General features: G+C 64.2%; 59 protein-coding genes and 2 pseudogenes (2 of these 61 running past the window's edge). 27 read left to right on the forward strand and 34 right to left on the reverse strand.

From position 1 onward, the window contains the following. A protein-coding gene (locus ACXJ16_RS16340) for a response regulator transcription factor (protein ID WP_463922589.1) crosses the window boundary here: on the reverse strand, positions 1 to 564 show its 5' portion. Its footprint begins 117 nt before the window's first position; only the first 564 of its 681 coding nucleotides appear in the window; it begins with the start codon at positions 562 to 564; its stop codon lies off the left edge, out of view. Between the two features lie 190 nt (positions 565 to 754). Between ACXJ16_RS16340 and ACXJ16_RS16345 the strand changes: the two genes are divergently transcribed. The 7 genes from ACXJ16_RS16345 (at position 755) to ACXJ16_RS16375 (ending at position 10999) form a co-directional block, all read left to right on the forward strand. Continuing rightward, complete coding sequence (locus ACXJ16_RS16345; RefSeq protein ID WP_463922590.1) at positions 755 to 2950, forward strand: TonB-dependent receptor; 2196 nt, start codon at positions 755 to 757, stop codon at positions 2948 to 2950. Positions 2951 to 2976: 26 nt separating this feature from the next. Then, positions 2977 to 3396, forward strand: coding sequence for a hypothetical protein (locus tag ACXJ16_RS16350; protein WP_463922591.1), 420 nt, complete (start codon positions 2977 to 2979; stop codon positions 3394 to 3396). A gap of 98 nt (positions 3397 to 3494) precedes the next feature. Continuing rightward, on the forward strand, positions 3495 to 4475 hold the full coding sequence (locus ACXJ16_RS16355; RefSeq protein WP_463922593.1) for an efflux RND transporter periplasmic adaptor subunit: 981 nt from the start codon (positions 3495 to 3497) through the stop codon (positions 4473 to 4475). Then, a complete protein-coding gene (locus ACXJ16_RS16360; RefSeq protein WP_463922594.1) occupies positions 4475 to 7576 on the forward strand; it encodes an efflux RND transporter permease subunit in 3102 nt (1033 codons plus the stop codon). The genes ACXJ16_RS16355 and ACXJ16_RS16360 overlap by 1 nt, the downstream gene beginning before the upstream one ends. After that, positions 7573 to 8955 carry an efflux transporter outer membrane subunit gene (locus tag ACXJ16_RS16365; RefSeq protein WP_463922595.1) on the forward strand — a complete coding sequence of 461 codons (1383 nt, stop codon included), beginning with the start codon at positions 7573 to 7575 and terminating at the stop codon, positions 8953 to 8955. The genes ACXJ16_RS16360 and ACXJ16_RS16365 overlap by 4 nt, the downstream gene beginning before the upstream one ends. Before the next feature lie 9 nt (positions 8956 to 8964). Then, positions 8965 to 9639 carry a response regulator transcription factor gene (locus ACXJ16_RS16370; protein WP_463922596.1) on the forward strand — a complete coding sequence of 225 codons (675 nt, stop codon included), beginning with the start codon at positions 8965 to 8967 and terminating at the stop codon, positions 9637 to 9639. A gap of 13 nt (positions 9640 to 9652) precedes the next feature. After that, positions 9653 to 10999, forward strand: coding sequence for a HAMP domain-containing sensor histidine kinase (locus tag ACXJ16_RS16375; protein WP_463922597.1), 1347 nt, complete (start codon positions 9653 to 9655; stop codon positions 10997 to 10999). Between the two features lie 109 nt (positions 11000 to 11108). Here the strand turns inward: ACXJ16_RS16375 and ACXJ16_RS16380 are convergent, their stop codons facing one another. Further along, positions 11109 to 11432, reverse strand: coding sequence for a hypothetical protein (locus tag ACXJ16_RS16380; RefSeq protein WP_463922598.1), 324 nt, complete (start codon positions 11430 to 11432; stop codon positions 11109 to 11111). 52 nt (positions 11433 to 11484) lie between these two features. Between ACXJ16_RS16380 and ACXJ16_RS16385 the strand changes: the two genes are divergently transcribed. Together ACXJ16_RS16385 and ACXJ16_RS16390 are read left to right on the forward strand one after the other, a co-directional pair. Then, positions 11485 to 11661, forward strand: a complete 177-nt coding sequence (locus ACXJ16_RS16385; RefSeq protein WP_463922599.1) for a hypothetical protein — start codon at positions 11485 to 11487, stop codon at positions 11659 to 11661. A gap of 471 nt (positions 11662 to 12132) precedes the next feature. Continuing rightward, positions 12133 to 12711: a TonB-dependent receptor domain-containing protein gene (locus ACXJ16_RS16390; RefSeq protein ID WP_463923281.1), complete on the forward strand. Its 579-nt coding sequence runs from the start codon at positions 12133 to 12135 to the stop codon at positions 12709 to 12711. Here ACXJ16_RS16390 and ACXJ16_RS16395 read toward each other — a convergent pair. Both ACXJ16_RS16395 and ACXJ16_RS16400 read right to left on the reverse strand, forming a co-directional pair. Continuing rightward, positions 12668 to 12880 (reverse strand): annotated as a pseudogene (locus ACXJ16_RS16395) (PhnA domain-containing protein); the annotation flags it as partial. The gene ACXJ16_RS16390 and the pseudogene ACXJ16_RS16395 overlap by 44 nt on opposite strands. Continuing rightward, on the reverse strand, positions 12877 to 13179 hold the full coding sequence (locus ACXJ16_RS16400) for a sodium-independent anion transporter (protein WP_463923282.1): 303 nt from the start codon (positions 13177 to 13179) through the stop codon (positions 12877 to 12879). The gene ACXJ16_RS16400 and the pseudogene ACXJ16_RS16395, both read right to left, overlap by 4 nt. A gap of 2 nt (positions 13180 to 13181) precedes the next feature. Between ACXJ16_RS16400 and ACXJ16_RS16405 the strand changes: the two genes are divergently transcribed. The 3 genes from ACXJ16_RS16405 to cueR all read left to right on the forward strand — a co-directional run bounded on the left by ACXJ16_RS16405 (position 13182) and on the right by cueR (position 16434). Further along, the gene (locus ACXJ16_RS16405; protein ID WP_463922600.1) at positions 13182 to 13325 is read left to right on the forward strand and encodes a DUF983 domain-containing protein; all 144 of its coding nucleotides are present in this window, start codon (positions 13182 to 13184) and stop codon (positions 13323 to 13325) included. Between the two features lie 338 nt (positions 13326 to 13663). Beyond that, positions 13664 to 16042, forward strand: a complete 2379-nt coding sequence (locus ACXJ16_RS16410; RefSeq protein WP_463922601.1) for a heavy metal translocating P-type ATPase — start codon at positions 13664 to 13666, stop codon at positions 16040 to 16042. Then, positions 16039 to 16434 carry a Cu(I)-responsive transcriptional regulator gene (gene cueR, locus ACXJ16_RS16415; RefSeq protein ID WP_463922602.1) on the forward strand — a complete coding sequence of 132 codons (396 nt, stop codon included), beginning with the start codon at positions 16039 to 16041 and terminating at the stop codon, positions 16432 to 16434. The genes ACXJ16_RS16410 and cueR overlap by 4 nt, the downstream gene beginning before the upstream one ends. Before the next feature lie 4 nt (positions 16435 to 16438). On the opposite strand, the gene ACXJ16_RS16420 is transcribed toward cueR, so the two are convergent. Next, the gene (locus tag ACXJ16_RS16420) at positions 16439 to 17278 is read right to left on the reverse strand and encodes an AraC family transcriptional regulator (RefSeq protein ID WP_463922603.1); all 840 of its coding nucleotides are present in this window, start codon (positions 17276 to 17278) and stop codon (positions 16439 to 16441) included. 136 nt (positions 17279 to 17414) lie between these two features. On the opposite strand from ACXJ16_RS16420, the gene ACXJ16_RS16425 reads away from it, so the two are divergent. Beyond that, a complete protein-coding gene (locus ACXJ16_RS16425; RefSeq protein WP_463922604.1) occupies positions 17415 to 18110 on the forward strand; it encodes an O-methyltransferase in 696 nt (231 codons plus the stop codon). Continuing rightward, positions 18107 to 18853 (forward strand): siderophore-interacting protein, encoded by a 747-nt coding sequence (locus ACXJ16_RS16430; RefSeq protein WP_463922605.1) that lies wholly within the window; start codon positions 18107 to 18109, stop codon positions 18851 to 18853. Before ACXJ16_RS16425 ends, ACXJ16_RS16430 begins: the two co-directional genes overlap by 4 nt. A gap of 37 nt (positions 18854 to 18890) precedes the next feature. Here the strand turns inward: ACXJ16_RS16430 and ACXJ16_RS16435 are convergent, their stop codons facing one another. From ACXJ16_RS16435 to ACXJ16_RS16465, 7 genes are all read right to left on the reverse strand, one after another. Then, positions 18891 to 19124, reverse strand: a complete 234-nt coding sequence (locus ACXJ16_RS16435) for a hypothetical protein (protein WP_463922606.1) — start codon at positions 19122 to 19124, stop codon at positions 18891 to 18893. 53 nt (positions 19125 to 19177) lie between these two features. Continuing rightward, complete coding sequence (locus ACXJ16_RS16440; protein WP_463922607.1) at positions 19178 to 19462, reverse strand: hypothetical protein; 285 nt, start codon at positions 19460 to 19462, stop codon at positions 19178 to 19180. A gap of 90 nt (positions 19463 to 19552) precedes the next feature. Then, the gene (locus ACXJ16_RS16445; protein ID WP_463922608.1) at positions 19553 to 19870 is read right to left on the reverse strand and encodes a P-type ATPase actuator domain-containing protein; all 318 of its coding nucleotides are present in this window, start codon (positions 19868 to 19870) and stop codon (positions 19553 to 19555) included. Beyond that, complete coding sequence (locus ACXJ16_RS16450; protein ID WP_463922609.1) at positions 19870 to 20091, reverse strand: cation-transporting P-type ATPase; 222 nt, start codon at positions 20089 to 20091, stop codon at positions 19870 to 19872. The genes ACXJ16_RS16445 and ACXJ16_RS16450 overlap by 1 nt, the downstream gene beginning before the upstream one ends. Position 20092: 1 nt before the next feature. After that, positions 20093 to 20887: a universal stress protein gene (locus ACXJ16_RS16455; protein WP_463922610.1), complete on the reverse strand. Its 795-nt coding sequence runs from the start codon at positions 20885 to 20887 to the stop codon at positions 20093 to 20095. Between the two features lie 122 nt (positions 20888 to 21009). Continuing rightward, entirely contained in the window at positions 21010 to 21891 is an 882-nt protein-coding gene (locus tag ACXJ16_RS16460) for a universal stress protein (RefSeq protein ID WP_463922611.1), read from the reverse strand. Between the two features lie 31 nt (positions 21892 to 21922). Next, a complete protein-coding gene (locus ACXJ16_RS16465; RefSeq protein ID WP_463922612.1) occupies positions 21923 to 24604 on the reverse strand; it encodes an HAD-IC family P-type ATPase in 2682 nt (893 codons plus the stop codon). A gap of 197 nt (positions 24605 to 24801) precedes the next feature. On the opposite strand from ACXJ16_RS16465, the gene ACXJ16_RS16470 reads away from it, so the two are divergent. From ACXJ16_RS16470 to ACXJ16_RS16490, 5 genes are all read left to right on the forward strand, one after another. Next, positions 24802 to 26679, forward strand: coding sequence for a CHASE3 domain-containing protein (locus ACXJ16_RS16470; RefSeq protein ID WP_463922613.1), 1878 nt, complete (start codon positions 24802 to 24804; stop codon positions 26677 to 26679). A 256-nt stretch (positions 26680 to 26935) separates the two neighbouring features. Beyond that, the gene (locus ACXJ16_RS16475; RefSeq protein WP_463922614.1) at positions 26936 to 27409 is read left to right on the forward strand and encodes an Hsp20 family protein; all 474 of its coding nucleotides are present in this window, start codon (positions 26936 to 26938) and stop codon (positions 27407 to 27409) included. A gap of 104 nt (positions 27410 to 27513) precedes the next feature. Next, positions 27514 to 28029, forward strand: coding sequence for an Hsp20/alpha crystallin family protein (locus ACXJ16_RS16480; RefSeq protein ID WP_463922615.1), 516 nt, complete (start codon positions 27514 to 27516; stop codon positions 28027 to 28029). Then, complete coding sequence (locus ACXJ16_RS16485) at positions 28013 to 28456, forward strand: NADH dehydrogenase ubiquinone Fe-S protein 4 (RefSeq protein ID WP_463922616.1); 444 nt, start codon at positions 28013 to 28015, stop codon at positions 28454 to 28456. Before ACXJ16_RS16480 ends, ACXJ16_RS16485 begins: the two co-directional genes overlap by 17 nt. A gap of 49 nt (positions 28457 to 28505) precedes the next feature. Next, entirely contained in the window at positions 28506 to 29045 is a 540-nt protein-coding gene (locus ACXJ16_RS16490) for a hypothetical protein (RefSeq protein ID WP_463922617.1), read from the forward strand. Between the two features lie 94 nt (positions 29046 to 29139). On the opposite strand, the gene ACXJ16_RS16495 is transcribed toward ACXJ16_RS16490, so the two are convergent. The 3 genes from ACXJ16_RS16495 to ACXJ16_RS16505 are packed head-to-tail and all read right to left on the reverse strand — an operon-like array spanning position 29140 to position 29956. Then, positions 29140 to 29457: a hypothetical protein gene (locus ACXJ16_RS16495; protein ID WP_463922618.1), complete on the reverse strand. Its 318-nt coding sequence runs from the start codon at positions 29455 to 29457 to the stop codon at positions 29140 to 29142. Continuing rightward, positions 29454 to 29723 (reverse strand): usg protein, encoded by a 270-nt coding sequence (locus ACXJ16_RS16500; protein ID WP_463922619.1) that lies wholly within the window; start codon positions 29721 to 29723, stop codon positions 29454 to 29456. The genes ACXJ16_RS16495 and ACXJ16_RS16500 overlap by 4 nt, the downstream gene beginning before the upstream one ends. Beyond that, the gene (locus ACXJ16_RS16505) at positions 29720 to 29956 is read right to left on the reverse strand and encodes a hypothetical protein (protein ID WP_463922620.1); all 237 of its coding nucleotides are present in this window, start codon (positions 29954 to 29956) and stop codon (positions 29720 to 29722) included. Before ACXJ16_RS16505 ends, ACXJ16_RS16500 begins: the two co-directional genes overlap by 4 nt. 270 nt (positions 29957 to 30226) lie before the next feature. Between ACXJ16_RS16505 and ACXJ16_RS16510 the strand changes: the two genes are divergently transcribed. From ACXJ16_RS16510 to ACXJ16_RS16530, 5 genes and pseudogenes are all read left to right on the forward strand, one after another. Then, complete coding sequence (locus ACXJ16_RS16510) at positions 30227 to 30541, forward strand: co-chaperone GroES (RefSeq protein ID WP_463922621.1); 315 nt, start codon at positions 30227 to 30229, stop codon at positions 30539 to 30541. A gap of 56 nt (positions 30542 to 30597) precedes the next feature. Next, positions 30598 to 32217, forward strand: a complete 1620-nt coding sequence (groL, locus tag ACXJ16_RS16515) for a chaperonin GroEL (protein ID WP_463922622.1) — start codon at positions 30598 to 30600, stop codon at positions 32215 to 32217. Between the two features lie 327 nt (positions 32218 to 32544). After that, a complete protein-coding gene (locus ACXJ16_RS16520; RefSeq protein ID WP_463922623.1) occupies positions 32545 to 33381 on the forward strand; it encodes a cupin domain-containing protein in 837 nt (278 codons plus the stop codon). Between the two features lie 3 nt (positions 33382 to 33384). Next, positions 33385 to 34520 (forward strand): annotated as a pseudogene (locus ACXJ16_RS16525) (calcium:cation antiporter). Between the two features lie 43 nt (positions 34521 to 34563). Beyond that, on the forward strand, positions 34564 to 34806 hold the full coding sequence (locus ACXJ16_RS16530; RefSeq protein ID WP_463922624.1) for a hypothetical protein: 243 nt from the start codon (positions 34564 to 34566) through the stop codon (positions 34804 to 34806). Between the two features lie 146 nt (positions 34807 to 34952). On the opposite strand, the gene ACXJ16_RS16535 is transcribed toward ACXJ16_RS16530, so the two are convergent. The 7 genes from ACXJ16_RS16535 to ACXJ16_RS16565 all read right to left on the reverse strand — a co-directional run bounded on the left by ACXJ16_RS16535 (position 34953) and on the right by ACXJ16_RS16565 (position 40557). Further along, positions 34953 to 35135: a DUF3008 family protein gene (locus ACXJ16_RS16535; protein ID WP_463922625.1), complete on the reverse strand. Its 183-nt coding sequence runs from the start codon at positions 35133 to 35135 to the stop codon at positions 34953 to 34955. A gap of 72 nt (positions 35136 to 35207) precedes the next feature. Next, positions 35208 to 35837, reverse strand: a complete 630-nt coding sequence (locus tag ACXJ16_RS16540) for a hypothetical protein (protein ID WP_463922626.1) — start codon at positions 35835 to 35837, stop codon at positions 35208 to 35210. 106 nt (positions 35838 to 35943) lie between these two features. Next, a complete protein-coding gene (locus ACXJ16_RS16545; protein WP_463922627.1) occupies positions 35944 to 37485 on the reverse strand; it encodes a bifunctional aminoglycoside phosphotransferase/ATP-binding protein in 1542 nt (513 codons plus the stop codon). Beyond that, positions 37478 to 38476, reverse strand: coding sequence for a zinc-dependent alcohol dehydrogenase family protein (locus ACXJ16_RS16550; protein WP_463923283.1), 999 nt, complete (start codon positions 38474 to 38476; stop codon positions 37478 to 37480). Before ACXJ16_RS16550 ends, ACXJ16_RS16545 begins: the two co-directional genes overlap by 8 nt. A gap of 59 nt (positions 38477 to 38535) precedes the next feature. Next, positions 38536 to 39096, reverse strand: a complete 561-nt coding sequence (locus tag ACXJ16_RS16555; protein WP_463922628.1) for a GNAT family N-acetyltransferase — start codon at positions 39094 to 39096, stop codon at positions 38536 to 38538. A 46-nt stretch (positions 39097 to 39142) separates the two neighbouring features. Beyond that, positions 39143 to 39964 (reverse strand): universal stress protein, encoded by an 822-nt coding sequence (locus ACXJ16_RS16560; RefSeq protein ID WP_463922629.1) that lies wholly within the window; start codon positions 39962 to 39964, stop codon positions 39143 to 39145. 86 nt (positions 39965 to 40050) lie between these two features. Beyond that, on the reverse strand, positions 40051 to 40557 hold the full coding sequence (locus ACXJ16_RS16565; protein ID WP_463922630.1) for a hypothetical protein: 507 nt from the start codon (positions 40555 to 40557) through the stop codon (positions 40051 to 40053). A gap of 330 nt (positions 40558 to 40887) precedes the next feature. On the opposite strand from ACXJ16_RS16565, the gene ACXJ16_RS16570 reads away from it, so the two are divergent. Both ACXJ16_RS16570 and ACXJ16_RS16575 read left to right on the forward strand, forming a co-directional pair. Then, positions 40888 to 41655 carry an ATP-binding cassette domain-containing protein gene (locus ACXJ16_RS16570; RefSeq protein ID WP_463922631.1) on the forward strand — a complete coding sequence of 256 codons (768 nt, stop codon included), beginning with the start codon at positions 40888 to 40890 and terminating at the stop codon, positions 41653 to 41655. Then, a complete protein-coding gene (locus ACXJ16_RS16575) occupies positions 41652 to 42764 on the forward strand; it encodes a SufD family Fe-S cluster assembly protein (protein ID WP_463922632.1) in 1113 nt (370 codons plus the stop codon). The genes ACXJ16_RS16570 and ACXJ16_RS16575 overlap by 4 nt, the downstream gene beginning before the upstream one ends. Before the next feature lie 24 nt (positions 42765 to 42788). On the opposite strand, the gene mnhG is transcribed toward ACXJ16_RS16575, so the two are convergent. From mnhG to ACXJ16_RS16630, 11 genes are all read right to left on the reverse strand, one after another. Then, complete coding sequence (gene mnhG / locus ACXJ16_RS16580) at positions 42789 to 43130, reverse strand: monovalent cation/H(+) antiporter subunit G (protein WP_463922633.1); 342 nt, start codon at positions 43128 to 43130, stop codon at positions 42789 to 42791. Further along, positions 43127 to 43408: a K+/H+ antiporter subunit F gene (locus ACXJ16_RS16585; protein WP_463922634.1), complete on the reverse strand. Its 282-nt coding sequence runs from the start codon at positions 43406 to 43408 to the stop codon at positions 43127 to 43129. Before ACXJ16_RS16585 ends, mnhG begins: the two co-directional genes overlap by 4 nt. Further along, the gene (locus ACXJ16_RS16590) at positions 43405 to 43887 is read right to left on the reverse strand and encodes a Na+/H+ antiporter subunit E (protein ID WP_463922635.1); all 483 of its coding nucleotides are present in this window, start codon (positions 43885 to 43887) and stop codon (positions 43405 to 43407) included. The genes ACXJ16_RS16585 and ACXJ16_RS16590 overlap by 4 nt, the downstream gene beginning before the upstream one ends. Beyond that, positions 43884 to 45500 carry a monovalent cation/H+ antiporter subunit D gene (locus ACXJ16_RS16595; protein ID WP_463922636.1) on the reverse strand — a complete coding sequence of 539 codons (1617 nt, stop codon included), beginning with the start codon at positions 45498 to 45500 and terminating at the stop codon, positions 43884 to 43886. The genes ACXJ16_RS16590 and ACXJ16_RS16595 overlap by 4 nt, the downstream gene beginning before the upstream one ends. Beyond that, positions 45497 to 45838 (reverse strand): Na+/H+ antiporter subunit C, encoded by a 342-nt coding sequence (locus ACXJ16_RS16600; RefSeq protein WP_463922637.1) that lies wholly within the window; start codon positions 45836 to 45838, stop codon positions 45497 to 45499. Before ACXJ16_RS16600 ends, ACXJ16_RS16595 begins: the two co-directional genes overlap by 4 nt. Beyond that, entirely contained in the window at positions 45838 to 48768 is a 2931-nt protein-coding gene (locus ACXJ16_RS16605) for a monovalent cation/H+ antiporter subunit A (protein WP_463922638.1), read from the reverse strand. The genes ACXJ16_RS16600 and ACXJ16_RS16605 overlap by 1 nt, the downstream gene beginning before the upstream one ends. A gap of 245 nt (positions 48769 to 49013) precedes the next feature. After that, positions 49014 to 49859: a universal stress protein gene (locus ACXJ16_RS16610; RefSeq protein WP_463922639.1), complete on the reverse strand. Its 846-nt coding sequence runs from the start codon at positions 49857 to 49859 to the stop codon at positions 49014 to 49016. A gap of 285 nt (positions 49860 to 50144) precedes the next feature. Continuing rightward, on the reverse strand, positions 50145 to 50540 hold the full coding sequence (locus ACXJ16_RS16615) for a response regulator transcription factor (RefSeq protein WP_463922641.1): 396 nt from the start codon (positions 50538 to 50540) through the stop codon (positions 50145 to 50147). 196 nt (positions 50541 to 50736) lie between these two features. Continuing rightward, positions 50737 to 50985, reverse strand: coding sequence for an acyl carrier protein (locus ACXJ16_RS16620; RefSeq protein ID WP_463922642.1), 249 nt, complete (start codon positions 50983 to 50985; stop codon positions 50737 to 50739). 182 nt (positions 50986 to 51167) lie between these two features. Then, positions 51168 to 51791: a response regulator transcription factor gene (locus tag ACXJ16_RS16625; protein WP_463922643.1), complete on the reverse strand. Its 624-nt coding sequence runs from the start codon at positions 51789 to 51791 to the stop codon at positions 51168 to 51170. Continuing rightward, positions 51781 to 53670, reverse strand: coding sequence for a PAS domain S-box protein (locus ACXJ16_RS16630; protein WP_463922644.1), 1890 nt, complete (start codon positions 53668 to 53670; stop codon positions 51781 to 51783). The genes ACXJ16_RS16625 and ACXJ16_RS16630 overlap by 11 nt, the downstream gene beginning before the upstream one ends. A 285-nt stretch (positions 53671 to 53955) precedes the next feature. Between ACXJ16_RS16630 and ACXJ16_RS16635 the strand changes: the two genes are divergently transcribed. Further along, positions 53956 to 54384, forward strand: a complete 429-nt coding sequence (locus tag ACXJ16_RS16635) for a hypothetical protein (protein ID WP_463922646.1) — start codon at positions 53956 to 53958, stop codon at positions 54382 to 54384. Between the two features lie 559 nt (positions 54385 to 54943). Here the strand turns inward: ACXJ16_RS16635 and ACXJ16_RS16640 are convergent. After that, positions 54944 to 55147 carry the 3' end of a phospholipase A gene (locus ACXJ16_RS16640; RefSeq protein ID WP_463922647.1) on the reverse strand. The gene runs 909 nt beyond the window's last position, so the window shows 204 of its 1113 coding nt (coding positions 910-1113); its start codon lies beyond the right edge, outside the window; the stop codon is at positions 54944 to 54946.

Raw genomic sequence — 55147 nt, forward strand, 5'->3', positions numbered from 1 at the left:
GGTCTGCGGATCGAAGCCGAAGTTCCAGATCCGCTCCAGCAGCAGGGTGCGCGTGACGACCCGGTCGGGGCTGCGCATGAGCTGCTCCAGCAGGCTGAACTCGCGCGGCTGGAGGTCGATCGGCAATCCGGCGCGCCTCACCGTGCGCCGGGCGAGGTTCATCTCGATGTCGCCGACGACGAGGTTTTGCTGAAGCGTCTGGGGCGCCGGGCGGCGGGCCAGGGCGATCAGCCGCGCGGCGAACTCGGCGAAGGCGAACGGCTTGGTCAGGTAATCGTCGGCGCCGCCTTCCAGCGCCTCGACGCGGTCCTCGATGCCGCCCAGCGCAGTCAGCATCAGGATCGGGGTCTGGCATCCGCCGTCCCGGGCCTGCTTCATCACCGAAAGACCGTCGAGCCCGGGAACCATCCGGTCCAGCACGGCGACGTCGAATTGCTCGTCCGCAAGCAGATCGAGCGCCTCGTGCCCCGATGTGACGAGGCGGGAATGGTGGCCCAGTTCGCTAAGGCCGGAGCCCAGATACTTCGAAAGCTCCGGATCATCTTCAAGAACCAGCACGTTCATCGCGGAAAACAACTCACCACTTTCGCCAAAATCCCAACATTGAGATTACATTGGGAAGAATACACTTCTTCCCAATGTTGCGTTTTGCATCTTGGGAACCACCATGCCCGTCTGTATCCGCCCCAGCAAGTGCGATTAGCTCGCATTATCGTTAGCAATTATGTTCGATCGATCAGGGGGACTCAGAAATATGCCTGCTTTCACATCACCGCATGCGCGCAGCCGCCATGCCCTGCTTGCCGCAACGGCAGTTGCGCTCGTCGGCCACGGCGCGGCCGCGCAGGCGCAGGAAGCCCCGGCCAATCTCGGCGGCGCGACCGTCACCGCGACGTCGATCGACGACAAGGAAGCGCAGACTTCCTACAAAGTCAGCCGCTCGACCAGCGCGACGCGAACCGATACCCCGCTGATCGATGTGCCGCAGACGGTCAACGTCGTTTCGGTGAAGCAGATCGAGGATCAGGCTTCGAACAGCATCGGCGATGCCATCCGCTATGTGCCCGGCATTTTCTCGGCGCAGGGCGAGGGCAACCGCGAAACGCTGGTGATCCGCGGCAATTCCACCACCGGCGACTTCTTCGTCGATGGCGTGCGCGACGACGTCCAGACCTACCGCGATCTCTATAACATCGAGCGGCTCGAGGTCTTCAAGGGCTCGAATGCGATGATCTTCGGGCGCGGCGGCGTCGGCGGCGTCATCAATCGCGTCACCACGGTCGCGAATGGCGACCTCATTCGCTCGTTCCGCGTCGAGGGCGGCAGCTTCAACCACGTGCGCGGCCAGTTCGACCTGGGTACGCCGCTGGGCGAGGTGGTCTCGGTGCGCATGACCGGCGTGTACCAGAACAGCGAGAGCTACCGCGACGGCGTCGACTACAACCGCTGGGGCTTCAACCCGACGGCGACCTTCAAGCTCGGCGCGGACACCACCGTGACCCTCGGTTACGAGCATTTCAAGGATGAGCGCGTCGCCGACCGCGGTGTCTCCACCTACCTCGGCAAGCCGCTGCGCACGCCGCGCGGCCAGTTCTTCGGCGACCCCGACCAGAGCCCGACCTGGACCGATACGGACGCGGCGACGCTGTTCGTCGAGCACAAGTTCAGCGACACCGTCTCGATCCGCAACCGCACCCGCTATGCCGACTACGACAAGTTCTACCAGAACGTCTTCCCGACGACGGTGAACACGGCGCCGATGACCAACCCGGCCGGCCTGCCCGCCGGTACCTATGCGGCAGGAACCATCGTCGGCATCCAGGGCTACAACAACTTCACCAATCGCAAGAACTTCATCAATCAGACTGACCTGAACGCCCAGTTCGCCACCGGCGCGATCGAGCATACCCTGCTCGTCGGGGCGGAATACGGCCACCAGAAGACCGAGAACCTGCGTCAGGAAGCGTTCTTCCCCACCGCGTCCAACGACAGCGGCGTGACGACGATTTACGCGACGCTGCTCGACCCGACGATCAGCCGCCCCGACATCCGCTGGGCGCAAAGCGCGTCGAGCCCGCAAAATCGTGGCACCGCCGAAGTCGTCGCAGGCTACGTGCAGGACCAGATCGCGCTCTCGCCGATGTTCGATGTGGTCGTCGGCGTGCGATACGAGCACTTCACCACCAAGGTCACGAACCTGCGCAACAACCAGGACTTCAAGGTCTGCGACGACCTGTGGTCGCCGCGTGCGGGCCTGATCTTCAAGCCGGTGGAGAACGCCTCGATCTATGCTAGCTACTCGCGCACGTACCTGCCGCGCGGCGGCGACCAGCTCACCGCCCTGAATGCCTCGAACGAGAGCCTCGCACCCGAGAAGTACCAGAACTACGAAATCGGCGCGAAGTGGGACATCCTGCCGACCTTCAATGTCTCGGCGGCCGTGTTCCAGCTGGACCGTGCCAACGTCCTCGCCGACGTCAAGGGTAACGGCATTCCGGAGGCCGTGGGTCGCCAGCGCACCAAGGGTGTTGAATTCGCCGTCGCAGGCAGCATCACCAAGCAGGTCAGCATGGTAGGCGCCTATACTTATTCGGACGGCACGTTCCTCGACAACGTGTCAAATTCGGTGAAGGCGGGCAACATCCTGCCCAACATGCCCAAGCACGCCGCCTCGCTGTGGACCCGTTTCGATCCGATCGAACAGCTCGGTGCCGCCGTCGGCGTCATCTATCAGGGCAAGCGCTATGCCTCGACCGACAACCTGATCTCGATGCCTGGCTACACCCGTGTCGATGCCGCGCTCTACTACAACCTGAGCGAGACGGTCAGCGCCCAGCTCAACGTGGAGAACGTCTTCAACAAGCGCTACTTCATCTACGCGCACAGCAACACGAACGTGACGCCGGGATCGCCGACCGCCTTCAAGGTCGGCCTCAACGCGCGGTTCTGAGCGCGCGGCGCGATCGGTCGCAGCCGATGATCCACGTCGCCAAACTGTCGCCGATCGAGAAACTGGCGATCGACCTGATCCGGGGCTGCCGACCGGCACGCCTCGGGTCGGACGACTGCCGGGATTTCGTCCGGCTTGCGCGTGCGGCGAAGGGGGCGGGGATGGTCATCTCCGCCCTCGACTGTCCTTATCTGGGCGATGACGAGGCGACGCTGCTCGGCTGTCTGGCGCTGCTCCAGCGCCAGCGCGCGATCCTGGCGCTGGAGCTTGATCCGCAACTGCTGCGCCATCTTGCACGCGGGGCGGAGCGTCTGGCCGGATATGGCGGCAGGCTCGAATATCGCAACGTGGCGCGGATATCTCCCGGCGGCTCGACCCGGCGAAAGCGTGCGTGGCGCAGCAGGAACGCGCCCGAGACCACAGCGACGCAGGACCATCTGCATTGAGGGGCGGCGACCAGTTCCAATCATCGTCCTTTCGAACATTGGGATTTTGTATGGTTGCCTCCAGAATCGCCCAATGTGCGTCTGCTAGCGCCCTGGGCATGCGCCATCTTGCTCTCCTGATCCTGCCGCTCGCCGTGTCCGCCTGCGGTCAAACGGCATCCAAGCCGTCCACGCCGCCCGCCCATGCGGAGCTGATTGCGAACGAAGCCGAACTCCTGAAACTCACCCTGACGCCCAAGGCCCAGCAGCGCCTCGGCATCGAGACGGTGAAGGTCGGCGGCGGCTCGGCCGCGCAGACGCGGCAGGTGACCGGCGAGATCGTGGTGCCGCCGACGAGCGCGGGCGGCGTGCCCGTCAATTCGCTCACCAACCTGCAGCAGATCGGATCGCAGCAGGCGGTGGCCGACGGCGAAGTGGCGCGCACCGAGGCACAGGCCCGGCTTGCCCGCATTGCCCTGACCCGCGCCGAGGCCCTCGTGCGTGAGGAAGCCGGAAGCGTGCGCGCCCGTGACGAGGCCGCTGCCGCCCATGCCGCCGCGCAGGCCGCGCTCGGCGCCGCGCGCCAGCAGCGCAGGCTGCTCGGCCCGGCGGTCGCGACGCTCGGCACCCAATCGACGCTCTGGGTTCGCGCATCGGTCTTCGCCAGCGACGTCGGCGCGGTGCTGCGCGGGAGCGAGGCCATGATCCGCCCGCTCGGCGGGAACGGAGAAGGCAGGAGTGCACGCCCGGTCCAGGCGCCGCCCTCCGCCGACAGCGTGGCGGGCACCGTCGATCTCTATTATGCCGTGAACAACGGCGACCGCGCCTTGCGCGTCGGCCAGCGCGTCGCGGTCGAACTGCCGCTGGCCGGGCGCACGCAGGGCCTATCGGTCCCGTCCTCGGCCATCGTGCGTGACATCTACGGCGGCGAATGGGTCTACCGGAAGACCGGCGCCGATACTTTCGTGCGCCAGCGCGTGGAGGTCGCCTCGGAAAGCGGCGGCCAGGCGCTGCTCGCGCGCGGGCTCAAGGCCGGGGCGCTGGTCGTGACCGTCGGCACCGCGGAACTCTTCGGCACCGAGTTCGGGGCGGCGCACTGATGCTGGCCGGTCTCGTTCGCTTCGCGCTGGTCCAGCGCGTCCTCGTGCTCGCCCTTGCGGCGCTGCTGGTGGTCCTGGGCATCCGCGCCGGGCGGGACGTCCCGCTCGACGTGTTTCCCGAATTCGCCCCGCCCATGGTCGAGATCCAGACCGAGGCGCCCGGCCTTTCCACCGAGGAAGTCGAAAGCCTCGTCACCGTGCCGATCGAGACTGCGGTGAACGGGGTGCCGGACCTGATGACGCTGCGCTCCAAATCTGTGCTCGGCCTGTCGTCGGTCCAGATCCTGTTCGATCGCGGCACCGACGTCATGCGTGCAAGGCAGATCGTCGGCGAGCGTATCGCACAAGTGCAGGCGCGCCTGCCGCTGGCCGCGCGCCAGCCGGTGCTGATGCCGCCGCTGTCCTCGACCAGCCGCGCGATGAAGATCGGGCTGACCTCGACCAAACTCGACCAGATGAAGCTGTCCGAACTCGTGCGCTGGACGATCCGCCCCCGGCTGATGGCCGTGCCCGGCGTCGCCAACGTGGCGGTCTGGGGCCAGCGCGACCGGCAGTTGCATGTGCTCGTCGATCCCGACCGCCTGCGTGCCTCGGGCGTGACCCTTGCCGAAGTGCGCGCCGCCGCGGGCGATGCGGTGCTGATGGGCGGCGGCGGGTTCGTCGATACTCCGAACCAGCGCATCGCCGTGCAACAGGCGGGCATGGTGCAGGACGCCGCCCAGTTGGGTCAGGCGATCGTCAGGCAGTCAGGCAACGCGCCGGTCCGCCTGTCCGACGTCGCTCGCGTGGTGGACGGCCATGCGCCCCCGATCGGCAACGCGATCATCGACGACGTGCCCGGCATCATGCTGATCGTCGAGAAGCAGCCGACCGCCAACACGCTCGAGATGACCCGCGCGGTCGAGGCCGCCATCGCCGAGCTGAAGCCGGGCCTGACCGAAGTGAAGATCGATACCACGATCTTCCGCCCGGCTACCTTCATCGAACGCTCGATCGACAACCTGACCCGCGCCCTGCTGATCGGCTGCGCGCTGGTGGCGGCGGTGCTGTTCCTGTTCACGCGCGACTGGCGGCAGGCGGTCATCAGCCTGACGGCGATCCCCCTGTCGCTGCTCGGCGCCGGGCTGGTGCTGCTGTGGAGCGGGGCGACGATCAACGTCATGGTGATCGCGGGCCTTGTCATCGCGCTGGGCGAAGTGGTGGACGATGCCATCATCGACGTCGAGAACATCGCTCGCCGCCTGCGCCTCAACCGCGAGGCGGAGCGTCGGAAATCGGCTTTCGAGGTGGTCCTCGCCGCCTCGCTGGAAGTGCGCTCGGCAGTGGTCTTTGCCTCGCTCATCGTGATGCTGGTGTTCCTGCCGATCTTCTTCCTCGGCGGGCTGGCGGGGACGTTCTTCCAGCCGCTGGCGATCGCCTATGTGCTGGCGATCGGCGCCTCGCTGCTGGTGGCGCTGACGGTGACCCCCGCGATGTGCCTGCTGCTGCTGCCCCGCGCGCCGCTGACCGAGGAGCGCGACACGCGCTTCGTCGGCTGGCTCAAGGGCCGCTATGCCCGCGTCCTGCCGCGCGCGGTGGTGCGCCCCGGGGCGGCGATCGGCGTGGTGGCGGGCGGGTTGCTGCTCTCCGGCCTCGGCTACATGACCTTCAAGGACCAGTTCCTGCCCGATTTTCGCGAGAACGATTTCCTGATGCACTTCGTCGAGAAGCCGGGCACCTCGATCGAGGCGATGAACCGGATCACTATCCGGGCGTCGAAGGAACTGCGCTCGATCTCCGGCGTGCGCAATTTCGGCGCGCACATCGGCCGCGCCGAGCAGGCGGACGAGGTCGTCGGCCCGAACTTCACCGAACTGTGGATCAGCCTCGACGAAAAGGCCGACTACGACGGCTCGGTCGCGAAGATCAAGGAAGTGGTCGACGGCTACCCCGGCCTGTTCCGCGATGTGCTGACGTACTTGCGCGAACGCATCAAGGAAGTGCTGACCGGCGCCGGTGCCACCGTGGTGGTGCGCATCTACGGCCCCGAGCAGGAGGAACTGCGCGCCGCCGGACAGCGCGTCCGCGATGCGGTTTCGGGTATTCCCGGCGTGGCGGACCTCAAGCTGGAGAGCCAGGTGCTGGTCGCCCAGTTGCGCATTCGCCCGCGTCCCGAGGATCTGGGGCGGTTCGGCCTGACGGCGGGCGAAGTGCGCCGTCAGGCGCAGACGCTGGTGGCGCAGCAGAAGGTCGGCGAGATCTACCGCGACCAGCGCGCCTTCGACGTCGCGCTATGGGGCGAGCCGGAGGTGCGCGGCAATATCCACGCCCTGCGCGACCTGATGATCCAGTCGCCCGCCGGCGCGCCGGTACGCCTCGCCGATATCGCCGACGTCGAAGTAGTGCCCGCGCCCAACGAAGTGAAGCGCGAGAACGGTCAGCGCCGCCTCGACGTGACGCTCAACGTCTCGGGTGCGGACCTCGGCACGGTGGCGCGCGGGGTCGAGGCGGCCGTCGCCAAGGTGCGCTTCGCCAGCGGCTATCACCCCGAAGTGCTGGGTGAATACGCCGCGCTGAAGGAGTCGCGCCAGCGGCTGTGGACCACCGGGGCACTGTGCCTGATGGGCGTGCTGCTGTTGGTGTGGATCGAGTTCCGCTCGCGCCGGATCACCGCGCTGGTCGGGGTAAGCCTGCCGTTCGCGCTGGTCGGCGGGGTCGTCGCGGTGGCGCTGACGGGCGGGGTGCTCTCGCTCGGCTCGCTGGTCGGCTTCGTCACCGTGATCGGCATCGCCGCGCGCAACGGGATCATGCTGCTCTCGCACTACCGCCATCTCGAACGCGAGGAGGGGATGGCGTTCGGCCGCGACCTCGTCCTGCGCGGGGCGGAGGAACGGCTGGTGCCCATCCTGATGACGGCGGCCTGCGCTGGGCTGGCGCTGGTGCCGCTGATCGTCGCGGGCAATGCCCCGGGGCATGAGATCGAGCACCCGATGGCCATCGTTATCCTCGGCGGCCTGCTGTCCTCCACCGTGCTCAACCTGTTCCTGATGCCCGCGCTCTATGCGCGCTACGGCGAGGAGAAGCGCACGCCGCCCGCTCAGGCTCAGGAGGTCCTGGCATGACGCGCCGTGTTTCGCTCGCCGCGCCGCTGCTGGCGCTTGCCCTGTCGGCCTGCATGGGTGCGGGGACGCCGCCGAAGACCGTGGTTCCGCCCGCTGCGGGCGGCGCTTTCGCGGAGGTTCCGGTTGCCTCGATAGAGCCGGTGCCGGAAGACTGGTGGCGGCTCTACGACGATCCGCAACTCGACGCGCTCGTCATGGCCAGCCTTGCCGCCAACGCCGACTTGCGCGTGGCCTACGCCAACCTCGACGGTGCCCGCGCAGCCTTGAGACAGGCCCAGGCCGCGCGCCTGCCGACGACCACGGTGGAAAGCGCGCTGACGGTGGACAACCCCAGCAACCAGCCGAGCGCCGCCTCGGTCTCGGCCAGCGACTGGGACATCGCCGCGACGGCAAGCTGGGACGTCGACCTGTTCGGCCGCCTGCGTTCGGGCGCTCTCGCCGCGCGCGCGGATGCCGAAGCGCAAGCCGCCGCGCTCGACGGCGTGCGGGTGGCGGTGGTTGCTGATACCGTACAGGCCTATGTCGAATTCTGTGCTGCCTCCCGCGCCATTACCGAGGCCAAGTCGGTCGCCGCCGCGCAGGATCGCTCGGTGGCGCTGGTGAAGGAGCAGTTGGCCGCAGGCGAGGTCTCGCCGCTGGAAGTCTCGCAAGTCGCCGCGTTGTCGGCATCGTCGCGCGCGGCGGTCGCGCCGTTCGAGGCGCAGCGGACCAACGCGCTCTACCGCATCGCCACGTTGCAGGGGCGTCCCCCGGCGGAGGCGCGCGGGTTCGCGCTGGCCTGCGAGGCTGCGCCGCGCCTCAAAGGTGCACTGCCCGTGGGCGATGGCACCGCGCTGCTGCTGCGCCGCCCCGACGTGCGCGAGGCAGAGCGCAAGCTGGCCGCCGCCAGCGCCCGCGTCGGCGTGGCGCGGGCGGACTTCTATCCCAAAGTCAATCTCGGCGGCGCGCTCGGCCTGCTGGCGGGCGGGTTCGATGCGGTCGCCTCGCCGCTGATCAGCTGGGCTTTCCCCAACATGGCCCCGGCGCGCGCGAAGATGGCGCAGGCCCGCGCCTCCGAACAGGCGGCGCTGGCCGGTTGGGACGTCGCCATGCTCAAGGCGCTGCGCGAAGTCGAGACCGGCCTCGCCAGCTACGATGCGGAGATGCGCCGCAACCGTGATCTTGCCGAGGCAGCGAGCCAGGCGCAGGCCTATGCACGGCGCACCGCCGCTCGCGTGCGCTATGGCGATGCTGCAGGATTGCTGCAGGTCGATGCGGAGCGCACCCTCGCCACCGCCCGGCTCGCCCGGGTGCAGAGCGACATGGCGCTCGCGCAGGCAGAGGTAACACTGTTCCGCGCGCTCGGAGGTGGCTGGCGCGGCGGGGCGCAGGCGCGCTAGGCTGGCCTCATGCGAATCCTGATCGTCGAAGATGACCAAGACACCCTGCGCTTCATCGCCAAGGGGCTGGAGGAGGCGGGCCACGCCGTCATGCTCGGTTCGGGCGGGACTGAGGGGCTCTACCATGCCGCCGGTGGCGGGTTCGACGTCGTCGTCGTGGACCGGATGCTGCCGGGCCTCGACGGGCTCTCGCTGCTCAAGGCGCTGCGGGCGACCGGTGATACGACGCCGGTGCTGATGCTTACCGCACTCGGCAGCATCGCCGACCGGGTGAACGGGCTGGAGGCGGGTGCGGACGACTACCTCGTCAAGCCTTTCGCATTCTCTGAGCTTAGCGCGCGGATCAATGCGCTGGGACGGCGCACCCACGCCCGGATCGAGGCGCGGCGGCTCAGCGTCGGCGACATCGTGCTGGACCTCGATAGCCGCACGGTCGAGCGGGGCGGCAGGCGCGTGGCCCTGCAACCGCGCGAATTCAGCCTGCTGGCCGAACTGATGCGCAACCCGCGCCGGGTGGTGACGCGCACGATGCTGCTGGAGCGGGTGTGGGATTTCGACTTCGATCCCAAGACCAACATCGTCGACACGCACATGAGCCGGTTGCGCTCCAAGCTGAACGCCGGGTTCGAGGAGGACGCGATCGAGACCGTTCGCGGCTCGGGCTACATGATGCGGCCCGGATGATGTGGATACTGTGATGTTGGGGAAGGCATGGAAGACGACGACTGGGCTTGTCGCCATCGTCGGTCTCGTCTTCGCGCTGGCCATCGTGGGGATCGGGGCGATCTCGTATGAAGTCACGCACGAGGCACTGGAGCAGCAGCTCGACCACCGCATCTCGGCCGAGACCGCGGGGTTGCTGGCCGAGGCGCACAGGCACGGACTGCCCGCGATCGCCTCCGCCATCGAGCGGCGCGAGGCGTCCCGGTCCACTGCAAGCCTCGACTACCTGCTTGTGGACGAGGCCGGGAACCGGGTCGCGGGAAAGCTGCAGGCGCAAGTGCCTTCGAAAGTCGGGTTCGAGGAGTTCCTGCATTATCGCAAGCCCGGCGAGCCGGACCCCGGCATTGCGCAGGCGCTGACGACGAAAGTGGCGGGCGGCATGCTGGTGGTTGCAGCCGACCGTTCCGGCCTCGACGAGATCGACCGCACGCTTGCTGCCCTTTTCGCGGCGGCCCTTGCGGCCTTGCTGGTGGTCGGCGCGGTCGCCGCAGGGATCATCGGCTGGCTGACGCAGCACCGGCTGGAGCGCATCGACGCGACCGCGCGGGCGATCATCGGCGGCGACTTTGCCCGGCGCGTCCCGCGTGACGGATCGGGCAGTGAATTCGACCGGCTCGCGGGCACTCTCAATGCGATGCTGGATCGTATCGAGGGGCTGATGGAGAACTTGCGGCAAGTCTCCAGCGACGTCGCGCACGACTTGCGCACGCCCCTGACCCGGCTGTGTTCCAGCCTCGACCAGGCCGCGCAGGAGAGCGATGAGGAGGTCCGATCGGAACGGCTCGAAAGCGCCCGCGCGCAGGCAGCCGAACTGCTGGAGATCTTCTCCGCCCTGCTGCGCATCGCCGAGATCGAGGGCATGAGCGAGCGGCTTCCGCGCGAACGCCTAGACCTCTCCACGTTGCTTGAAAGGATGGCGGAGAGCTATCGCCCCGATTTCGAGGACAGCGGGCGATCGCTGCACCTTGTCCTGGCGCAGGATATGGAAGTGGAGGGCGACCGGCGCCTTCTCAACCAGGCCCTTGCGAACCTGCTCGACAATGCCTTGCGGCATACCCCCGCAGGCACCGGCGTCACGATCAGCGGCGAGCGGGTGAAAGACGGGGTGAAGGTGACCGTCGCGGACGACGGGCCGGGGGTTCCGGCGCAGCAGCGTGCCCGCCTGTTCGACCGCTTCGCCCGCGCGGAAGCGGCGCGCTCGACGCCGGGCCATGGGCTTGGGCTGGCGATGGTGCGGGCGATCGCCCTGGCCCATGGCGGCGACGCCCGGACCCTCGACGATCGGCATGGCTTCGCCGTCGAGATCAGGGTCCGGGGGTGATCGGTCAATACCGCAGCTTCGGGCTCAGCGAGTTGGTCTGCCCGAAGTAGCTGGTCTACACCGCGTTATGGGCGATCGGCGTGCAGTGCTCCGTTTTCGGTAGTGAGGATCAGCGGACCGCGTAGCTGGCGATAAAGCCCAGGTGGTCCGACAATTCGGTCCCGCCGTTGCCGATCCCGAACGGCACTTCCAGATCGCGCAAGGCCAGCCGGTCGTCGGCTCCTGCGCGGAAGTACTGCTTGTCCTTGGCGCGGGAAAGAATTGCGCTGCGGTCGCGCGCGGCCATCCCCGTGGTATCGATCGCGTTCGCCAGCGACGTCGCTTCCCGCGCGCCGGGGACGATCCCGCCCTGGGCTTCTTCGCCCGCGATACGGCGGGGGTCATGGCCGAGATCGAAATCCCCGCCGAAGATGATGTCGGCGTCGGCGGGCACGTTGGCGCGGATGAATTGCCGCGCGGCGGCGACCTGCAGCCCGTAGGCCGTGTTGGAGCGGGCCGGAGATCTTCACGCGACCCGCTACCGCGCGGTGCAGCGGGACCTGTTCGCGCAGAGCTTCGATCTTCAGGATACGCCCTCGTCCGTCCGTGCGGCGAATGCCGTTGCGGCTTTCGCGGAAAGGCGCCGCCGCGAGAGCCGCCATCTCAAGCTCGTTCCCGCGTGAGCACGAAGACTGGTAATGTCGGATAGCAAGCCGCTAGAAGCGCACGATGAATGGACAACAGTACGTCGCGCCGAAAATCCTGATGGGCGAATGATGACCGATCGACCGGCGCGCCGGGTCCGCCGCATCTTTGCGAGCCTTGGCCTGGTGCTGGGAGGCAAGGCGGGCGCGGGCATCATGAGCCTGGGCTATCTGTTGCTGGCGACGCGTTACCTGGGGCCGAAGGACTACGGCGTGCTGGTCCTCGTCCATGCCTATGTCACCACGGTTTGCGGGGTGATCGAATTCCCCTCGTGGCAGGCGATCGTGCGCTATGGTGCCGAGGCCGACCGCGATGGGCAAGCCCACCGCCTTTCGCGATTGCTGCGCTTCGGCGCCAAGGTCGAACTGGCCGGGGGCGCCCTCGCAGTGATCTCGGCGATGGCGCTGGTGCCGTTCGTCGGTCCCCATCTCGGCTGGTCTCCGAAGGCGATGGCCTTTGCGCCGTACTACGCCTTCGCCGTGCTGGGATCGGTGCGCTCGACGCCTTCGGGCTACCTGCAACTGTGCGGGCGCTTCGATCTGCTGGGCCTGCACAACCTCGTGCAGCCTATCTTTGTCGGCGCGCCGCAGACCTTCAACAACTTCAACAAATTCGATGAGACCAATTTCGTGCCCAGGGTCGGGCTCGCAAAGGATCTTGGGGCAGGGCACCGCGCAGGCTTCACCTATTCGCAGGGCTTCCGTACTGGCGCCTTCTATCTCGATCGGGACACTGGCGGTAACGTCTATTACGGCCCGGAATCGGTCCGCAATTACGAACTCTTCTACAAGGGGCGCACGCTCGGCAACCGACTGTCGATCAGCGCCAGCCTCTTCTACACCAAATATGCCGATCAGCAGGTCGAGTTCGCCCCGGATTCCTCCCGGCCCAATTATACGATTACGGAAAACGCAGCGTCCTCGCGCAGCTGGGGTTTCGAGCTTGAGCCGACATTCCAGATCAACAGGCAGTTCTCTATCTTCGCTTCGCTGGGCTACCCTTGCGCAGCGTCTGGCCCGCGCCCTTGACCTTGAGATCCTTGATCGTGATCACGCTGTCTCCATCGGCGAGAAGATTGCCGGCGGAGTCCCGCACCTCGACCGCGTGTTCGGCCGCAGCCCTTGCAGCGGCTTCGGCAGCGGGCAGCCATTCACCCGATGCTTCATCATAGATATAGTCGTCAGTGCTGTCGGTCACGAGAGTGTCCTGCCTTTGGGTTCAGTTGGGGCGGCGGCGATGGCCCCCGCGATACGGAGCGCGTCGGCAAAGCTGTCGCAATGAGTGATGTGGAACTGGTTAGCGCCGAGTGAGAGGTGGGAGAGCATCTTGAGCGGTTGTGCCTGAATGCCGGACAAGATGATGTGCGTGCCGGCGGCCGCGGCTTGCGTGACGATCTGCTCGAGGACGGCTGCGCCACTGGCATCGAGCAGCGGCACGCGTCGCATGCGTAGGATGATGGCTTTGCGTCGCTCGCCGAGAACAGCCGCGGTTCCTATCTGTGGGCACGCTGATGGCGATCATCCTGCCGCTCGCGATCATTATGATGATCGCCCTCATCCAGCCTTCCAAAGGGGCAATCATTGCCATCCAATGGTGGTTTTCCATGCATGGCTTCAAGCGGTTGCCGGATAAGCAGGACTGATGCGTTACCTTCACTCCGCCGTTAGCCTATTTGTCGAGAACCTCCTGGCCAGCAAAGCCCATGTATGAGCACGGGCTCATTGCCTGGAGAGGGCGTTTCCTCCGGGAACGGAAACACAAGCTTGCGGGATCTGGTCAGGCGACTGCCCGAGTGGTTGCGCTCCGATCTTACCTCCATCGATCCGCAGAGGCGCGAACGCGCGGAGGAGACGCTTGTCGCCATGATCGGGGCGTCGGCTGAACCGCAGGCGCCTTCGAGAAAGCGCGGTCGATCCTCATCCGGCCCTTGACCCTGACATGATGTCAGACCCTATGTTGATGGGTGCAGGAGACTGACACATGTCCGAACCGAACCACCACGACCCTCATTCGCATGCGCATGCATGCTGTCACGAGCCTCCGCATGAGCGCCGGCAAGATACGACCGGTATCGCGGTTGATCCGGTTTGCGGCATGCGGGTCGACCTAGCCGCCACGGCGCACCACACCGAGCATGCGGGCCAGACCTATCATTTTTGCAGTGATGGCTGCCGCACAAAGTTCATCGCCGATCCGGCACGCTACCTCGGCGACCAGCATCTGAAGCAACCTCAAGCCGCACCCGGATCGGTCTGGACCTGCCCGATGCACGCCGAGATACGCCAGGATTATCCCGGCGCCTGCCCGATCTGCGGCATGGCGCTGGAGCCAGCGATCGCGGAGGTGGCCAGCGGCCCGAGCGCCGAACTGACCGATATGACGCGGCGCTTCTGGATCGCGCTCGTCCTGGCCTTGCCGATCTTCGTCCTCGAAATGGGCGCGCACCTGTTCCCGGCCCTGCATCATCTCGTGCCGATGCGGATATCCGTCTGGGTGCAACTGGTGCTGGCTACTCCCGTCGTGCTCTGGGCCGGCGCGCCTTTCTTTGCGCGCGGCTGGGCATCGCTCCGCTCGCGCAACCTCAATATGTTCACGCTGATCGCCATGGGGACGGGGGTGGCCTGGGCCTACAGCGTGATCGCGACCTTCGCGCCCGGGCTTTTCCCTTCCGCGTTTCATGCAGCCGATGGCACAGTGGCCGTGTATTTCGAGGCGGCAGCGGTCATCACCGTTCTGGTGCTGCTCGGTCAGATGCTCGAACTGCGCGCGCGCGAACGCACATCGGGCGCGATCAAGGCGCTGCTCGGCCTCGCACCGCGCACCGCCCGGCGAATGCTGGCCGACGGCAGCGAGGAGGAAGTGGCGATCGAGGCGATCGTCGTGGGTGACCGGCTGCGCGTGCGTCCGGGTGAAAAGGTGCCCGTCGATGGCGAAGTCGAGGATGGCCGATCCTCGCTCGACGAGGCGATGGTGACGGGAGAATCGATGCCGGTCACCAAAGCTGTGGGCGATGATGTCATCGGCGGCACGCTCAACCAGACGGGGGCGCTTGTCATCCGCGCTGAGAAGGTCGGGCGCGACACGATGCTCGCCAGGATCGTCCAGATGGTCGCCGATGCGCAGCGCTCGCGCGCGCCGATCCAGCGGATGGCCGATCAGGTCGCGGGCTGGTTCGTGCCTGCGGTCCTGGCCGTTGCCGCACTGGCGTTTGCCGCCTGGGGTATCTGGGGGCCCGAGCCACGGTTGGCCCACGGACTGGTGGCTGCTGTCGCCGTGTTGATCATCGCCTGCCCCTGTGCGCTGGGCCTGGCGACACCGATGTCGATCATGGTCGGCATCGGCCGGGGAGCGGGGCAGGGCGTGCTCATCAAGAATGCCGAAGCGCTCGAGTTCATGGAGAAGATTGACACGCTCGTGGTCGACAAGACGGGAACGCTGACCGAGGGCCGGCCGGCCGTCACCCGCATCATCGCGACCGAAGGCTACGAGGAAGACGAGTTGCTCCGATTGGCAGCTGCAGTCGAGCGCGCGTCGGAGCATCCGCTTGCCCTGGCGATTGCCGCGGCGGCGGAGGAACGGGGCGTTCTCATTCCGTCGGTTGCCGACTTCGATTCCCCCATCGGCAAAGGCGCGACCGGCACGGTCGAGGGCAAGCGGATCATGCTCGGCAATGCCGCCTTCCTCACCGGGGCCGGCGTCGGGACAGCCAGCCTTGCGGCAGATGCCGAAGTGCTACGCGGGGATGGCGCCACGGTCATCTATGTCGGGGTAGCGAATCGCGCCGCGGGTGTGATCGCCATCGCGGATCGCGTGAAGGCGACGACCGCCGAGGCGCTCGCTGCGCTCCGTGACGAGGGCATCGAGGTCGTCATGCTGACCGGCGACAATCACACCACGGCACAAGCCGTTGCGCGCAGCCTCGGCATCGAAAAGGTCGAGGCAGACGTCCTTCCCGATCAGAAGAGCGCCGTTGTCGCGCGGCTCAAGCGCGACGGCCGCATCGTCGCGATGGCAGGCGATGGGGTGAACGATGCACCCGCGCTGGCCGCCGCCGATGTCGGCATCGCGATGGGCTCTGGCACCGGCGTGGCGATCGAGAGCGCGGGCGTCACGCTGCTCAAGGGCGATCTGACCGGCATCGTTCGCGCCCGGCGTTTGAGCCAGGCGACCATGGCGAACATCCGCCAGAACCTGTTCTTCGCCTTCGTCTACAATGCGCTGGGCGTGCCCGTCGCGGCGGGCGCTCTCTACCTGCTGTTCGGCGTGCTGCTCTCGCCGATGATCGCGGCGGCCGCAATGGCGCTGTCGTCCGTCAGCGTCGTCACCAATGCGTTGCGGCTCAACCGGGTGACGCTGTGAATATCGGGGGAGCGTCCAATTCGAGCGGCGTCTCGCAGCGCATGATCCGGCACTATGAGGCAATCGGCCTCATTCCGCCGCCGGTCCGCCGCGGCAACTATCGCGACTATGCGAATGCCGACGTCCATCGCCTCAAGTTCATCGCCAACGCCCGCGATCTTGGCTTTCCGATCGAGGAAATTCGCGCGCTGCTCCATCTCTGGGCCGATCGGGAGCGATCGAGCGCCGAGGTGAAGGCGCTGGCGCTTACACGGGCGGACGAACTCGGCCGGAAGGCCGCGATGCTGGAAGCGATGCGGGCTACGCTGCTGGAGCTGGCGGAGACCTGTCACGGTGACGCGCGGCCGGAGTGTCCGATTCTCGATCATCTTGCGGTCTCGTCCGCTTCCTGAAACGCTAAGCTCCGTGGAAAACCGACCTTATTGAACCCCGGCTCGCATGACGCTGCGCCATGTAGCGCCCCGGCGAGTTGCCGAGTGCCTTGCGAAACATGGTCACGAAGCTGGGCACACTCTCGTAGCCGAGATCAGCCGCCACCTGCTGGATCGATGCGCCGGCAGCCAGCCACTGCACGGCGAGGGTGACGGCGAACTGCTGACGCCAGCGCCCGAAACTCATGCCCGTCTCGCGCCGTATAACCCGCTCGAAGGTCCGACTGCTGATGCCGACCTTGTCGGCCCAGCTCTGCAGCGTCCCCCTGTCGGCCGGGGTGAGCAACATATCGGCGATGATCTGTCGCAGGCAAGGCTCGGTCGGCATCGGCAAATGCAGATCCTCAGGACCAGCCGCTGCCAACTCGTCCAGCATGACCGACACAATCCGCGCATTCACATCATTTTCTTCGTAAAGAACTGGGAGGTGGGCGGCGCGGATCAATAGCTCGCGTAGCAGCGGCGTTACCGAGACCGCGCAGCAGCTCGGCGAGAGCCGGACGTCGATGTCCGGTGCCAGGAAGGCGCCATATCCTTCCAATGCTCCCGTCACCTTGATCGCATGGACGGTTCCATCGGGTATCCAGATCGCGCTGTGGGGCGGCACGATCCAGAGCCCACGCTTGACCTCGCAGGTCAGCGCTCCCCGTAGGACAAGGAGAAGCTGGCTCTTGGCATGATGATGCATGTCCAGCTCGAAATCGCCGAACGTCTCTGACTCGAAACCATAGGTGACGACGGGACGCGGCACATCATCTGGTTCGACCCAGTCACTTTCCACCGAGAGGTCAGTCAGCAGCGGCATCGCAGGCCTAAGCGCTTGGTGGCGAGAATGAATAACAAAGTGTCGAGCCTTCGGAATGACGCCAATCGGCATCTCCTCTATGCCGTCGTAACGCACTCGTCGAGGCCAACCGGTTCGTGGCCGGACAGGAGACATCATGAATATGCTGACAAACGGCCGTGTCGCTGACACGCTGAGCAGGCTTCATCGGGATGCTGAAGTGGCGGACGGCCCGTTCATCCAGGACATGATGGCAGATCTGGAAGAAACAGGCGGCACGATCGAGCAGGCTGCGGCTCGGATGATCGCCGACGAACGCGCTGACTATGGGGCCGTCTATAGCGTCCATGCCGCACATTTCCTGTCGGTCACGCCGGCTTACGGCCGTTTTCTCTACGCCATCGTTCGGGCCACAAGGGCCGAGCGGATCGTGGAATTCGGCAGCTCAATGGGCGTCTCGATCATCTATCTGGCCGCAGCCCTTCACGATAATGGCGGCGGGCAACTCATCGGCTCGGAGTTGGAGCCGACGAAAGTGACCCGCGCCAGAGCGCATGTCGAAGCGGCGGGCCTTGCCGACCTGGTCGATATCCGCGAGGGTGACGCCCTCCAAACGCTCAAGGATGTCGGCGGCGCGGTCGACGTGGCGCTGATCGACGGCGCATGGTCGCTTTACCTGCCGGTGTTGAAGCTGATCGAGCCGCGCTTGCGTCCCGGCGCGGTGGTGCTGGCCGAGAACGCGTTCGCGCAGGACTATCTCGATTATGTCCGCGATCCGGCGCATGGCTACATAGCGCAGACGCTGCCGATCGATGAAGGTCGCGGCAACGAATTCGCGGTGCGGGCCGCATGACGGGTATGTCGGACTCCGGCGGCGTTGTGCCCAAGCAGCCGGGGCGACTCAGCAAGGCGATCACCAGCCTGTTTATGAAGCGTGCGACCGTTGCCGCGATCGAGGATGTGGCCGATCGCTTCAGGCTGGTGTCGCTGGAGGGAGAAGCCCTTCGCGGGGTCGTCTGGACGCCTGGGCAAAAGGTCCAGATCGCGATGGGCTCGGCATTCGTTGCGCGAACCTACACGCCGATCGACTGGGACGCGATTGCAGGCCGTACACGCCTGCTTGGATACGCCCATGGCGATGGACCCGGTAGCGCCTGGCTGTCCGGTCTTGTCGTGGGGGATCAATGCGATGTGTTCGGTCCGCGAAGGTCGCTCGACCTGGGCAAGTTGACGCCGCCGCTCGCTCTCGCCGGGGATGAGACGTCAATCGGTCTCGCCTATGCGCTCATGTCGATGCCAGCAGCGGATATTGTGCACTTCTGCTTCGAGGTTGGCGACATTGATGCTTGCACAAAGGTGCTGGCGCGTCTTGGGATTGAGAAGGTGACGCTCATCCCAAGGCGCCAAAATGATATACATGTCGACGACCTCATTGCTGCGCTTGACACATCGATCGCTACGCGATCCTCGTTAGTGCTGACCGGTAAGGCCGGCACGATCCAGCGAATCCGACAGCACCTCAAACTGCTTGATGTGTTGGCGGCACGCATATTCGCCAAGGCCTATTGGGCGCCTGGCAAGCGGGGGCTGGACTGATGAGATTAGCGTCGATCGCCGCCGATCCATAAATATGTCAAATGCGCGGGAAGACGGGCAGCGGATCGAACATCAGCGAAGGCAGGATCAAGATCTCGTCGCCACCAGCAGCATCCCAATAAGTTGCAGCAGCAGCTTGGGCGACATGCGCCGCGTCAGCCAGGCGCCCGAGAGGCGCCGCAACGAGGCCGCCAATCAGGATGCCGGTCGCGGCTCCCGTACCGACAGCCATGCGCGGGGTCATGCCCTGCGCCAGGAGATTGCCGGTCACCAGCGGTCCTCAGCCGCCAACGCTCGAGCTATCGAGAAAGCCGCCCAGAAAGCCTAAAGGCGCCACCAGCCTGGTCCGGCGGAAAGCGAAGGACCTCCGCGGCGCGCGCCAAAGAAGATAGGCCCCGATTGCAGGGGCGGGCGGCCGAGCGCCAGATGCGCCAGCAGCACGAACAGCACGAGGAAGATCGTGAGGCGGGCGATGAGCATACCGAGCTTGTGGATGCCGCGCTCGAACGCGGTGGAGGCAGGCGCGGCCGCCAGGGATTGCGCGATCGCGCCGAACCGGGTCCGCGCGCCTGTCTCCACGACCAGCATCGTCGCGGTACCCGCGATCACCGACGTTCCATGGAAGAGCGCGCCGCTGGCCTCGGCGGGGGTCGAGGCTTCCGGATCGGGTCCGACGCGCTTCTCGACCGGATAGGGTTCTCAGGTTAGCAGTGCCTCGTTGACCTGCGCGCCGTTGGAGGCAAGCACGATCCCGTCGACGGGGACGAGATCGCCCGCACAGAGCTGCAGCACATCGCCCATCACGATGGCACTGACCGGGAGTTCGATCGGGTGGCCGTCGCGTAGCACGGTCGCATGGAGCGCGATCGAGCGCTTGAGCGCCGCGGCCGTGGCTTGCGCCCGATGTTCCTGCACCATGTCGAGCAGCGTGGAGAGGATCACCACGGCCAGAATGATGAGGAAGCTTGCAAGATCGCCCGTGACGCCTGCGATGGCGGCGATGAGCAGGATCGCCATCAGGGGATTGGCGAGCGGTGGAGCAGGTCGACGAAGATGTGCTGCCGGGCGGTTTCCCCGATCTCGTTTGGCCCGTCGCGGATCAGCCGCGCGTCGGCCTCGGCTTCAGCCAGGCCCTCGCGGGTAGACCCGAGGCGCGTCAGCAGCGCGTCCGGGCCATATTGCCAGAACGCGTCGCCGATGTCCGCGGGGGCAGAAGACGCGGCCAGGGTCCGCGACAAGTCAGTGGCCGAGAATCAGCGGAAGCTTGCTGTGCGCGAGCATGCGCTTGGTCACACCGCCGAACGTCTCCATCAGCCGTCCGCGGCCATAGGCACCCATCAGGATATAGTCCGCGTGCCAGTTGGCGGCCTCATCGGCGATCAGTTGATCGGCGGGGGTCAGCCCATCGTCGACAATGCGGATCGCGGCATGGATATCGTGCCGCGAGAGATATTCCGCAGCCTCGGTCGGCTCGGTCTGCTCGGCGCCGTCTCTGGCCATGAAAATCTGGACTTCCTCGGCGAGCGCCAGCAGCGGAACGCAGGCCCGCATGGTTGTCGCCGCGGAAGGCTGTCCATCCCAGGCGATCAACGCTCGGCGCAGTTTGAAGCCTCTGACATCATTGGGGACCGCAACGACAGGCTTGCCCGCCTTGATGACGACCCGGCTCGTGATATCAGCCATGTCGGGGTGGGAGGCCTGGTCGAGCTTGCGGTTGAGCACGATGAGATCGGCGAGCCTTGCGGTGTCCAGAACTGCCTCGGCCGCAAAACCCGTAACATCGGTCCAGCTCCACGCAACATCCTCGGATGCCAGCCGGGCTTCGAGGGCAGCCTTGTTGTCCACTTCGCGGCCATGCTCGTTGGCGAGCAGCATGGCCGATCCGGTGCCGTCATAATCCCACGCGAGATCGGGGATCATCGTGACATCGATGCAGGACAGGTGGCCGTCCAGCGCCCGGGTCAGGTCGAGCGCCGCCTGCAGCCGGGCTTCCTGCCCCTCATCGTCATGTACCAGTAGAAGGATATTTTTCATCGTCGCCTCCGTCTCGTTTGGAGGAGGCTATGGTGCGTTCGAGCCGGTCTATATGCGGGATATTACGGAGGCCGATCATACAACCCCGCCGGTGATTTAACTTCTTCAAACAGGTGCTTGGGCTATTCGTTGGGCCGATAGTGGACGATCAGAAGATCGCCTTCGAGCGATTCCACCAGATTCTTTGCGGTGCTCCCGATCAGCGCGTCGAACAGCGCGCCGCGGCCATGGCTGCCAATGACGGTCAGATCGACGTGCTGGTCTTCGACATAGTCACTCAGCAACCGCTCGGGGTGGCCATGCGCAATCATGACGTCCGTTCTGTCCCTGAGACGCGCATCGACGCGCTCATCGGCCAGAAACTTTTTGCCAAGCTCCTCCTCCATGGCGCCGACGTCGCGCTTGAAATCCTGCTCGTCTAGATAGCCGGAGAAGGGGACATCATAGCCGTGGAACAAGGTCAGCGCCGCTGCCGGAAAGTAGGCGGCCGTGGCAAGCAGCGCCTGCAGCGAGGCCTCCGAGAAGTCCGTGCCGACGACGATGTCGCGATAATGCCGGACCGCGCGATCATGGACGACGAGCACGGGTACCGGCGATCCGCGCACCAGCCGGTTGACGGTGTTGCCGAGAAACGTGCGGCCGAGCGTCTCGTCGCTGGCGATTCCGGTCACGATCAGGTCGCAGCCCTCTCGTGCCGCCATTGCCAGCAGAACTTCGGCCGGTTCACCTTCTTCGACCAGGACGCGGATGGTGTCGCCCGATTTGCCCAGGTCGCGCTTGAGGCGCCATTTCATCCGGTCGACGGGGCTCGGCAGCCGGCGCCACGAGGCGGGCGTGCGGTCGAACCGGAACTGGCGTGTCTCCGCGGGATCGATGACATAGGCCGCAATCAGTTCGGCCTCCCACTCCTGCGCCAGTTGAACGGCCCGGTCGAGCGCACGGTCGCAGCGGCAGCTCATATCCGTGGCGAGGAGGATTTTGCGCGGACGGGTCGGAGTGCTCATATAGCTTCCTTTCGAGATGGAGACCTGCCGGTCAGTTAAGCTCGTCGAACCAGCCCAGACGCCGCATCAGCAGCTTTTCGCATTCGAGGCAGAAGAACAGGCCGATGCCCAGGACGATGATAAGTGCGCCGTCGCCGAGGGTGAGCGCGCGGCTTTCGAACACGGCGTGCATGAAGGGGGCGTAGGTGAAGAGCAGCTGCGCCAGAACCACGACGGCGATCGCTGCGAGGACTGCGGGCGTCCCGATCGCGCCACGCCATGTCAGTGAGCGCATGTGGAGGTAGCGCACGTTGAAGAGGTAGAAGATTTCCGCGACCACCAGCATGTTCACGACCATCGTGCGCGCCGTTTCCAGATCGCGGCCCTGTCCCAGCGTGTGGAAGAAGACGCCCAGCGCGAGGACAGCCAGCATGACCGAAACGAGCAGCACCCGCCAGAGCATGAACGGCGAGAGCAGAGGGGCGCTTGCCGGTCGCGGGCGCCGCTCCATCGTGCCAGGTTCGCCGGGTTCGAACGCCAGGACCAGACCGAGCGTTACCGCCAGCACCAGATTGATCCAGAGGATCTGCGTCGCGGTCATCGGCAGGGTGAAGCCGATCAGGATCGCCAGCACGACCGCGACCGTCTCGCCGCCATTGGTCGGCAAGGTCCAGGCGATGACCTTGCGGATATTGTCGTAGACGGTGCGGCCCTCTCGGACCGCCGCGACGATCGAGGCGAAATTATCGTCGAGCAGGACCATCTCGGCCGCTTCCTTGGCCGCCTCGGTGCCCTTGTGGCCCATCGCGGTCCCGACATCGGCCTGCTTGAGCGACGGGGCGTCGTTGACGCCGTCGCCGGTCATGGCGACGATCAGGCCATGCGACTGCAGCGCGCGGACGATCCGCAGCTTGTGCTCGGGGCTCGTGCGCGCGAAGACGTCGATCCCGAGCACGCGCGCCGCGAGCGCATCCTCGGAGAGGTCTTCGAGTTCCTTGCCGGTAAGGCCGTGCGGTTTCTCGTTGATCTCGAGCTGGCGCGCGATGGCAAGCGCGGTGCCGAGATGGTCGCCGGTGATCATCTTGACAGCAATGCCGGCCGATCTGCATTCGGCGATTGCTGCCTTGGCCTCTTCGCGCGGCGGATCGATAAAGCCCATCAAACCCAGAAACTCGACGCCGCCTTCGAGGTCATCGAAGGCGATGCGGGCCTTGCCTCCCGGCAGCCGCTTCATAGCAAAGCCGAGCAGACGTTCGCCATGATCGGCCGCCTGGGCGATCCGCTGTTCCCAATTTCGCGGATCGATCCCGGCAATGGCCATGACTTCCTCCGGCGCCCCCTTGAGGAAGATCACATGGTCGCCCGCCGGGCCCGCATGGAGCGTCGCCATGAAGCGATAGGCGGCGTCGAACGGGATCTCATCCAGACGCTTCCATTCGGCGCGCAGGTGATCGGCGTTAAGGCCCGCTTTCATCGCCAGCGCGACGAGCGCGCCTTCCATGGGATCGCCGTCGACCTTCCATTGGTCGGCATCGCGTCTGAGCGTCGCGTCGTTGCAGAGCAGCCCACAGCGAATGATCGCGCCGGCAGCCGCGATTGCATCGGCATCGTCCTCGGCGCCTTCGCTGGTGAGACCGCCCTCGGGCGCATAGCCCGATCCGCCGACGAGAATCGTATCGTGCTCGATCAGCAGGCGCCGGACCATCATCTCGTTGCGCGTGAGCGTGCCGGTCTTGTCCGAGCAGATTACCGATGTGGCGCCCAGCGTCTCGACGGCAGGAAGGCGGCGAATGACCGCGTTGCGCGCCGCCATGCGTTGCACGCCGATGGCGAGCGTGATCGTGATGACCGCGGGCAGACCTTCGGGGATGATGCCCACGGCAAGCGCAACAACCGCGATCAACGCATCGATCCAGTGAAACTCGCGGGCGAGTACCGCGAAGGCGAACAAGAGCACCGAGCCCGCCATCACCAGCCATGTAAAGCGGCGCGCGAACCGGTTGATCTGACGGAGGAGGGGCGTGGTCACGGTCTCGACTGCCTGGAGGAGACTGCTGATCCGCCCGATTTGCGTATGCATGCCGGTGGCCGCGACAACGCCGCTTGCCTGGCCCGAGGCCACCAGCGTGCCGGAGAAGGCCATGCTGCGCTGGTCGGCGATGCCGGCGGCGTCTTCAACGGGTTCCTCCTGCTTCTCGACCGGCACTGATTCCCCGGTGAGCGGCGCTTCGTCGATCAGCAGGCCGCGCGCGCGGAGCAGTCGCAGGTCTGCCGGGACACGGTCGCCGGCTTCCAGGATCACGATATCGCCGGGCACGAGGTCCGGCACCGAGACCGTCCGGCGCGCACCTTCGCGCAGCACGGTCGCGTGCGGGGCGATCATGTCGCGGATCGCACCCAGCGCCCGCTCGGCCTTCCCTTCCTGGGCGAAGCCTACGATCGCGTTGACCAGGACGACGACCGCGATGACGAGCGCATCGACGAGGTGGCCGAGCAGAGCGGCTGCGAACGCCGCCGCGAGCAGGAAATAGATGAGCGCGCTATTGAACTGGGCGAGGAAGCGCAGGAGGGGATGCGTCGCCGCAGCGCTCGGCAGCGCGTTCGGCCCGTGCCGGGCTAGTCTGTCTTCCGCTTCGTGCTGGCTGAGGCCTGCAATATCTGCGTCCAGCCGGTCGAGAACCAAGTCGGCCGCCAAAGCATGCCAGGCTTCGATTTTTTCCAGCTTCACCACCATACCTCGCTCGTCGATTACACTTGCTGGAAAAGATCAAGGTTGGATCTGCGCGGGAATATACGGGATCATACGAGGTCCTGATCGCGCCGAGCCAGACAGATGAGGCCCGTGAAAACATCGGCGCAAATCATCGGAATCACGCTATGAGCGTCTCCGCCGGAAGATTGCGGGCGGCCGAAATGCTGTGAGGATGGTGCGTGGATTCGTTTATTTTCAAAGGCCCCAAGGGCGCCTCCCTAAAATCCCGACTGGCCGTCTTCGGTGGCTTTGGATTGCTGATACTTGCAGCTCTCGCGGCCCTCGCCGTCGCCATTTCTTCCGCCAGCGTTGAACGCAAAGTTGCGCATTCGAACGAAGTTCGGCAGGCACAGGCTAGGCTTTTCAGCGCTGTCCAGGACGCTGAGACTGGCCAGCGCGGCTATCTCCTCACGGGCGACGCGAGCTATCTTGCACCATTCGACCGCGCTCGCAGCGACATTCCTGACCTCAAAAAGCGGCTTGGCGATCTCATTGTCGGCGATCCGGCTCAGCAGGCGCGGCTTGCTCGCATGTCCGAAGCTATCGACAGCAAGCTCGAGGAACTGGAGAGCACGGTGGAGCATGGGAAAGCCCGTGATGTCGCGGGCGCGCTCGCGATCGTCAAGACCAACAAGGGTCGCGATATCATGCAGCGCATACGCTCTGAAAATGCTGCCCTTGAAAAGGCGGAGGAAGCGCTGGTCGCTCGCCGTCAGGCTGACGCCGTGCGCCTTCGTACGCTTTCGATCGCGGTCATCATTGGCGCCTTACTCGCGGCCGCGATTCTGGCGGCGCTCGTTACCCGAGCGGCGCGCGATCATGCTCTCGAACTGGTCGATCAGAACGAGACCCTGATCCAGGAGCGGGAAAACCGGGAAAAAGCCGAGGCGATGCTGCGTCAGGCCCAGAAGATGGAAGCACTCGGGCAACTCACGGGGGGCGTCGCGCATGACTTCAACAATATGCTCGCCATCATCGTCGGAAGCATGGACATGTTGCTGCGCCGCCTGTCCGGTGGGGATGAACGGCTACGAGCCTACGCGGAAAACGCGCTGAGCGGCGCCAATCGCGCCGCTGCGCTCACCAAGCGGCTGCTCGCCTTTTCACGGCTTCAGCCGCTCGATCCCAAGCCGACCGACATCAACAAATGCGTGTCAGACATGTCCGAGATGATGCGCCGGTCGATCGGCGAGCATATCGTGGTCGAGACTGTTCTTGCGGGCGGCTTGTGGCGCGCCTTCATTGACTGCCCGCAGCTGGAAAGCGCGCTGCTCAATCTCGCCGTCAATGCCCGCGACGCCATGGGCGACCATGGCCGCCTGACCATCGAAACGTCCAATGCCTTTCTCGACAAAAGCTATGCCGCGCAGCATGACGAGGTGGAACCGGGCCAATATGTCCTGATCGCCGTGACCGATACTGGCGCTGGCATGACACCAGATGTGCTGGCAAAGGCCTTTGATCCCTTCTTCACCACCAAGAAGGTGGGCGAGGGCACCGGTCTGGGCCTTAGCCAGGTTCACGGGTTCCTCAAACAGTCCCGCGGCCACATCAAGCTCTACAGCGAGATCGGCGTCGGTACGACCGTGAAGCTCTATTTGCCGCGCGATACCGCAAATCGCGAACTGCCAGCGGAGATTGAGTATCGTCCTGTCACCACCCATGATCGTAGCCTTCACACCATCCTTGTTGTCGAGGATGACCCCGGCGTGCGCAGCTTCGTCGTCAGCGCGGCGCGGGAGCTGGGATACACCGTCATTGAGGCCGATGGCGCCGCCGTCGCGCTTGAACGGCTGGAACAGCATCCGGAAATCTCGGTGATTCTGACCGATGTCGTGATGCCCGGTACCGGAGGACGTCAACTGGTCGACCGCGCTCTTGAGAAACGGCCGGAACTTCAGGTCATCTACATGACTGGCTATACTCGCAATGCCATCGTGCACAACGGCATGCTTGATCCCGGCACCCGCCTTTTGACAAAGCCGTTCACGATGGACGAACTCGAGCGCGAACTAGCGGAAGTCGTCTCGAAGGGCCTGAGTGTGCGGCGCGACTGATTCCCACATCAGTTTTGTAGGATCTTCCGGATTTACAAGAATGCCGGCTTGCCGCTCCAACACAGTGTAGGCACCGGATTTTGCGGTCTTCGCGGTCGTGACAAAACGCTCATTTTTTCTCTTGAAACCGGTTTCGGCTGCACTAGCTAATCTGGTACCGGGCGCCGTGTTCGGGTCCGGCTGGACATGGAGGGCGCCGGCTCTTCTATACCGGCGCAGCTCATGGTCCAGATCGCTTCATCAGGAGGATTTGGAAATGAGAACGAACTTTGACTTTACCCCGTACCGCCGATCGACGGTCGGCTTCGACCGTCTGTTCAACCTGCTCGAGGCGGGCGCGCGCGAAGATGACGGTTATCCGCCCTTCGACATCCTCAAGGTCGACGAGGACAGCTTCCGCATTACGCTCGCGGTTGCGGGCTTCCGGCCCGAGGATATCGAGCTGGTCGCCCAGCAGAACCTGCTCACCGTCACTGGCAAACGCGCCGAGGATGACGGCAAGGGTGAGTATCTGCACCGGGGCATCGCGGCGCGCGCCTTCGAGCGGCGCTTCCAGCTTGCCGACTTCGTGGAAGCTGGGAACGCAACGTTCGAAAACGGCCTGCTCTCGGTCGATCTGAAACGGGTCGTGCCCGAGGCGATGAAACCGCGCCGTATCGAGATCGGTGGCAGCGAGCCTGCCACCGCTCGCCTTGGCGAGGCGAAGGAAAAAGTCAGCGAGGCTGCCTGACCCCTAGCCCACCGGCCTGCCGGCGCCGCTTACTTCCCCGTACCCCCCGCGAGCGGCGTCCGGCAGGTTCAGCCTCAATCCAGCCAGAAGTGGAGATGATTATCATGGCTTTTCGTGATCTCATTCCCTGGAGCCGGCAGGAAAACCGGCTGCCGGGTCCGGTGAGCGCCGAACGCGAGCCGCAGTCTCACCCGCTGCTCTCGCTTCACCGCGACGTGAACCGGCTTTTCGACGACATGCTCCGCGGATTTGGAATGCCCGCCTTCGGCGGTTTCGACCGCAGCCTGTCGTGGCCGCATGTCGAACTCGCAGAGACCGACAAGGAGATCCGCGTGATAGCTGAACTCCCCGGCCTCGACGAGAAGGACGTCGAACTGACCGTCGTGGAAGGGGCTCTGACCTTGCGCGGCGAGAAGCGCGCGGAGGTAGAGGACAAGGACCGCGGCTATTCGGAGCGCAGCTACGGCCGCTTCGAACGCCGCATCGGCCTGCCTCAGGGCGTCGATCGCGACAAGGTGACCGCGACCTTCAAAAACGGCGTGTTGACGGTGCTGCTACCCCGGACGGAGGCGGCGAACGAGAATGTCCGCCGGATTCCCGTCAATGGAAAGGCTGCATGATCGATCGGCCCGGGACTTTGGTCCCGGGCCTTCCGCCAACGCCAACGCGCTCGTGGCAGGTTCCACGCTGCCGCTCGATGCGCGCGCCATCGTCGAACCTGAGCCGATCGCCACCAACCAGGGCGGCCAAGCCAGGCGGGGCCAGTGGCGCGTCCGGTTTCACCCCCGATGGGGTCCTTCGGCCGATCCGCTGACGGGCTGGACCGGCGGCGGCGATCCGCTCGACACGATCGAGCTTCGGTTTTCCGACCGCCTTTCAGCTGAAGCCTACTGCCGCCGCCAGGGATTGGCCTTCACGCGTCGTGTAGAGCCGCCTTCTCGATTGCGGGCGGCGGTGTTGCCGGCCCCCGATCCGCTATCCGCTCTTTGTTGCTTGCCGACCGGCCCTCATCCGCAGTGTTGCGGCCAGTATAGGCTGGCGAGCTAGAGGGTCTGCCGCGCGAAAAACCCACACTTTGAATTCACGGAGGATGATGATGAAACAGCTTGTTCGTTCTGCTTTGCTCGCCGGTATCGCCGCCCTCGCGGTCGTGGGTACAGCGCTGGCAAGTAACCCTCGCAGCAACGCGATGGCGGTTGCCCTGTCCGACGGCCTCGTCGCCCACATCGCATATAAGGGCGACCTCGCTCCCAAGGTGACCGTGGAGCGGAGTACCCCCGGACCGGGGGCAGCCTGGTCGCAGGCGACCTGGGCGCCTTTTACGCTGCTCGACCGCATATCGGCCGACATGGATCGCCAGTTCGATGCGATGTTCCAGCAGGATCGCACGCTCGACGCGCTGCCCGGTGATGACACGGTGATTGTGAACTGGGCTTCGATGCAGGATCTGCCGGTCGGGGAAACGAGGTACAGCTATGTGGCAGCCTCGAACGGAAGGGGCTTTTGCGCGCGAAACGTGGAGATCACATCTGAAGGGCCCGATCACAAGCCTAAGGTGACGTCGTCGACTTCGGGTGACTGCGCTCCCGGAACTGGTGCGTCTTCCGGCCGCCAATTGCCCGCTTACATCGCGTAGGTCGGGAGCTAAGGGACGGAGCGACCCTCCCGGCGCTTCGTCTCTCGATCCCGCCGATGTGCGGCTTCGTCGAGGGCGGTGAGCACACGATCGATCACGCCGGCATTGCTGGCCGCTTTTGGGAGCTCGCGCACCGCGACTGCTGGAGACGGGAGAGATCGGTCTTGGGAACGACAATCTCAATCGACTTCTTGCCCAATTGCTCGGGCTTCACGCTTTGCGCAGCGCGGCCCGATGCCAGAAAATGATCGAGGAAGCGCTTGCGGTCGGCAAAGCTCCAGCCCAGCGCTTCAAGCTCCTGCGGGCTGATCGACAGCAACGCGATCGCGAACTCCATGATGTCATCAAAAGGGAGCTGCAGCCGCACGTCGTCCTTGTGCGATCGCAATCGCCTGAACAGATCGCGCTTCACGAAAGTGAGATCACGCCATCGACCGCGCGCCATTCGGCCGGACGGATCAACCGCTCATGGGCGATCCGGACCGAATGAAGCGCGGCTTCGATCTCGCGCCGCCAGTGGTCGAGAAAATCGAACAGCACCGGGAAATCTGGCGCGAGATCATATTCCTGCCATACGAACAGCTGCAGCAGCGATGGCGCGTCGGGCCGGTAGAAGTGAATCTCCGCCGTCGTCAGGCCATAGCCCTGCAGCTGTGCGATGAAGCCTCCCTCGCTCATTGCAGCGGTCGTTTAGATTCCGAGCCATTGTCCAGGTCGTGCATGGCCGCGAGGATCTCGTCGATCGAAACCGCGCGCCTGGCACCGGGCGGCTTTCTCAAGGCTGGCTGGTCCCGCACCGCGGATCGATCGGACGCCCAGGATGCGAGGATGGCGCGTTTCACTTCCGGCTCCAGGCTCGGATGACGCGAAACGTCGAAGGGATGAAGAAAACGGGAAAATGGCTGCGACATGGCCGTGCCTCCTTTCCTAGTGTCGCTCCTTTCAATGCGCGGGCTGCGCCCAGCGCGATCCAAGATTTTGGTACGACCTTGAGTCGCGTCAAGAGGAAAATTACATCCTAAACCACTGATAAGGACGGCATTGGCACTCACGCTCATCGAGTGCCAAATTTTTTAGTTCCCCCTCTTGAACGAAAAAATGAAGCTTCCTAGTTCCGCGGAACCTGTCGTTCGGATGAACGCAGGCTATCACAACTACGTTTTTGCATCTGGAGGTTATGCATGCATTTCCGACCCTTGCACGACCGTGTGCTTGTTCGCCGCATCGACGCCGAGGAGAAGACCTCGGGCGGCATCATCATTCCCGACACCGCCAAGGAAAAGCCGCAAGAGGGTGAAGTCCTCGCGGTGGGCCCTGGCACCCGCGACGAAAGCGGAAGGCTGACGGAATCGACGGTTAAAACCGGCGACCGCGTGCTCTTCGGCAAATGGTCGGGGACCGAGGTCAAGATCGACGGCGAGGATCTGCTCATCATGAAAGAGAGCGACATCCTTGGCGTGATCGAGACCCAAGCCGAGCTCAAGCAGGCGGCCTGAGCCGACCCGCTTTTACTCAAACATCAGGAAGGAAATCTTAGAAAGGAGTTGAGGCAATGGCTGCCAAGGAAGTGAAGTTTGCGTCCGACGCGCGTGATCGCATGCTGCGCGGCGTGGATACGCTGGCCAACGCAGTGAAGGTGACCCTGGGCCCCAAGGGCCGCAACGTGGTCATCGAGAAGTCGTTCGGCGCGCCGCGCATCACCAAGGACGGCGTCACTGTCGCCAAGGAAATCGAACTCAAGGACAAGTTCGAGAACATGGGCGCGCAGATGCTGCGCGAAGTGGCGAACAAGCAGAACGACAAGGCCGGCGACGGCACGACGACCGCGACGGTGCTGGCCCAGGCGATCGTGCGCGAGGGCTCGAAGGCGGTCGCCGCCGGGATGAATCCGATGGACCTGAAGCGCGGCATCGACATTGCTGTCACGGCGGTGGTCGAGGATCTCCAAGCCCACGCCCGGAAGGTCAGCGCCAACAGCGAGATCGCGCAGGTCGCGACCATCTCGGCGAACGGCGACGAGGAAGTCGGCCGCATCCTTGCCGAAGCGATGGAGAAGGTCGGCAACGAGGGCGTCATCACGGTCGAGGAGGCCAAGAGCCTCGCGACCGAACTCGAGACCGTCGAGGGCATGCAGTTCGATCGCGGCTATCTCTCGCCCTATTTCGTGACCAATGCCGAGAAGCTCAAGGTCGAACTCGAGGACCCCTACATCCTCATCCACGAGAAGAAGCTCTCGAACCTCCAGGCGCTGATCCCGCTACTTGAGCAGGTGGTGCAGTCGGGCCGTCCGCTGCTCATCATTGCCGAGGACGTCGAAGGTGAGGCTCTGGCGACCCTGGTCGTCAACAAGCTGCGCGGCGGCCTGAAAATCGCGGCGGTCAAAGCGCCGGGCTTCGGCGATCGCCGCAAGGCGATGCTTGAGGACATCGCCGTCCTCACCGCCGGGAACGTCGTCAGCGAGGAACTCGGCACCAAGCTCGAGAGCGTCACGCTCGGCATGCTCGGCCGCGCCAAGAAGGTGATCATCGACAAGGACAATACGACCGTCGTCGACGGAGCCGGCGCCCCCGCGGACATCGATGCCCGGGTCGTGCAGCTTCGCGCGCAGATCGAGACCACGACGAGCGACTACGACCGCGAGAAGCTGCAGGAACGTGTGGCCAAGCTCGCGGGCGGCGTTGCGGTCATCCGGGTCGGCGGGGCTACCGAGGTCGAGGTCAAGGAGAAGAAGGACCGCGTCGACGACGCGCTCCATGCCACGCGGGCTGCGGTCGAGGAAGGCATCCTGCCGGGTGGCGGGATCCCGCTGCTGCGCGCGATCAAGGCGCTCGACGGCCTCAAGGCGGCGAACGATGACCAGCAGTCGGGCATCGATATCGTCCGCCGGGCGCTGCGCGCGCCTGCGCGCCAGATCGCCGACAATGCCGGCGAGGACGGCGCGTTCATCGTCGGCAAGCTTCTTGAAAGCGACGACTATAACTGGGGCTTCAACGCCGCAACCGGCGCCTACGAGGACCTGGTGAAGTCCGGTGTCATTGACCCGGCCAAGGTCGTGCGCACCGCGCTGCAGGATGCAGCGTCGGTCGCTTCGCTTCTCATCACCACCGAAGCGCTCGTCGCGGAGGTGCCGAAGGAGGAGAAGGCCGCGCCGATGCCGGCGATGGACTACTGATCCCGGAGGCGGACCCGGACCTGAACGGCCGGGTCCGCTTCATGCCATCCGCGCTGCCGGCGACCCGCCGAATGCCGAGTGGAAAGCTCCACGCAAGAGGACACAGCCCTTCGATCCAGACGGATTACGGCCTCGCAGAGCTGCGATCCTTCCGCAAACGGGCCTGGCAGATTGTTACGGAAGGCTGCGCTTGCCTCAGGTCAGCGCGCCTTTCGTCTTTGTTCTCACGAGACCCGACGTGTCGTTGATACCCTTAATTCTATTCGGCAGTTCTGGCGGGCGGCGTTCGTCCCTCGGCGCAGCAACCCCACCGCGAGGGGCAGTGTGATGTCCCAACTCGGTCATGCTTCCTGCGGCGGAACTGAACTGGAAAAATCCTCGCCCGCGGGCTGGGCGAAGCGGCTGACGCCGACCTTCGTCGCAGAACCCTGGGGGCGCACAGACGGCCTGCCGGGTCCAGACGATGTACAGCCCCTCGGCGAGATCATTTATGAAGCCCGCAGTCTTGAGCTCGTCATCAAGTGGCTGCAAACCTGTGAAGCGTTGCCGGCCCAGATCCCGGTGCATGGGTGCTGCCATAAGGACAAATGGTGGCAAATTATCGAGGCTCGGCCCGGCGCCTCCATCGGTCTCGGCTTGAAGGAAGCCGCGACGACCGAACGGCTCGCTGTAGCGGCGCAAGACCGCAGTCTGCCGGACCTGATGCACCGAATCCGGCCGCGATCGGGCGACAGCTTCCATATCGAAGCCGGAACCCTCCACGCGCTCGGTCCACAGCTGACCGTGCTCGAAATCGAGAAAACCGCCAACACCATCTGCCGGCTGTTCGATCATGGCAGACTTGAGCCGCGCGCGTTGCGTCCCTTGCCCGGCGAAGAGGCGCCATTCGCGGTCGCCCCGATCACCCTCAGCCCTGGCGAAAAGGTGGTGGTCACGCCGGAAGGTGCGTGCCTTGCCGTCGTGAGCGGTGACGGCGAACTCGCGGGGCATCGCTTCGCAGCGAATGAGTGCTGGCTCGTTCGCGGACCCGTCGCGCTCCAGGCTCAATCCCGCTCGATTCTGGTGCTCGCAGAGCCCCGTGACGCAGCGGACGAAACCACTGGGGGCATGTCAGGCCTCAACAAGCTTCCGCGGTTAGCTGTTGCGCGCGCGGGCGCGAGGTGATCCATGGCTTGCGCCTCGCCGCCACAGGAGCAGGCCCGCGCCGATCGCCCTTTAGGCGAGTCCTGCCGCAAGGTCCTTGCTGGCTGGTCGGCCTGGATCCCGGCCGCCGGCCTTGCCCTGCTCTGGCTTTCGCCTGCGAACCCCGGCGCCGGCATGATCGTCCTCACCGGTATCATCCTCATGACGTCCGTGCTCGCCGCGGTCCACCATGCTGAAGTCGTCGCCCACCGGACCGGCGAGCCATTCGGAACGCTGATCCTTGCCGTTGCCGTTACCGTGATCGAGGCATCCCTGATCCTCTCGATGATGGTCAGCGGACCCGCCAGCGCGACCCTTCCGCGCGATACGGTCTATGCGGCCATCATGCTCATCCTGAACGGGCTCGTGGGACTCTGCCTGCTAGTCGGCGGCCTGCGGCACCGCGAGCAATATTTTGTCCTCGAAGGGGTGAACGCCGCGCTGTGCGTGTTGGCGGCCATGGCCACGCTGGTCCTCGTATTGCCAACCTTCGCTGCGGGCGCCATCACGCCAGGCATACGCGCGCGCAGCTCGCCTTTACCGCGATCGCCTCCCTGACCCTCTGTGGCATGTTCGTCTTCGTCCAGATGATCCGGCATCGCGACTATTTTCTCCCGCCTGGGGAGGGGGATCTTCAGGCCGACTTGCACGCGCTCCCTCCCACCGGACAACGAGCGGTGGTGTCGCTGGCTTTGTTGCTCCTCGCCTTGCTGGCGGTCGTCCTGCTGGCGAAGAACCTCGCCCATCCTCTGGAGATCGCGATCGCTGCGATATCGCTTCCGAGAGCCTTCGTCGGAGTCGTCGTGGCGGCGCTCGTGCTGGCTCCCGAGAGCGTGGCGGCGTATCGGGCCGCGCGCCGGAACCGCCTTCAGACCAGCTTGAACCTTGCGCTCGGCTCGGCGCTCGCCACGATCGGACTGACCATTCCCACCGTTGCCACGGCCGCCCTCCTCATGGGCTGGTTCCTTTCGCTCGGGATAGGACCGCGCGAAGTGACCTTGCTCGCTCTCTCGCTGGCGGTGGCGATGCTGTCGTTCGGCACCGGCCGAACCACGATATTGCAGGGCGCCGTGCATCTGGTGCTGCTGGCGACCTACCTCTTCACCATTCTCTCGAGCTGATGCGGACGACTTTGCCGTCGTGCGACCGGCGAATCCATAAACGATGGAGGACCAGGACATGAAATATTTGCTCTTTCGCCAAGGCGAGGAAACGTCGGCACCCGTGCTTGGCGACGATTTCGAGAGCGATTTTCGAGCAACCGAGTGGGCGCGTGCGTGGCTGCAAGCTCACGCTGAGCAAGACCGCTATGTTCTCAAACCGGAAGACGGCGGGCAGTCGACGCTTATGCTGAGGACCGTTGCAGGGCATTGGTATGCCATGCCTTTAGGTGATCCGGCCGGCTGAACGGGCAGGCTGATCGACTGGGTCTGGACTCCATATCCGAAGTGGGTCGTGCAGCCCTTGAGCTTCACGAAATTTGGCCCGTGCGAGAATGCGAAAGAAGGAATGAGGCGCCACCGCCCAAGGGTATGTGCCGGGGTACCCTGCGGTCAGTCCTTTTTGTCTGGCAGTCGCTTGCGCTTCGTGCTCGCGAATTCTTCGAGCTCATCTTCCGACATGGATTTCTCCATCTGCCTGGATGCGCCTTTCAGCTTCGACTTTGGCTGTTCGCCGCGCTTGGCGGCGAGCGCGGCGCCGGCCGCCTTCTGCTGCGCTTTCGAGGTTGCTGGCATAAGGGTGCTCCTTCCTGCCAGGATAACGCGCAAATCGCGCAAGCGTTCTCAGAGCTTTCGGAGACGACGCCATCAGGCGGGCGGGACGATTTCTCCATTTATCGAGGCACGGAAATACTTTGCCATGAGCGCTGCCGCGACAGGGAAGACGCCCGCATAGCCCGCCACGCCGATGTTGCGCAGGCGCATGTCCCCGAGTACAGGGCCGGCCAGACCGGCGAGCGCCAGGACGCCACTGAGGATCAAAGTCACGCGGATGGCATTGCCCACGCGCGAACCTGCGAAAAGTGCCGCCACGATGAGCACCGCCAGCGCAAAGAAGATGTCGCAGGCCAATATGTCGAGCGCATAGGGCAAAGACGGCCATTCGAAGGACAGCAGCCTGGCGCGCCGTGGCTCGCCGATCAATGAGGTACGGCGCAGAATGAGGAGGCTGGCGTGAAGGGCCATGGTCGTGACCGCGGTCATAATCATGAAATAGAGTGCCCAGCGGCCGCGTGGCTTCATTCTTTCCGGGGCTGACGTGTATATCGCCGCCATGAGCATCACCATCGCAGGCATGATCGCCAGGATCAGGATTTCGAGGATCGTGAACCAGGGATCCTCGATCGGGACGGAGGGCGTATCGAGCGATGCCAATCCCGCAACCAGGATCCCGGCATAGGCGAGCCCCAACCCGACCACCGTTATCGCCGCAATCATGCCCTCACGGTAAGATCGTGCCGCCCATGAACGGCCTCGGTGCTCCACTCCAGCTGGATCTCCATCAACCTTGCCCGGGCGTCCGGTGAGTTCACCAATTTCTGCGTCAGCCGATGCTCAAACCGAGCAGCAGGCGCGCTTTGCCTGACAATTCTTCCAGCGGTCCTTCACTGGTCAGGGTCTCCCAATTTTCCGGCTTGCTGGTCAGGTTATGCGACTGTCTCCGCACGATGTTGGCATCCGCGTCCGACGCATCGGATACGCGCCCCTCGACCCGCGTGATCCTCTCACCTTCCGGCAGCTCGAGCCATAGGCCGCTGAACGCGCAATCCACACGGCTGGCGACTTCCTCGATCGCTTCGCGCTCTTGCGCCATCCCGAACACAGCGTCGGCGATCACAGCTTGCCCCACCGCAAGCCCAGCCCAGGCAAGCCCATCCAGTGCCAGGTAGGCGGCGCGACTGGCTTCGGCGGTGTAACCGGATGCGGGAAGAGGTGTCTCGGCGAAAACGCCGGCAAGGCGCTTGCGCAGAACATCGCTCCGCAGAATGCGGGCGCCGGGCGGCCTGCCGACATCAGCCCCAAGCGTTCGCGCCAGCGTTGATTTGCCCGTGCCCGACAAACCGCCGATCGCGATCAGCCGGGGCGCCTCCTCAGTGATCAGTGCCTGCGCGAGCTGGAGATAGTGCGCCGCCTCTTCACGAGCGGCATCATCGCCGCTTTTTGCGCGCGCGGCCGCCACATGGGCACGGATGCAGGCGCGCACGCTCATGAACAGAGGCATCAAGCCGATGGCGCCCTCGTCATCGGGCGAATGATCGAGATAGCGATTGAAGACCATATTGGCCTCAAGGCGAAGGTGCCTTTGCCACAGATCCATCAGCAGGAAGGCGAGATCGTAAAGAATGTCGGTCGTCGACAGCTCGGGATCGAATTCGAGGCAATCAAAGGGCGTCGGCACGCCATCGATCGTCGCGATGTTGGCGAGGTGAAGGTCGCCATGGACATGGCGGATGCGGCCCGCCTTTCCGCGTGCATCGAGCAGCCCGCTATTGTGGTCGATAAGGCGATCGAGCCGCCCGGTCAGTTCGGCAACAGCTTTGGGATCGAGAATGCCCGGATAGATCGCCATCGCCTCGGCATTGCCGGCGATGATCTGGCGAATGCGGGCCGCGCCATCGCCGGGCCACGCGATGTGCGCCTTTGAGTGGAAGCCGACGAGGGTATCGGCAAGCTGCTGCAGCGCCGCTTCTTCGAGAGCGTTCCGGTCTGCCAGCTCACTCCAGAGGGCGCCATCCGGAAAGCGGCGCATCTCGAGGACCCAGTCCACCGCCTCGCCGTCACCATCGATGGCAAATTTGCCGTCCTCGTCCCGATTGATCGGATGCACCGCCTTGTAAAGGTCCGGCGCGGTCCTCCGATTGAGCTTGAGTTCGGCTTCGAGAGCCATCCGGCGCTTGTCGGGCGTGGAAAAGTCGAGATAGCCGAGGTCGACCAGCTGCTTGATCTTCCATGCGGTCTCGCCGCAAAGGAAGATGCTCGCGGCATGGGTGTCGATGCGACGGACAATCCCGGACGCTCCGAAAGCTTCACCAGAAGCCAGCCATTCCGTCAGACCGGAGGCGTTGTTGCCGGCCGGATCAGCCACGGGCAATCTGCTGCGGTATGAGAACGGCCGCGCCCGTCAGCGTTCCGCTTCGCAGGCGATCGAGCGCGACATTGGCGTCCTCGAGCGGAAAGGACTCGGTGACCGTGCGCAGCCCCGACTGCGCTGCCACCTCGAAGAAGGACGTGCCGTCCTCCCGGGTCAAATTGGCGACCGACAGGATCTGGCGCTCTTCCCACAAGTCCGCATAGGCGAAGCCCGGGATGTCACTCATGTGAATGCCGGCGCAGACGACCCTGCCGCCCTTGCGTACGAGCTTCAGGGCCGCGGGAACGAGCGCGCCGACTGGCGCGAAGATGAGAACGGCGTCGAGTTCAACAGGCGGTCGCTCCGTGGAGGGACCGGACCAGCAGCAGCCAAGCGATCGTGCAAACGCCTGCGCCTTTGTGTCACCTTCGCGGGTGAAGGCATAGACCTCGCGTCCCTGCCAGACAGCGACCTGGGCGATGATATGCGCAGCCGCCCCGAAGCCGACGAGACCGATGCGGCGGCCTTCGCCTGCGAGCCGGAGCGCCCGCCAGCCGATGAGGCCCGCGCACAGCAGCGGGGCGGCTGCGACATCGGAGAAGCTGTCGGGAAGCGCGAAGCAGAAGTGCGCGTCCGCAACGACATGGGTCGCATAGCCGCCATCGCGCGTCGCGCCGGTGAACTCGGGCGCGTCGCAAAGATTTTCCCGGCCGGAAAGACAATAGCCGCACTGGCCGCACGTGTGCCCGAGCCAGGGGACGCCGACGCGCTGCCCGATGTCGAATCCTTCGACCTCCGGGCCGACTTCGAGCACATGCCCGACGATCTCATGGCCCGGAATGATGGGATAGCGCGCGGGGATTTCACCGTCGGCGACATGCAGATCTGTTCGACAGACGCCGCAGGCGATGACGCCGATGAGAAGCTGGCCCGCGCCCGGAAGCGGTATGGGCCGCTCGACGCGTCGCAAGGCCACGTGCGGCGCGTCGATCTGCATGGCGACCATCACCGCCATGCAATCACCTGTCTTGAAACGGCGGTCGGGGGTCGATGATTGTGCATGCGCTACGTCTCGCTGGCTGCGTCGCATACAAGGTCGGCTTCCACGAGGATGAGCGTGGGATCGCCGGGATAGGCCCGCGCGGTGAAGCCCAGATCGCGCTCGACCTCGATCGCGGCATGATTGTCGCGGCTTTCGATCGACTGCAAGCGCAAGATGCCCCAGGCGCGCGCGGTCTGCGCCACATGCCGCAGCAGGCTCCAGCCTATGCCTTGCGCCTTCCAGGCGCGGTGGACCGAGACCGCGACCTCGGCGGTCTCGCCTTGCGCATCGGCGGCAAGCGTTGCGACACCGACCAGCGCTCCCTTCTCTTCGTAGGCCAGGAAGGTTTTCGTTCGATCCCGATCGGCGCGCAGCAGCGCGGCGATCTGATCATGGCCGACATGCTGGACCGCCGAGAGGAAGCGGAAGCGCAAATCCTCGAGCGTCACATGCTCGAAAAAGGTCTCGAGCGCGTCTTCGTCGGCCGCAGTGGCCGGACGAACGCGCAGGCTTAGTCCCGTGCCAGTCGTGAGGCTGGTCTCGCCGGCTTGGAGGTTCGATTGCTCCGAAGAAGATGACAACATTGGGCAAGCTCCTAAAATCCTGGTGAGACCTGAACAGGGGAAGCCATCAATGCCCCAGAAGAATTGGCAGAGGCGCGCCGTCAATCAGATCGTGGGTGACGCCGCCGAGGAAGAGTTCGCGCAGCCGCGAATGGGCAGAGGCGCCGATGACCAGCAGGTCGGCGCGATGCCGCCGCGCAAAATCGACCAGGACGGTGGATTGGTTCTCGCCTTCCGAGAAGAGCGCATGGACCGTCACGTCGAAGCCATGCCGGCTCAGATTCCGGGCGATGTCGGCGCCGGGTTCGGAGCCATGGCCCTTCGCGGTGGATTTGGCATCGACGACCAGGATGTCGATTTTTGCGCCCGGCTGCGCGAGCGTCAGCGCATCTCCGAGCGCACGGGTCGCCTCCCGCGTTGCATTCCATCCGATCGCGAGATGCGCGAAGGAGCGCGGCTTCCATTGCGCGGGCAGAACGAGCACCGGCCGTCCGGAGGAGAGCGCGATATTTTCGAAGAGCCGGCGCCGCAGATGCTTGTTGCCGTAGGCCTCGACCGGCCCGAACAGGGCAAGATCTGCGTAGCGGGCCTGGACGGGCGCCTTGTCGAGCAGGGCGCCGGGCTCGTCGCTCAGGATCCGCACCTCGAAGCCGTCGCGCTCACCGATCTTTGTGACCTTCGCCTGCTTTTCCTCAGCGGCTTCGACATAGTCCGCAAGCAGAAAATAGGGCTGGGTGTAGGCGAGGGCATAGTCCGGGGTCGGGATCGCCGAAAGGATCGCCACCGTCAGATGCGCTTCATGAAAACGCGCAAACTCTCGCGCATCCTTCAGGAACTGCTCGTCTTCATCGCCCGTATCGACGATCGCCAATATGTCCTTCACCGTCATGTCGTCCTCGCACGTCAAAGCTGGCGAGAAGTTCGATCATCCGGCAAGGCTGCGCATTCGTGGAATCTACTTAGTCGCAAAGCGGATCAGGTCGGAGAACGCTGGTCGGGCTGCTCGTTCCGGGCGTTGACCACTTTCCAGTCGAAAAGACGCTCTCCGCCTGCGAGCTCAAGGCGCATGGGCGCCAGCGAAGATGGACGGTGTGGCCCGATGCGATCGGCAAGCACTTTTGCGATCATGATCCGCGCGGACCGGACAGCGCAGGAGAATGCTGCGGCCATGCCCTCGCTGCACCGCATTGCGCCATTATGATCATGCGAGCCGTCGACGATGCTCAGCAGAGCCTGCTCATCCCGCGACAATCCGGAGCCGCCTATAACGATGGGCCTGCCCAGGGCAGTTTCGTACAGGGTGAGCAAGCCGTTAAAAACAGGCGCGAGCATTCCGCAGTCCTGGCCCACGAGGAGCGCGTAGAGACGGCGCTGAACCCTGCCGCGTTGATCGCGCGCGGTGCGCCAGCTGCGTGCGGCTGCCGTCACGAGGCCGTGAACCTCCGACAAGCGGACAGGGGAAGGGATGACGACATGATTCATGGCAAATCCCTCGGCCACGCCACACCAATATCCGCGAGCATCCTTTCGATAGCGCGAAGGCTGGTCATGACGGATCGATCGCGCGGCGTGGTCATGTCGTTCTCCTTCGATCCGATTCCTGTCATGGATCGATATCGCACAATTGCGAATGAATCGCAATTAATCAGTCGCAGCAACTCGGGCGCCACGTGCCATTCAACCGCGTTGGCGTGGGCCACTCGGGCGATGACGCGCACCCTACCTACCCGCGTGGCGAGTCGATCTACGCACATTCCCTAATGTTGCGGCAGGACACCGGTCGGCAGCATCTAAAGAAACAGGAGTTCTTCCATGCTTGCGCAGCCGATGATCCTTACAGACGTCGAAGTTACCGTGGGTCCACGCGTGCTCTTGCGCGACGTCAATTTGGCCATCGGCGCGGGGGAAACTCATATCCTTTTCGGCCCCGATGGTTCCGGCAAATCTTCGCTCCTTTCCGCTATCATGGGCCTGCCGCCCTATCGCGTGACCCGCGGAGAGATCCGTCTCGGCGAAGAGCGGATCAACAGCTTGCCCATCAATGCGCGGGCGAGGCTTGGACTCGGCATGGCCTTCCAGCGACCGCCGGCGCTTGACGGTGTGACCATCACGGCGCTCGCCCGGGCGCTTGAGGCCGATACCGGGCTCGCCGAAGCAGCCGCTGCGCTCGATCTTGCCGACTTCGTCAACCGGGACATCAATGTCGGGTTTTCCGGCGGCGAGATCAAACGCTGGGAAATCCTCAAGCTGTTCCTGCAGCATCCGCGGATATGCCTGTTCGACGAACCGGAAAGCGGTGTCGATCTCGAACATATCGCTGCGGTGGGCTCAGCAATGGAACGCCTGCTTGGTCGCGACGGGCCAGACAACGAGCGACGCTCAGCCCTCATCATCACCCATACCGGCTTCATCCTCGACCATATCCGCGCCGATATGGGGCACATGCTGGGGAACGGCCAAATCATCTGCTCGGGCGACCCGAACCGCCTCTTCGCGCACATCAAATCGCACGGATATACGCCGCCGCCCTGGGCATCTGAGCCCGCCGTGGCCGTTTCGGATGAAAGGATAGCGTCATGACCACATCGCCTCGTGAAGACATCACCCCGGAGGAGAAGGCGCTGCTTGCCGAGGTCGGCTATGAAGAGGAGAGCGAGCGCGCAGGGACCTGCGTCCTGGTGGACCAGGAGGTCCGGCACATCGGTCTTGTGGACAATGCGGTCGAGATCCTGCCGCTCGCCGAGGCGCTCAGGCGTTACGACTGGGTCCAGGATCTGATGTTCGGCCTCATCGATCCTGACGAAGACGAGCGCGTCGCCGAAGTGGCGGAGAGCAGGCATGCACCGGTCGGCCATTTCGTGCGCGTCCTCGAAGGCGCGAAGGTGCGGCTCCCCATCCAGCTCTTCACCCTGATCGAGGCGCCGCAGGGCCGGCAGTTCCATCACAATATTACTGTGATCGAGAAGGGCGCGGAGGTGGAGATGATCTCTGGCTCGGCGGTGCCGCGCTCGGTCCATGCCGGCCATCATGTCTCGCTCTCGGAAAGCTATCTGCGCGAGGGCGCGGTGTGCCGCTCGGTCTCGATCGAGCATTGGGCGGCGAATATGGAGGTCCACAGCTACGCCCGTTCGCGCCTCGAGAAAAATGCGCACGCCACAAACAGCGTCATTCAGCTTGCACCCGTCAAACACCACGTGTCGCAGAGCCGTAGCTATCTGGAGGAGGGCGCCACGGCCAACGATCAGTCGATCATCTATGCGCCAGCGGGCACGGCACGCATCATGGATGCCGAGACCTGGCTGAAGGGTGCGGGCGCACGCTCCGAGAGCATCACCCGCATGGTGACCGCCGGCGGCGTCATTTCCAACCGATCGACGCTGATCGGCGACGCGGCCGGAACAAGCGGGTTTCTGGGATGCAATGGCCTCAAGCTGACCGATGATGGCGAGATTTACTCGGTGCCGGCGCTGCGCGCGCTCAATGCACAGGCGCAGCTTTCCCATGAAGCCTCGATCGGCATGATCGAGCAGGAAAAGCTCGGCTATCTGATGGCGAGCGGGATGAGCGAGGATCAGGCGCGCGATCTCATCATCCAGGGCTTCCTAAACCTGGACGAACAGAAGATCCCTGAGGCCGTGCGCGAGGAGGTCCTGCGGATGATCTCCGCCGCGAAAACCGGGGCGGTATAATATCATCCCTGTCCACCAACGACCTTAGTCCTTAGGAACGTCCGTAACGCCCGCCCGCCGGTCGCGGTAAATCGCCGCTCGTGCGAGAAGCATGAGCGTCACCGGCGTCGTTACTGTCACGAAGACCAGAATCAGGACCTCGTGGATAACAGGCCGCGATTGCAGGACCGAGAAGCAGGTTATCGATGCTACAAGAATGCAGGTCGTTCCCAGCGTTGGTCCTAGCGTCGGCGCATGGACCCGGTCATAGAAGCTTCTGAGCCGCAGCAGTCCCAAGGCGCCGATCAGCGTAATCGAAGCGCCCACAAGCACGAAGGTTCCGACGATCAGCGCTGCCCAAAGCGGCAGGTCAGGCGCCTGGATCATTCGATCACCTCCCCGCGCATAAGGAACTTCGCAAAAGCGACGGTCCCGGCAAACCCCATAAGCGCGATAACGAGCGCCGCCTCGAAAAACAGCGTTCGACCGGTCTGGATACCGTAGGTGAGAAGGAGCAGCATACCGGCAAGATAGAGCGCATCGACACCCAGCACCCGGTCCTGCGCGCGCGGACCCCGCAATACGCGGAAGGCGGCACAGGCCATGGCCATACCCAGCATGATCTGCGCCAGCGTTATGGCCAGCGCGAGAACGAGCATGCTCATTCAAAAATCTCCATCAGCAATGGCTCATATCGGCTCTTGATCAGCGCGATCCATTGGTCCTCGTCAACGAGGTCCAGGACGTGGATGAGGACGGCGTTTTTGCGGACATCGTGCTGGAGCCACAATGTGCCGGGCGTGGCGGTGATGATGATCGCGAGGGCAGCAAGCGCATAGGGATCGCGCAGCGCGATGGGCAGTTCAATGAAGCCGGACCGGCGATCGGGCGGGCTGAACAATATGATGCGCCCGACGGCGATGTTCGAGCGGACGATATCCGCGATGACAAGAGCGGCAAGCTTCACCACCGCCCTGTTGAACCGGATGCGGGGCTGCTCAGGTGACAGCCTGCGCATGATCTGAGCGCCCAATATGCCAACGGCGGCGGCAATGACGACATGGCCTGGCGAAAAGCCGGTGAGAAGAATCCACATGCCGAACAGGGCGAGGGCAAGAAGGGGATAGGGGAGTAGTCGTCTCAAGGCCTCGTCCCCCGCATATGCGGCGCGGCGCGGACGGCCTCGATATAGACCGAGGGCGCGCCGAGCGCCTTGGCGGTTGCCTCCATGTAGCGATAGAGCGGGCCGGCTCCCAGCATCAACGCGAGGCAGGCGGCCAGGAGGAGCCCGATCGGTGCGACCTCGATCACGCTGAGCCGGGCTGGCGAATCTTCGCCTGGGGTCCATAGAAGGTCGATCCCGGCGCGCGTCATCGCCACCAACGTCGCAAGGCCCGAGAGGATGATGAGGGTGATCAGCGCCCATGACGTGGGCGGAATGAAAGGCTGGTCGAACAGCGCGTCGATGATGGCGAACTTGGCGATGAAGCCGGACAGTGGCGGTAGTCCCGCCAGCAGCAGGGTGCAGAAGATGAACCCGCCGCCCAGGATCGCGATGGTGCCGGGAATGGCGACGCCGGCCTCGTTTTCTTCCTCTACGACCGCTCCGGTATATTCGTCATCGAAGACGGGCTCGGCGACGCCCGCGATGATGTCATCCTCATCGGCGTTGCGCTCCACCGGCTCGATGATGAGGTAGAGCGCGCCGACCGCAAGCGTGGAGCTGACGAGATAGAAAAGCAGCGCCGCGGTCAGCGCCTCGCCGCCGATACCGATCGCGGCCAACAGCGTGCCTGAAGACACCAGGACATAATGGCCCGCGACCCGTGTGAGCGTTCTTGTCGCCAGGATGCCGAGCGTGCCGAAGAGCATCGTCGCGAAGCCCGACCAGACAAGCCAGTCTCCGGCGAAGCCCGCAGCGGTCCCCGACGCATCGCTGAACAGGAGCGAGGTGAGGCGCAGCACGATGTAGATGCCGACCTTCGTCATGATCGCGAAGATCGCCGCCACCGGCGGTGCGGCCGCCGCATAGGTGCGGGGAAGCCAGAAGCTCAGGGGCCAGATGCCGGATTTGACCAGAAACGCGACGCCGAGGATCGCGGCCCCGGCCTCGAGGAGCCCGATATCCTGAGACGGCACATGAGGGATGCGTGTCGCGAGATCCGCCATGTTGAGCGTGCCCGTCACGCCATAGATCATCGCGACGCCGATCAGGAACAGCAGCGAGGTGGCGATGTTGATCGTGATATAGTGGAGGCTCGCCTTGGTGCGCTCCTCTCCCGCGCCATGCAGGATAAGGCCGTAGGACGCCGCCAGCAGCACTTCGAAGAAAACGAAAAGGTTGAAGATGTCGCCGGTCAGGAAGGCGCCGTTGACACCCGCGAGCAGCAGCAGGAACAGCACATGGAAGCGCGGCCCCGAACGATCCCAGCGGGCCAGCGCGTAGAACAGCGCTGTGGAGCCCAGCACGCTGGTCAGCAGCAGCATCAAGGCGGACAGCCGATCGGCGACTAGGACGATGCCGAAGGGCGCGGGCCAGTTGCCGAGCAGATAGGCTTGTGGGGCGCCGTCCATGCCCGCGCCTCCATCTACACGCCAAAGGAGAAGGGCGGCGATGACGACCAAGCCTGCGGTCGTGGCAAAGCTCAGAGCGCGCTTGAGCGCGCGGCGCCGTTCGTCGAACGCGAGCATCAGCGCACTGACCAGGATCGGCAGGATGATCGGGGCGATGATGAGGTGCTGGTCCCAGCCGATCATGGCTCGTCATCCTCGCCATCGACATGGTCGGTGCCGTTGAGGCCGCGCGAGGCGAGCAGAACGACCAGCAGCAGTGCCGTGGTGGCAAAGGAGATGACGATCGCCGTCAGGACCAGCGCATGGGGCACCGGATCGACATAGAGGGCGGGATCGACCTTGCCCTTGCCCACGATCGGCGGAGCATCGGTGCGCAAGCGGCCTGAGGCAAGGATGAACAGATTGACGGCATAGGACAGGAGCGCGAGACCCAGTACGACCTGGAAGGTACGCGGTCGAAAGAGCAGCCAGAGACCGGATGCCGTCAGCACTCCGATCGCCAGGGCAAGCGCGATTTCCATCAGACGATTTCTCCGGATACACCGGATGAATCGGCGCTCTCGATTGGGCGTGGGGCTCTTGGCGTTCGAATCGACTGGTGGGCCAGCGCGATCAGGATCAGAACCGTCGTTCCAACGACGACCGCGAAGACGCCGATATCGAACAGCAGCGCGCTGGCAAGAGGTACCTTGCCGATGACTGGCAGGTCCATATAGCGAAAGTAGGTCGAGAGAAACGGATAGCCGAACAATGTCGCCGCCGTGCCGGTCAGGGTCGCAAGAAGCAGACCTGCGCTGATCCAGCGCACCGGCCGCACGTTCAGCCGCGCCTCGACCGAACGCGTACCACTCGCCATGTAGAGCAGCAGGATGGCGATCGATGCGGTGACGCCGCCGGCAAAGCCGCCGCCGGGAAGGTCATGACCACGCGCCAGCAGATAAAGTGCGCAGGTGAGGATGACCGGGAACAGCCACTCCATGATGATTTTCGGGACCAGAAGATAATGGAGCGCGGTATCACCGAGCTCGCCGCCGACACGCGCGTCGTCTGACGCGTTCTGGACCTGCTGCTGATCGGGCAGCGCCACGCTTTCGGCGGCCGGCCGAAAGCGTCGCAGCAGCGTAAACACGGTGAGCGCAACGATGGAGAGGACCGTGATCTCGCCCAGTGTATCGAAGCCGCGGAAATCGACGAGGATGACATTGACGACGTTGGTACCGCCTCCGCCCGGATAGGCCTGTTCCATGAAGTAGCGCGAGATGCCGTCGGGGGTAGCGCGCGTCATCATCGCATAGGCCAGCGCTGCGACCCCGATTCCGCCCAGGCATGCCAGCAGAAGATCACCGCTCCGGCGAAACCGAACCGCGAAGGGCGTGCGCTCGTCGGACCACAAATCCGGCAAACGCTGGGGCAGCCAGCGCAGGCCAAGCAGCAACAGGACGAGCGTCACGATCTCGACGAGCAATTGGGTAAGGCCAAGGTCGGGCGCCGACAACCAGACGAAGCTTATGCAGGTGGAAAGGCCGGCGACACCGACCAGCGCCAGGGCGGCCAGGCGGTGAAACTTGGCCTCCACCGCAGCTGCGATTGCGGCAGTGCCGCCCAGCAGCCACAAAAGGGCGAAGACGGGATCGATCAGAATGCTGGCACGAGTACCTGCGCTGTAACCCTGGATCGCGACAGGAAGGGTGCCGGCGATGAGCGCGGTCACGATGATGAGACGGAGTTGCACCTGCTGCCGCCTGGTGCTGACGAAGCGATAGACCGCGCGCGCGCCGTCAATGAGCGCCGCGAGTACCGCTTCGAAGGTGCGCTTGCCCTTCAACCGCCCGATGACAGGTGACTGTGCCGTCGTATTCAGCCGCTGGCGGAACAGGCTGTAGAGGAGGATGCCGCCGAGCAGCGCGATCGCGCTCATCAGCAGCGGCAGGTTGAAGCCGTGCCAGATCGCCAGATTGTACGAAGGCGTCCTGTCGCCGAGGATGGATCTGACCGCGCTGCCCAGAAGCGGAGCGATTGTCAGCGTGGGAATGATGCCGACGAGGAGGCATAGCAGAACGAGTATCTCTATGGGCAGACGCATCCAGTGCGGTGCTTCGTGGGGCGTGTGGGGGAGGTCCGTGGGGGGCGGCCCGAAGAAGGTCTGATGGATGAAGCGCAGCGAGTAGAGAACGCTGAACATGCTGGCGAGCGTCGCCAGCACTGGGAGCAGGCGATCGAGAACCGTCCCGCTATGTGCTTCGAGCGCTTCGGCGAGGAACATCTCCTTCGACAGGAAACCGTTGAGGAGCGGCACGCCCGCCATCGCGGCGGCCGCAACCATTGCCAGCGTGGCCGTGATCGGCATGAAACGGGCAAGGCCGCTGAGCTTGCGCAGATCACGCGTGCCTGTCTCATGATCGATGATGCCGGCCGCCATGAACAGCGAGGCCTTGAAGGTCGCATGATTGACGGTGTGGAAAATGGCGGCGACGGCGGCCAGCGGACTGCCGAGCCCGAGCAGCAGCGTGATCAGGCCGAGGTGGCTGATGGTCGAGTAGGCCAGCATGCCTTTAAGGTCGTGCTGGAAGATCGCCGACCACGCGCCCACGAGCAGGGTGACAAGGCCGGTGGTCGCAACAATCAGATACCACGCTTCGGTGCCGGCCAGCACGGGCCAGAGGAGGATGAGGATATAGATACCCGCCTTCACCATCGTCGCCGAATGGAGATAGGCCGAGACCGGTGTGGGCGCCGCCATCGCGTGCGGCAGCCAGAAATGAAAGGGGAACTGCGCGCTCTTGGTGAAGGCGCCGATCAGGATGAGAATCAGGCAGGGGAGATAGAGAAGGTGGCCGCGTATCACGCTTCCGGCCGCCAGGACCGCATCGAGATCGTAGCTCCCCGCCATCCGGCCAAGCAGGAGGAGGCCCACCAGCAGGCAGACCCCACCGGTGGCCGTTACGATCAAGGCCATGCGCGCGCCATCGCGAGCGCTTTGATTGTGATGCCAGTAGCCGATCAGCAGGAAGGAGAAGAGACTCGTCATTTCCCAGAAAAAAGCGATCTGGATGAGGTTGCCCGCCAGGACCAGCCCCAGCATCGAGCCCATGAACGCCTGGAGGAAGCTGAAAAAACGCGGGACCGGATCGTCGGGCGACATGTAGTAGCGCGCGTAGAGTATCACGAGCGCGCCCATGCCGAGGATGAGCACCGCGAATAGCCAGGAGAAGCCATCCAGCCGGACAGTGAGGTCGAGGCCAAGGGATGGCAGCCAGGGAACCGTCTCCCGCAGCGGAATGCCTTCCGCCACAGATGGATAAAGCCGAATGACCATCGCGAGTCCGACCAGCGCGAACAGACCGGCGAGTGCGGATGCCCAGTCGCGGCCGCGGGCCGGAAGAAAGGCTGCAACGAAGGCGCCGAGAAAGGGAAGCGCGAGAATGAAAAACAATGATCTCGCGTCGGTCATGCGCGGGCTATGGTCCTTGGCTGGCTGAACGCCTCTTGAGCAGTTTCGACCTTCATGGGTGAAAGTCACCGGATAGGGCAAGGCCAAGATGCGATTGTGATGCAAGGACGTTGGACGCGCCGTCACCAGTGATAGGTTTTGCGTCTTCCCGGGAGGTCCATGGAGGGCAGGCACTCGCCTGGGTTGCGGCCGAGCGGCAACGGCGATGATCTTGCGGGTGATCGGGAACTGGCGCCTTCAGACGATCAGTCTCGCTCAACATGATGGACGATCAACAAGTCGCTTTCGAGCGTTTCGACAAGGCGCTTGGCGGTGCTGCCGATCAGTGCGTCGAACACAGCGCCCCGCCCGTGGCTGCCGATGACGGTTAGATCGATATCTTCGTTTTCGACGAAATCGCCCAGGACCGCTTCCGGGGGGCCATGTTCGACGACGACGGTCGCGTGCTGCCTGAGGGCTGGATCGATACGTTCGTCGCTGCAAAATCTGGCGGTCATCTCCTTTTCCATGGATCGCAGATCGTCCGCAGGGTCGTGATCGGCGATTCCTCCGAAAGGGACATCATAGCCGTGGAACAGGGTCAGGTCAGCGCCGGGGAACAACGCCGCGACGGTTTGGAGTGCCTCTACAGAGGCATCGGAAAAATCGGTCGCGAGCGCTATGCGACGATAGGGCCCGCGAGGACGGTCATGCACGACCAGGATGGGTGCTTTGGTGCCCCTTAGAATACGGTTGACAGTGCTCCCTAGCAACATCCGCCCCAGGGATTCCGCGCTGGCGGTTCCCGTGATGATCATATCGCAATCCTCTCTGGATATGATGTCCACCAGCTTCTCGGCCGGATTTCCCTCCTCGACGATCACTCGAACCTTCTGTGTGACGCTTGAAAGATCGCGCCGGAGGCGCCAGCGCATCCGTTCGGTCGGATCGGGCAATCTGCGCCACGAGCGGCGACTACGATCCAGATAGTGTCGAGGCGTATCGGCTGGATCGGCAACATAGACGGCAATCAGCTCGGCGCCCGTCTCGTCCGAAAGCTGAACTGCACGGTCGAGGGCGCGATCACAGCGTGGACCAAGGTCTGTTGCCAACAGGATTTTGCAGCACCGGGGGGATGGTAGATCGGCCAAATGAAATCCTCGCGGTAATTTCCCTGCCAAAGCTATATAGATAATATTTGATAACAGTAATAAACAATTTTGCAACAATTCCGCAATTATTAATCCGAGGCCGGCCGTTTAAATCTATCTGGATATTTGTGATAAACCGTTGTGGGGATGAATTCCGGAACTGCTGCAATATGCAACGGTTGGTTCCCGCTCGTATCATTTGGTCGCCACACTGATCCACGCCAACTGAACATCTAACCGTGCAGCTTAGGCGCGGCCAGTGGCGCGATCGACGCAGGCGCACAGGCGACGATCCAGCAAGGGCTTCTCCAATATCTCATCGAAAAGCGCGCCTTCGCTCTCCTCGATATAGTCGCTCCGATGTGCTGTGATAAGGATGGCGGGGCGTCGCCATCCAACTGCTCGAAGTCCTCGAAGCAGATCCAGCCCGCTCATCCCGGCCATGCGATAGTCCGTGACAAGACAGGCGGCCTCGAGGGCGGATGGGTCGGCTAGCGCGAGCGCGCCACTGGAGAAGGCGCGCACATCGTAGCCGCGAGCCTGGAGGATCAACTGGATCGACCGGCGCACCGCACTGTCGTCCTCTACGAGAAGGACACGCGGTCGCTCGGGTTCGGCGGAACTGGCTGGCTCTGCTATCATGCGTCCTACCGGCAAAAATGCGGTCTTTTGCCGTTATGTGTCCCGCACAAAGCCCCGTCCCTACGTATTCATCCCATGGTGATGTGACACTTTTGGCTGGGGCCGACATCTCGCCTCGGCGGTGTATAACTCCCTGTGACACATTAAACGGGCGCGGAGAGCCTGGGCATTCTTGCAGCGGTCTGCTTCGAGGGTGTCAACTTTCAGTTGCCGCCTTGGCGGCTTCCACATAGCGGATCGCATCCTGCACCGTGGCGATACGTTCGACATCCGCATCCGGGATGGTGATCCCGAATTCGTCCTCGAATGCCATCACCAACTCCACCACATCGAGGCTATCGCCCCCGAGATCGTCCAGGAAGCTGGCTTCGGGCGTCACCTTGTCGTCATAGACGCCCATATGTTCGATGACGATCTTCACGACCCGTTCGGCAATATCGGTCATATAGCCCCCAGTTCCCACAGTTGATGCTTGCGGCCGATATCGAATCGGCTTTGACATTGCGCCTTGAGGCGCAGCACAGCCGCTCGCATGGCTATGCTCATGTCATCTACGCCGCCGCGTCAAGGCGGCGGGTCAACAAGCGCAAATTTTGCCAGCGCAGACGCGGTGAAGGGTAGATTCAACTACTCCCGGTCGGTACCCAGCCCCGCCGCGAATGCGATCCGCAGGGCGTCCGGGAAGGAATGCACCCCGAGCTTCGTCATCAGATTGGCGCGGTGAACCTCGACTGTCCGGGCGGAGATATCGAGATCATAGGCGATCGTCTTGTTGGGCAGGCCCCGGGCGAGGCCTTCGAGCACATCGCGTTCGCGCGGAGTGAGGCCGGCAATGATGAGCGCAGCCTCCTGGGCTGACGCCGCGTACCGTTCCTTGTCGCCAAGCCGGGCGAAGGCCGTCTCGATGGCGCCGAGCAGCACGGTCATCTCGAAGGGCTTCTCGACAAAATCGACCGCGCCAGCTTTCATCGCCCGCACGGCAATACCCACATCGGCATGACCGGTGAGCAGCACGACCGGCATCGTCACACCCTGACCGACCAATGCCTGCTGGACTTCCAGGCCGTCCATGACCGGCATGCGCACATCGAGCAGGATGCAGCCCTCGGTAGCGCCTCGAACCTCCTTCAGGAAATCGACGCCCGAGGCCCAGGTCTCGACGCGATAGCCGGACTTCTTGAGGAGGAAGCCTGCCGAACGGCGGATCGCAGCCTCGTCATCCACAATATGTACGGTGCGCCTATCCGTCATCACCATCCTCCGAAACGATATGCATCAATGTAAAGTGAAAGCGCGTTCCGCCGCCCGGCGGCGTGTCTACCCAGATCTTGCCACCGTGCGCCTCGATGATCGTGCGACAGATCGACAGCCCCAGACCCATGCCGTCGGTCTTGGTGCTGAGGAAGGCCTGAAAAAGCTGGGAAGCGACCTCTTCGGCGAGCCCGGGGCCGGTGTCGGCGATGGTGACCCGCACCATTGCTGGCCCCTCGAGCGCGGAAGAAATGGTGAGTTCCCGCACCGGGCTGTCCGCCATCGCTTCGGCCGCGTTGCGTATGAGATTGACGAGGACCTGCTCGATCTGGACACGGTCGGCGAGCACGGGCGTGGCCGCCGGATCGAGCGCAAGCCGGGTCTGGATGCCGTTTTGGCTGAGACCCACTAGCCCCAGCGAGCAGGCTTCCGCGATCAGCTTGGGGAGATCCTGGACCTGCTTCTGGACCTCGCCGCGCGCCACGAAATCGCGCAACCGCCGAACGATCTGGCCCGCGCGCAGCGATTCCGATGCCGCATCCGCCAGCGCGTCGCGCACCTCCGCGATCGTCTCCGGATCGGGGTCTTCGAGGAGAACATGGGCGATCTGCACATAGTTGACGACCGCCGTGATCGGCTGGTTGAGCTCATGCGCCAGGGTCGAAGCCATGGCGCCCATCGCGCTCACCCTCGAGACATGGATCAGCTCGGCCTGGAGATCCTTCAGGTGCGCCGCTGTCGCCTCCTCGGCGGTGAGATCACGCATGAAGCCGGTGAACACCCGCTCGCCGCCGCCGGTCGCTTCGCCGATCGCCAATTCATGGGGTACGAGCGTGCCGTCTTTGCGGCAGCCCATGACGCGCCTGGTGCTGCCGATGATATGCGCCTGTCTCGTCTGCAGGAAGCGCGCGATATAGCCGTCATGCGCTTCCCGGTCGGGAGACGGCATCAGCATCGAGACATTCCGGCCGAGCACTTCGGCTTCCTCATAGCCAAACATGCGCTGCGCCGCCGCGCTGAACGAGAGCATCGTTCCCTCGGCGTCGATGACAACCATCGCGTCGGGCACGGTCGCGAGGATCGAGTTCAACTGCGCCTCGCGTTTCTCGATCGCGCGCTCAGCCGCCTTTTCGTCGGTGATGTCGCGGACCACTTTCCCATATCCGCGCAGCCCGTCCTCATCGTAGAGCGGGGTGATCGTGACGTCGGCGAGAAATTCGGACCCATCCTTGCGCAGGCGCCACGATTTGTCCTGAAAGCGACCGTGATCACGGGCATAGGCCAGGTCCGCCTCGGGCTTCCCGCTCGCGACGTCTTCGGGCGGATAGAAGGTGGCCGAACAGCGCCCCAATATCTCCTCCTCTTTCCAGCCCTTGATCCGCTCGGCGCCCTTGTTCCAGATCGCGACCCGGCCCTTTTCGTCGAGCATGTAGATGGCGAGACTCGTCGCGCCGTCGACGAGCAAGGCCAGTTCCTCGGCGGTCTCATGCGCCTTGCGGGAGTTTTCGCCGGCATCGATCTCATGCACATGGGCGGTTTCCCGCCAATGCGAGAGCCGGCTGGTCAGCAGGATGATCCCGACCGAAATGACCGCAAAGCCAGAGGCATGGACGATATGGTCCATGTTTCGAAAAGGCGCTTCGACCAGCAGAAAGCCACTGATTGCGGAGGCAAGGGTGGCAAAGCCCGCCCCGCTCACGCCACAGGTCCAGGCAGAGGCGAGCACGGCGACTGTGAGCAGCAGCCATGTGGGGCGATCGGCCAGCAGGGGTTCGAGCGCGAGCGCCGCTACCGTGGCGATCGCGACAAAAAGCACCGCCGCGGCGAGCGACGCTATCGGGCCGGCACGCGGAGAGAGTGCTGCATATGTCCTGGTCATCGATTTCGATCCGGTGGGCGAGGATGTGGCATGTATCAGACTGTTCCTGCCGCCAGCGCAGTGCAACTCCTGCACAGCATTTCGCGACTCTTTCGAGCCACAGGCTGGAATATCAAAGCACGAGAGAAGCGAGTAATCATGATGGTTGCGATGAGCTCATGGCAGCCTTTGCTATCGGTGCGGCAGCGTCTTTCCGGCTACGTATAATCCACGATAGCTGCACCGGCCTGCGGCGATCAGGGTTCGATCGATGTCTGCAAGGACGCGCCATATCAGGAGAAGACCATGGCCCAGCCACTCGAAAACGCCGCTGCTCTTGTCCAGGCCAATATCCGGCTCGGTCTGAAGATTGCGGAGACGTGGCGCGAGAGCGGGCAGAAGCTGATCGAACTCGGCACCAAAGGCGTGACCGAGATCGGGGAGGAAGCGCGCCTGGCGCTTGCCAACGGGCTGTCGCCGGAGAAGAAGGCTTCCGTGAACAGCGTCAACGGGCATTGGCAGGATATGCTTGGCGAGATCGAAGCGGTCAGAACGACCACCGCGCAGGAGATCGAGACCGCCGTTGGAGACTGGCGTAAAAGCTGGGCAGAAGCGTTGACGGGCGCCCCGATCCTCCCGGTGGAAGCGATGTTCAAGCCTTGGCTGGCAATGGCACGGTCTCTCACGCCGCCGTCGGCCGGCCAGGACAAGGAAGGCTCTTCAGGGACGTCCTGAACAAATTCTGGGCCATTGGAGACAGGTTTGCATGCCAGCTGTTGTTTGCCGCCATCAGCGGCGATAACCGTGCCCGTCTCCAGCGGGATGAGCATGAAGCGGCGATATCGACCATCACCGGTCCGGCAGATCGACGCGCTGGAGGCAATCGGCCTCCAGCAGTATCGATTACAGCCAAATGCATCGGATCGCCTGGGCCTTTGGCCGGGTGCGGTAACGCACTGAGCCACAACGCCATATGATATCCAGACGGTCTGCCCATTATGCCAAAGATACACTGTGGCGCCGTGACGGGCGGCTGGTGAAACGGCATCCATCCGAAATCCACAATCTTTCGGCACAAGGTGACCATGACGACGAACGTCGAAAAGGTGACCTATGTCCAGCAAGAGTCCTCCCGTCATTTCATTGATTTGTGCTGCGGTGCCTCTCATCATCCTGCTATACGCCATGTGGTGGGCTCGCTGACAGCAGATGTTTCGGTAGGTGTTGACCGGTTCATTTGCCATGACGGCTGTTGGCTGTCGGAATTGCTTCCTGGGGAATTACGGATTTGCTGCTAGCGAACTATCGCCAGGCCAATTCTCAATCGCGTTGCCTTTCGATCATAGTCGAGCAGATTTTCGCCGTAACCGGTAAAGCCCTGCCCGAAGAGATAGAGATCCGGGCCGCCCGGCCATAGGCGGTTTAGCGGGTAGGAGAGGTCCGCGCCGACCGCACCTTTGCCACTGGAGAAGTTGAACCGGGTGGACGTGGAGAGGCG

The organism is Novosphingobium sp. TK71 (genome assembly GCF_055361505.1).

Excerpts from the sequence above, each read along its gene's own strand:
- ACXJ16_RS16345 (WP_463922590.1), top strand. The coding sequence starts at position 755 with ATGCCTGCTTTCACATCACCGCATGCGCGCAGCCGCCATGCCCTGCTT.
- ACXJ16_RS16350 (WP_463922591.1), top strand. The coding sequence starts at position 2,977 with ATGATCCACGTCGCCAAACTGTCGCCGATCGAGAAACTGGCGATCGAC.
- ACXJ16_RS16355 (WP_463922593.1), top strand. The coding sequence starts at position 3,495 with ATGCGCCATCTTGCTCTCCTGATCCTGCCGCTCGCCGTGTCCGCCTGC.
- ACXJ16_RS16360 (WP_463922594.1), top strand. The coding sequence starts at position 4,475 with ATGCTGGCCGGTCTCGTTCGCTTCGCGCTGGTCCAGCGCGTCCTCGTG.
- ACXJ16_RS16365 (WP_463922595.1), top strand. The coding sequence starts at position 7,573 with ATGACGCGCCGTGTTTCGCTCGCCGCGCCGCTGCTGGCGCTTGCCCTG.
- ACXJ16_RS16370 (WP_463922596.1), top strand. The coding sequence starts at position 8,965 with ATGCGAATCCTGATCGTCGAAGATGACCAAGACACCCTGCGCTTCATC.
- ACXJ16_RS16375 (WP_463922597.1), top strand. The coding sequence starts at position 9,653 with ATGTTGGGGAAGGCATGGAAGACGACGACTGGGCTTGTCGCCATCGTC.
- ACXJ16_RS16390 (WP_463923281.1), top strand. The coding sequence starts at position 12,133 with ATGGCCTTTGCGCCGTACTACGCCTTCGCCGTGCTGGGATCGGTGCGC.
- ACXJ16_RS16410 (WP_463922601.1), top strand. The coding sequence starts at position 13,664 with ATGTCCGAACCGAACCACCACGACCCTCATTCGCATGCGCATGCATGC.
- ACXJ16_RS16420 (WP_463922603.1), bottom strand. The coding sequence starts at position 17,278 with ATGCCGCTGCTGACTGACCTCTCGGTGGAAAGTGACTGGGTCGAACCA.
- ACXJ16_RS16425 (WP_463922604.1), top strand. The coding sequence starts at position 17,415 with ATGAATATGCTGACAAACGGCCGTGTCGCTGACACGCTGAGCAGGCTT.
- ACXJ16_RS16430 (WP_463922605.1), top strand. The coding sequence starts at position 18,107 with ATGACGGGTATGTCGGACTCCGGCGGCGTTGTGCCCAAGCAGCCGGGG.
- ACXJ16_RS16445 (WP_463922608.1), bottom strand. The coding sequence starts at position 19,870 with ATGGCGATCCTGCTCATCGCCGCCATCGCAGGCGTCACGGGCGATCTT.
- ACXJ16_RS16455 (WP_463922610.1), bottom strand. The coding sequence starts at position 20,887 with ATGAAAAATATCCTTCTACTGGTACATGACGATGAGGGGCAGGAAGCC.
- ACXJ16_RS16460 (WP_463922611.1), bottom strand. The coding sequence starts at position 21,891 with ATGAGCACTCCGACCCGTCCGCGCAAAATCCTCCTCGCCACGGATATG.
- ACXJ16_RS16465 (WP_463922612.1), bottom strand. The coding sequence starts at position 24,604 with ATGGTGGTGAAGCTGGAAAAAATCGAAGCCTGGCATGCTTTGGCGGCC.
- ACXJ16_RS16475 (WP_463922614.1), top strand. The coding sequence starts at position 26,936 with ATGAGAACGAACTTTGACTTTACCCCGTACCGCCGATCGACGGTCGGC.
- ACXJ16_RS16480 (WP_463922615.1), top strand. The coding sequence starts at position 27,514 with ATGGCTTTTCGTGATCTCATTCCCTGGAGCCGGCAGGAAAACCGGCTG.
- ACXJ16_RS16485 (WP_463922616.1), top strand. The coding sequence starts at position 28,013 with ATGGAAAGGCTGCATGATCGATCGGCCCGGGACTTTGGTCCCGGGCCT.
- ACXJ16_RS16490 (WP_463922617.1), top strand. The coding sequence starts at position 28,506 with ATGAAACAGCTTGTTCGTTCTGCTTTGCTCGCCGGTATCGCCGCCCTC.
- ACXJ16_RS16500 (WP_463922619.1), bottom strand. The coding sequence starts at position 29,723 with ATGAGCGAGGGAGGCTTCATCGCACAGCTGCAGGGCTATGGCCTGACG.
- ACXJ16_RS16505 (WP_463922620.1), bottom strand. The coding sequence starts at position 29,956 with ATGTCGCAGCCATTTTCCCGTTTTCTTCATCCCTTCGACGTTTCGCGT.
- ACXJ16_RS16510 (WP_463922621.1), top strand. The coding sequence starts at position 30,227 with ATGCATTTCCGACCCTTGCACGACCGTGTGCTTGTTCGCCGCATCGAC.
- groL (WP_463922622.1), top strand. The coding sequence starts at position 30,598 with ATGGCTGCCAAGGAAGTGAAGTTTGCGTCCGACGCGCGTGATCGCATG.
- ACXJ16_RS16520 (WP_463922623.1), top strand. The coding sequence starts at position 32,545 with ATGTCCCAACTCGGTCATGCTTCCTGCGGCGGAACTGAACTGGAAAAA.
- ACXJ16_RS16530 (WP_463922624.1), top strand. The coding sequence starts at position 34,564 with ATGGAGGACCAGGACATGAAATATTTGCTCTTTCGCCAAGGCGAGGAA.
- ACXJ16_RS16535 (WP_463922625.1), bottom strand. The coding sequence starts at position 35,135 with ATGCCAGCAACCTCGAAAGCGCAGCAGAAGGCGGCCGGCGCCGCGCTC.
- ACXJ16_RS16540 (WP_463922626.1), bottom strand. The coding sequence starts at position 35,837 with ATGATTGCGGCGATAACGGTGGTCGGGTTGGGGCTCGCCTATGCCGGG.
- ACXJ16_RS16550 (WP_463923283.1), bottom strand. The coding sequence starts at position 38,476 with ATGGTCGCCATGCAGATCGACGCGCCGCACGTGGCCTTGCGACGCGTC.
- ACXJ16_RS16555 (WP_463922628.1), bottom strand. The coding sequence starts at position 39,096 with ATGTTGTCATCTTCTTCGGAGCAATCGAACCTCCAAGCCGGCGAGACC.
- ACXJ16_RS16560 (WP_463922629.1), bottom strand. The coding sequence starts at position 39,964 with ATGACGGTGAAGGACATATTGGCGATCGTCGATACGGGCGATGAAGAC.
- ACXJ16_RS16565 (WP_463922630.1), bottom strand. The coding sequence starts at position 40,557 with ATGAATCATGTCGTCATCCCTTCCCCTGTCCGCTTGTCGGAGGTTCAC.
- ACXJ16_RS16570 (WP_463922631.1), top strand. The coding sequence starts at position 40,888 with ATGCTTGCGCAGCCGATGATCCTTACAGACGTCGAAGTTACCGTGGGT.
- ACXJ16_RS16575 (WP_463922632.1), top strand. The coding sequence starts at position 41,652 with ATGACCACATCGCCTCGTGAAGACATCACCCCGGAGGAGAAGGCGCTG.
- mnhG (WP_463922633.1), bottom strand. The coding sequence starts at position 43,130 with ATGATCCAGGCGCCTGACCTGCCGCTTTGGGCAGCGCTGATCGTCGGA.
- ACXJ16_RS16585 (WP_463922634.1), bottom strand. The coding sequence starts at position 43,408 with ATGAGCATGCTCGTTCTCGCGCTGGCCATAACGCTGGCGCAGATCATG.
- ACXJ16_RS16595 (WP_463922636.1), bottom strand. The coding sequence starts at position 45,500 with ATGATCGGCTGGGACCAGCACCTCATCATCGCCCCGATCATCCTGCCG.
- ACXJ16_RS16600 (WP_463922637.1), bottom strand. The coding sequence starts at position 45,838 with ATGGAAATCGCGCTTGCCCTGGCGATCGGAGTGCTGACGGCATCCGGT.
- ACXJ16_RS16605 (WP_463922638.1), bottom strand. The coding sequence starts at position 48,768 with ATGACCGACGCGAGATCATTGTTTTTCATTCTCGCGCTTCCCTTTCTC.
- ACXJ16_RS16615 (WP_463922641.1), bottom strand. The coding sequence starts at position 50,540 with ATGATAGCAGAGCCAGCCAGTTCCGCCGAACCCGAGCGACCGCGTGTC.
- ACXJ16_RS16620 (WP_463922642.1), bottom strand. The coding sequence starts at position 50,985 with ATGACCGATATTGCCGAACGGGTCGTGAAGATCGTCATCGAACATATG.
- ACXJ16_RS16625 (WP_463922643.1), bottom strand. The coding sequence starts at position 51,791 with ATGACGGATAGGCGCACCGTACATATTGTGGATGACGAGGCTGCGATC.
- ACXJ16_RS16630 (WP_463922644.1), bottom strand. The coding sequence starts at position 53,670 with ATGACCAGGACATATGCAGCACTCTCTCCGCGTGCCGGCCCGATAGCG.
- ACXJ16_RS16635 (WP_463922646.1), top strand. The coding sequence starts at position 53,956 with ATGGCCCAGCCACTCGAAAACGCCGCTGCTCTTGTCCAGGCCAATATC.